Origin of the sequence: Mycobacterium sp. (assembly GCF_035640695.1) — a bacterium.
Lineage (GTDB): Bacteria > Actinomycetota > Actinomycetes > Mycobacteriales > Mycobacteriaceae > Mycobacterium.
This window is the reverse complement of sequence record NZ_DASQVQ010000085.1, coordinates 1-56368: the sequence shown is the minus strand read 5'-3', so window position 1 is coordinate 56368 and position 56368 is coordinate 1. Positions and strand designations below refer to the sequence as shown.

Below are 56368 nucleotides of genomic sequence, written 5' to 3'. Positions count from 1 at the left end.
CACGCCTGCAGGTCGAGCTCGCATTCGGTGGCGCCCGCCGGGCCGGGGTAGAACGCCACCGTGCGGCCCAGCGCCGAGTTGCGAAAGAAGAACGCCAGCCCGACCGGGATCTGCAACGCCTCCCACTGCCTGCGATCCAGCGCGAAGTCCTCGAACGTCAGGTAGCGGTCGGGGATCGCGCGATACCGCAGCTCGGCGTGCGTGTCGGTGAACAGCAGATAGCATCCGCGGCAGACGCACATCAGTTGTCTGCCTTCGACGTTCACGACGTGCTGGTGTTCCTCGGCGATGGGCTCGGCGCACATCTCGCAGCGTTCGCCGGCCGGCTGGGGCGCGCGGTTGGCGCGGATCCGGGCGAGCACGTCGTAGGCGCCGCCCATCACGCCACCTCTTCGTCCGATGCTTTGGGTAAGGCCATCGACAGCACGCCCTCGCGCATCAGCACCGGGATCGGCTCGAGGTGACCGCCGTGGTCGATGCCCGCACCCGCATGCACCACATCGAATTCCGCGTTGCAGCCCGGGCACCGCAGCACCGCGCCCGCCAGCTCGGCGCCCGCCAGTGAGCCGGTGCAGGCCGGACATCGGTCGCGGTAGGCGAAGACGTCGTCGCCGATCGCGCAGGCCAGTACCGTACTGCCGGCCACCACGAATCCGCCGACCTCGCCGTCGCCCAGCTCGGCGAGCTCCGGGACCGGCTGCCACGCTGTCGACCGATGCCCGTTGCTGCGCAACCGGGTCAGCAGTGACTCCGCCGGGATGACCCCGGAGCCCGTGTCCTTTTCCGAGTCCTTCTGGGCGGCAACCACTTCGATGGACGAGATCTCCGGAGCGGCCGCGCGCACCGCGTCCTCGACGGCCAGCTCCAGTGTGACCGACGACGACGGGCAACTCTTGCAACTGCCGGAGAACTGCAGCCGCACCACGTAATCGTCGGGATCACCGGCGACCTCGAGCAGTTCCACGTCGCCGCCGTGCGAACCGAGATAGGGCCGCACGCTGTCGAGCGCATCGGACACCCGGCGCTCGACAGCGTGCGGATGCAGCCCGTGCACCAGCAGCAGACTGGCCACCAGGTCGTCGCCGGCGAACGCCTCCGCGAGCTCCGGATGGGCGGCCAGCGCGATCGCCAGCATCCGCTCCAGGCCCGCACCGTAGAGGTCGGTTACCTCACGGACCAGCTGCTCGGCGCGCTCCCGCGCGACAGCACCGCCCGCCGCGCTGGCGTCGAGCAAGGTCTGTATCCGATCGCCCGCCGAGCGCCACTGCGCGTCACTTTCGGGTTCGTCCGGGCGATGCGCCATACGTCAGTCCGCGGTAAGCGATTGGGTTGGGGAGTGCAGCCTTTCCAACTTCTTCCCGTTGCCCAGATACATATGCACTCCGCACGGCAGACACGGGTCGAAACTGCGCACCGTGCGCATGATGTCGATGCCCTTGAAGTGCTCCCTGTCGTTCTCCTCGAAAATCGGCTGGCCCTGCACCGCATCCTCGTACGGTCCCGGCGTGCCGTAGCTGTCACGCGGATTGGCGTTCCACGGCGTCGGCGGATACGGGTGGTAGTTCGCGATCTTGCCGTCGCGGATCACCATGTGGTGGCTCAGCACCCCGCGCACCGCCTCGGTGAAGCCGCAGCCGATGCCCTCCTGCGGCACCTCGAACTTCTCCCAGGTCTTGGTGCGGCCGGCGCGGATCTCGGCCAGCGCCTTCTCGGCGAAGTGCAGCGCACACGCCGCCGAATAGGCCTGGAAGTACGAGCGGGCGCGGTCGCGCTCGATCGTGTTGCTGCCGTATTCGGGAATCTTCCACTCCAGCTCGACCGGACCCTTCAGCGCGGTCTTCGGCAGATTGATCTGCACGCTGTGACCCGTCGACTTCACGTAGCCGATGTCGACCAGGTTGGCCAGCGCGGTCGCCCACAACCGGGCCAGCGGCCCACCGCCGGTGTCCAGCGCCAGATGATCCTTGCCGTCGAACCAGCGCGGCGACATGACCCAGCTGTAGTTCTGATCGAAATCGCGCTTTTGCGGCTTGGGGTTGGTGTGCTGGTTCCACGGGTGCCGACGATCCACCGGGTTGCCCAGCGGATCGGTCTTGACGAACATTTCCTGGTCGGTCCAGTCGTCGTAATAGCTGTGGCCCAACAGGATTCGGATGCCGAGGTTGATGTCGACCAGCGACGTGGTGACCAGCTTGCCGTCCACCACCACGCCCGGGGTCACGAACATCTTGCGGCCCCAGTTCTCCATGTCCCGGTAGCGGAAGTTGCACACCTCGGGATCCTGGTACGACCCCCAGCAACCCAGCAGGGTCCGGCGCAGACCGACCTGGTCGTAGCCGGGCAGCGCCTCATAGAAGAAGTCGAACAGGTCGTCGTGCATCGGCACGACCTTCTTCATGAACTCGACATAGCGCATCAGCCGGGTCATGTAATCGGTCATCAGCTGCACCGTGGCGGTCGTGCCGATGCCACCCGGATACAACGTGGACGGATGCACGTGCCTGCCCTCCATCAGGCAGAACATCTCCCGCGTCCACCGGCTGACGACCAGCGCTTCGCGATAGAAGTCACCGGTGAACGGGTTGAGCGCCCGCATGATGTCGGCGATGGTCCGATACCCGTGCATGCCGGCGTGCGGCGCCTGGGTGTTCTCCGCCTTGGCCAGCACGCCAGGGTTGGTCTCGGAGACCATCTTCTCGCAAAAATCAACGCCGACCAGGTTCTCCTGGAAGATGTTGTGGTCGAACATGTACTCCGCGGCCTCGCCGAGGTTGATCAGCCACTCACCGAGGTGCGGCGGCTGCACGCCGTAGGCCATGTTCTGCGTGTACACCGAACACGTGCAGTGGTTGTCGCCGCAGATACCGCAGATCCGGCTGGTGATGAAATGCGCGTCGCGCGGATCCTTGCCCTTCATGAAAATGGAGTAGCCCCGGAAGATCGACGACGTGCTGTGGCATTCCACCACTTCTTTGTTGTCGAAGTCGATCTTGGTGTAGATGCCGAGGCTGCCCACGATGCGGGTGATCGGATCCCATGCCATTTCCACCAGCTGGCCGGGCTCGCGCTTGGCGTGGGACGGCTCTGGAATGATGGTTGTCATCGAAACTTCTTCTCTCTATGTCAAATCCGCTGCGTGCGAAGGACTCATCGCCACGCTTGGCCGTGGACGCACCGGAGCGACTCGCACTACCAGGTGCGAGTCGCTCCGGATTCGAGTTTCGTGCCGGGATGCCGCCACTTGGGTTCCTTGTCGACGGTGCGATTGGTGATGTGCCGCAGGTTGCGGATCACCGACCCGTACAGGCCCGACGCCGTGGTGGAAACCTTCCCGCCCGGCGGCTCGTCCATGAACGGCATGAACTTGTCCGGGAAGCCGGGCATCGTGCAGCCGATGCAGATGCCGCCAACGTTCGGGCAGCCGCCAATTCCGTTGATCCAGGCCCGCTTCGGCACGTTGCACTTGACGACCGGACCCCAGCAGCCAAGCTTCACAATGCATTTCGGCGATCCGTATTCGGTGGCGAAGTCGCCCTGCTCGTAATAGCCGGCCCGGTCGCAGCCCTCGTGCACGGTCTGGCCGAACAGCCACTTCGGCCGCAGCGCGTCGTCGAGCGGAATCATCGGCGCCTGCTCGGTGGCCATGTAGAGCAGATACGTCAGCGTCTCGGCGAGGTTGTCCGGGTGGATCGGGCAGCCCGGTACGCACACGATCGGGATGCCGGCCTTGCTCTTCCAGTCCCACCCCAGATAATCGGGCACACCCATCGCTCCGGTCGGGTTGCCGGCCATCGCGTGGATGCCGCCGTAGGTGGCGCAGGTGCCGGCCGCGACGATCGCGGTGGCCTTTGGCGCGAGCCGATCCAGCCACTCACTGGTGGTCATCGGCTGGCCGGTTGCCGGATTATTGCCGAACCCGCACCAGTACCCCTCGTCGTGCAGCTGCTCGTTGGGGATTGACCCCTCGACGACCAGCACGAAGGGCTCCAGTTCGCCGCGATCGGCCTTGAAGAACCATTCGAGGAAGTCGTCGGCGCCCCCGTTCGGACCGCATTCGAAGTCGATCAGGGGCCAATGGACGGCGATCTTGGGCAGGCCGGGGAGTGCTCCGAGCGCGATCTCCTCGACGCTGGGTTGCGTGGCGGCAGTCAACGCCACAGAATCACCGTCACAACTCAGGCCGGCGTTGATCCACAGCACATGGATGAGCGCCTCTTCTGCCTTGACTGCTGCCTCGGTAGGCATATGTCTCAGCTTTCCGGAGTCCGGGCACGGGACCCCTACGCCGCAGGAGTCGACCCTCGGCCCACTTGCGCGGCGCTAGTTCTGGATTTACTCCGGCGACTATGTCTTGTCAACGGATCGTTGTGACATTCCGCTGTTTGCGCGAACTTTCAACCACGCGTACCACTGCGCGATACCATCGCCACTTGTCGCCGACATCGGCAATATATTGACGCTGGGGTTAACCGAACGGGCATAGTTCGCACATTCATCAACATCAAAGTTGACATAGGGCAGCAGATCGACCTTATTGATGATGGCGAGCTTAGATTCGGCAAACATGTGCGGGTACTTCAGCGGCTTGTCGGCGCCCTCCGTCACCGAGATGACAACTACTTTGCTGTGCTCACCCAGATCGAACAGCGCGGGGCAGACGAGATTGCCGACGTTTTCGATGAACAACAGCGAGTCGGTTTCCGGATCCAGCGCCTCCAGCGCGCGCTGCACCATCGCCGCGTCGAGATGACATCCCGCGCCGGTGTTGACCTGCACGGCCCGGGCGCCGGCGGCGCGGATGCGCTCGGCATCGCGCAGCGTTTCCTGGTCTCCTTCGATGACGGCGATCGGGCGGTCGGCGCCGAACTCGCGGATCGTGCGCTCGAGAATGGTCGTCTTACCCGCTCCCGGTGAACTCGTGACGTTCAGCGCGAGGATGTTGCGCTCGGCAAGCCACCGCCGATTCTGTTCGGCGAGCAGGTCGTTCTTCGCGAGGACCTTGTGCTCCAACGAGATCGTCTCGGTGTGCACCGCGTGGTGATGGTGGTGTTCGTGGTCGTCGGGATGATCGTGGGGATGATCGTGGGGATGATCGTGGTCGTGGCGGTGCCCGTGGTCATCCGGGTGGGCATGGCCGGCCATGGTGATGACCGCGCCGTCGTCGCCGCAGCCGCAGGTTGCGCACATGATCAGCTCACTTCCATCGACATGAGTTTAAGTTCTCGTCCGGCCAGCACGTCGACATCCGCACTGCCACAAGGGCACAACAGGATCGGGTCGGCGAGCTCGAATTCCTGACCGCATGTTCGGCAGCGCGCCGATCCCGGCCGGACGTCGAGGTCCAGACGGGCGCCGGCGGCGACGGTGCCCTCGGTGGCCAGGCCGAAGCAGAACTGCATCGAGTCGGGCACCACGGCGCACAGCGCGCCCACCTCGAGGCGGATGCTGTGCACGCGTCGCCCCGCGGCGTGCTCGCACACTGCGTCGACGAGGCTCTGCGTCAGCGCCATCTCGTGCACGTCTGCCCCACTTCGGCGGGATGTCGCCGGCCCAACGGCTCCATGGGCCGGATGACCTCACGATAGGACGGATGCCCCGGTTTCGTCACGGTTCAGCAGGTGTCGCGCCACGGCGCGACGGGGCCACCGAGTGGCGCGCGGGTGGGTGCCGCCCAACCGTTGGGCAGGTAATGGGTTTCTTGGATTTAACGCTCATCGCGGCGCCATGGCCAGCCCGGTCCGGTCCCGCACGGTGTACTGCACGTCGATGCCGGAGGCGCGCGCTCAGTGCGCCGAGACGGCGGCCTCGAGTTTGTCCTCGTATGCACCCTCGTCGCGGCCGAGTGCGATCGTGGCCGCCGCCATCGCGGCAACCGCGACGGGAAGCAACGCTATGGCAACGCCGCTCAGGGCGAGGTTCTCGCCGAGCACGACGATGCCGAGCAGCACCGCGACGATCGGCTCGATCACCAGCATCGCCGGTACCGACATCTGCAGCGCACCTGCGTGAAAAGCGGACTGCTGCAGCAGAGTTGCGACAATCGCGAGCACAACAACGAGATACGGCGCCGGTGCGGCCGCCATCGCCGCTAGGCCGTGTTCGTTGAGCAGTTCCATCGATACTTTCGTCAGCACCGCGACCACGCCGAACAGCACGCCCACCGCGAACGCGAGCAGAACGGCGCGTCGTCGGCCCGTGCTTCGGGCCGCGGCCGCCACTCCGACGATCACCACCGGCGCAATCACCGCCGCGACGAGAATCCAGCTGACCAGCGGTGGCTGATATTGCGTTGGACTGGTCTTGGCGATCACGACGAAGAGCGCCAAGCCGGCCGTCAGCAGCGTCGCCCAAGCCCACTCGGCGCGGGTGACGTGTTGGTGGGCGAACCGGGCGCTCAGCGGCAACGCGAACAGCAGCGAGGAAACCAGCAGCGGCTGCACCACCAGCAACGACCCCTTGGCCAGCGCGAGCGCCTGAAACACATAGCCACCCACCGCGGCCGCCGTGCCTGCCCACCACAATCGGTTGTGCAGCAGGGTGGTCAGCATGGTCGGGGAGACGCCCAGTTCGTCCGGGACTTCCATGGTCGCGCGTTGGCGAATCACGATTCCGAGCGCCGAACACGCAGCAGCGAACAGCGCCAGGAGCACCACAAGGTGATGCGCCATTGGAGTCTCCTCGCCGTTGCGCGGACAGTCGCCGGATACCCAATGAGAACATGGCTACCCTGCCACAGCCTGGCCGCAGGGACTTCCCAGGAGTAATGGCCGGCGTGTCCGCGCCGATAGCAATAGCGGCAGGTCGGACAAATATCGGACAAATACAAGCCGGTGCGTGGGATTCAGGTGAGATGACAGACGCTGTTGGGTTGTCGGTTGGTGCGACCAACATGACCGCGCTGGTGTTGCGGCGTGCCGCCGTGACCCGGCGGTCGGTGCTGACGATGTACTCCCACCGGCCCGCGGAGGTCGGTGTGCCGTCGGATAATCCGAATCTGAACGAGCCCGGCGTGATCTTCACCGACTTCGTGGACCGGGTGGGCGATCCCGTCGGCATCGTCGCCGCGGACGGTTCTATCGGTCACGGCGACGTGCTGGTCGCCGAGGCGTTGCGCGCCATGCTGTATGCCGTCACGCACGGCCGGCCGCCGCCCGAGGGCGCGACCGTGACGTATCCCGCGCATTGGCCTCCGCACGCCGTCGAAGCGCTCCGCCGGGCATTGACGGCACTGCCGGAATGGTCGCGCGGCGGGAGACCGCCGTCGTTGATCCGCGATGCGGCGGCCGCACTGACCGCGCTGCAGGACAGCCCTGGTGTGCCGACGCGTGGGCTGATCGCGCTGTGCGACTTCGGCGGCACCGGGACGAGCATCACGCTCCTCGACGCGGCCGAGGGGTACCAGCCGATCGGGCCGACGGTGCGTCACCTCGACTTCTCCGGCGACCTGATCGACCAGGCGCTGTTGAAGCACGTGATCGCCGACCTGTCCGGCGCCGACCCGGTTGACGTCGCCGGCACGTCGGCGCTCGGGTCGCTGAATCGCCTGCGCGCGCTCTGCCGGGCGGCCAAGGAGCGGCTGTCGGTAGCCACGGCGACGACTCTCGTCGCGGACCTGCCGGGGTTGCGGAGCGACATTCGTCTGACCCGCGATGAACTCGACGACCAGATCCGCCGACCGCTCGATGGATTCATCGCGGTGCTTCGAGACACGTTGCAGCGCAGTGGCATTTATCCGGCCGATTTGGTGGCCGTCGCCTCGGTGGGGGGCGGCGCGAACATTCCGTTGATCACCACGACACTGTCCGAGCATTTCCGGGTCCCGGTGATCACCACGCCACGCCCGGAACTGACCGTTGCCGTCGGCGCGGCACTGCGCGCGGCTCGCGGGCCGGTCGACGAGACCGCGACGGCGCTGGCTTCGTTCCGGCCGGACCCCGCATCGGATCAGACCGGCACCTTGCGGGCATTGGCCTGGTCGGAGGACCACGGCGGGCCCGAACTCGTGCCCTACACCGATCCAGCCGGCGCGCCGGCGAGATTGAGCAGCGCACGTCCGCGACTTGACTTCGTGCCGGAGCCCGAGCCGCCGGAGAGCCCGAAACCACCACAGCCCTGGTATTCCCGCCCGGTGGCGGTGGCGGCGGCCTGGATCGTCACGATCGGCCTCACGGCCGCCGGCGTGGCGATCGCTCATCGCAACGACAGCGCCTCGATGTCTGGCCCGGCCAGTGGTCCCGTCAGCACGGCTCCGGTCACCAAGGCCGCCGGCCCGCCCGCCGCAGCGGATGCCGGCCAGCCGCAGCAGCAGGCTCAGGGGTCGCCAGACGTCATCGCACCGCCGGCGTTGGTGACACACGACCGTGCGATGTTGCCGCCGCCGAATGCGCCGGCACCCGCCGTTGTGCCGGCCCCGGCACCGATCGGCCCGCCGCCAGAGATTGGCCCGCCGCCGGCGATCGGCCCGGCTCCGGCGGCGCCGCCACCGGCGCCCGCCACCGAGCCAGCGCCGACGTCGACACAGCCATCGACGTCGACACAGCCATCGCCGTCGACACAGCCATCGCCGTCGCCGCAGCCATCGCCGTCGACGCAGCCATCACCGTCGACGCAGCCGACGAGTACCAAGCCGCCGCCCTCCCATACGCCCGCGCCGCAGCCGTCGTCGTCCGCCGCACCGGCGCCGTCGATGAGCGCCCAATCACACACGTCGCAGTCGCCGGCACCGGAGCCGAAAGGGTAGCCGGTCACGGCGTGTCAGCTTGAGTCGAACACGTGTTCGTCTAAGGTGGTGTGGGTTCGAAACTCTGCGATGCAGGTCAGTCCACTTGTCGGTGCCTGCCTCTAGCGTCACGGCCAACCGAACACCACAACGAACGGAGACCACCCATGCCGCAGGCCCCTGACCGCGATAAGGCCCTCGAGCTGGCCATCGCACAGATTGAGAAGAACCACGGAAAAGGCTCGGTGATGCGGCTCGGCGACGAGGTGCGCCAGCCGATCTCGGTGATTCCAACCGGCTCGATCGCCCTGGACGTTGCGCTGGGCATCGGCGGGCTGCCCAAAGGCCGGATCGTCGAGATCTACGGCCCGGAATCGTCGGGTAAGACCACGGTCGCGCTGCACGCGGTGGCCAACGCGCAGGTCGCCGGCGGCATCGCGGCGTTCATCGACGCCGAGCATGCGCTCGATCCTGATTACGCCAAGAAGCTCGGCGTCGACACCGACTCGCTGCTGGTGTCTCAGCCCGACACCGGCGAGCAGGCGCTGGAGATCGCCGACATGCTGATCCGGTCCGGCGCGCTGGACATCCTGGTCATCGACTCGGTGGCCGCGCTGGTGCCGCGTGCGGAGATCGAGGGCGAGATGGGCGACAGCCACGTTGGTCTGCAGGCTCGCTTGATGAGTCAGGCGCTGCGGAAAATGACTGGCGCGCTGAGCAACTCGGGCACCACGGCGATCTTCATCAATCAGCTGCGCGAGAAGATCGGTGTGATGTTCGGGTGTGGGTCCTGGTACACCGAAGTCACTCTCGCCGACGGGTCAACCGAACAGCTCGGCAAGATCGTCACCCAGAAGATGGACGTCGAGGTCTTGTCCTACGACATCGAGTCGGGGCAGATCGTGCCGCGGAAGGTGACCAATTGGTTCAACAACGGCAAGACCGAAGAGTTCCTGCACTTCAAGGTCGATAGAGCCGGAGGCCACGCCAGCTTGGCAATGACGCGTAACCATCTCATCCGGACTCCGGGCGGCTGGTGTGAAGCCGAGGACATCAGAGTCGGCGACCGCGTGATGTTGGCGCAACCGAGCTTGCTCGGTGATCAACAGTGGGAACTCGTGCTGGGCGCGTTGATGGGCGATGGGCGCCTATCTCGCCCCGTTCGGCAAGATTCCGAAAGCGCCCGGCTTCGTATGGGACGCGGGGCGGAGCAGTCGGAGTATCTCGACTGGAAAGTCTCTCTGCTGGAGAACATCCCCCACCGCCGCACCGGCAATGGCAAGGGTGCGGTGTTCGCCGACTTCACTCCGCTCTCCGAACTTCACGAGCTTATGAGCGCGGTGTACCTGGGCGACGGGAAGACATTCATTTCCGAGGAGTACCTCAAGGCGCTCACCCCGCTGGCGTTGGCCATCTGGTACATGGACGACGGCTCGTTCGGCCTGGGCTCCAAGGGCCTGCAGGGCACCGCTGGCGACAGCGGCCGCATCCAGATCTGCGTGGAGGCGATGAGTGAGGGATCACGGGTGCGGCTTCGTGATTACCTGCGCGACACCCATGGCCTGGATGTGCGCTTGCGCCAAGCGGGTTCTCCCGCCAAGGCCGTACTGGTCTTCTCCGCTGAAGCCACGGCGAAGTTCCAGGAGCTGATCGCGCCGTATGTGCATCCGTCGATGGCGGACAAGTTGCTACCCCGCTTCCGCGGCCAGTTCAACGTAGAACCGCAGTATGTCGAGCCGACGATGCAACTGATGCCGGCACGCGTCACCGAGATCGAGTCGAAAACGGACTACCCGACAATGAGTCGCTTCGACATCGAGGTCGAGGGTTCGCACAACTACTTCGCCGACGGCGTGATGGTGCACAACAGTCCTGAAACGACTACCGGCGGAAAGGCGTTGAAGTTCTACGCCTCAATTCGCTTGGACGTCAGGAGAATTGAAACCCTCAAGGACGGCACCGACGCAGTGGGCAACCGCACCCGGGTCAAGGTCGTCAAGAACAAGGTGTCACCGCCGTTCAAGCAGGCCGAGTTCGACATCCTCTACGGCAAGGGCATCAGCAAGGAGGGTTCGCTGATCGACATGGGTGTCGAGCAGGGCTTCATCCGCAAGTCCGGCTCGTGGTTCACCTACGAGGGTGAGCAGCTGGGGCAGGGCAAGGAGAACGCCCGCGGCTTCCTGGTGGAAAACATCGACGTGGCCAACGAGATCGAGAAGAAGATCAAAGAGAAGCTCGGCATTGGTGCCGTGGTGACCGATGACGAAGTCTTGCCGGCCCCAGTCGACTTCTGACGGGACGCCGGCCCGCGAGGAGCAGGCGCGGGCGTTATGCCTGCGTCTGCTCACCGCGCGGGCCCGGACTCGGGCGGAGTTAGCCGGGCAGCTGGCCAAGCGAGGCTATCCCGGCGACGTCAGCACCAGGGTGCTCGACCGCCTCGCCGAAGTCGGCCTGATCAACGACGCCGACTTCGCCGAGCACTGGGTGCGGTCGCGGCGGATCAGCGCCGGGAAAGGCAAGCGGGCGTTGGCCGCCGAGCTTCGCACCAAGGGCCTCGACGGTGACGTGATCAGCGCGGCGCTCGACGGTATCGACGCCGCCGACGAGCGCGACCGGGCGGTGGATCTGGTGCGGGCCAGGCTCCGCCGGGAGAATCTCGACGGCGATCAGATGAAGGTGGCCCGTCGGCTCGTCGCGATGCTGGCGCGGCGCGGATACCACCAGGCAATGGCCTTCGATGTGGTCAGCACCGAGATGGGACTCGAACTGGAACGCCGCCGCACTTAGTCCCGGCGCAGATAGGCCTGAATCGTGGTGCCGTCGGAGTGGGTGTGGATGCGAACGAGGTCGGCCAATGCGTTGATGACGAAGAGCCCGCGCCCGCCGCTGGTGGCAGAAGAAGGCGGCCGGCGCCCGGCGAGAGGATCGTCGAGGTGCCCGGTGTCACGGGCCTCGCATACGACGTGCCCGTCGTGGTGCCAGAGCGCCAGCCGGCATCCGTTGTCGGTGTGTTGCAGGCTGTTGGTGGCCAATTCGGTGGCGATCACCTTCAGGTCCACGATTCGGTCCGGGGACAGGCCGAACAACTGCCCGTACCGGGCGACGAACGTGCGCGCGCGGCGCAGATCGGTCAACTCTTGGACCGCGTACGCGGCGGCCGCCGGGTTGTTCGTCAGCGGCTCGTTGTAGCGGGCCAGCACCTCCTCCGGCGCGTAGTCGGGGCTGAGGCTCTGCGATGAGCCGTCCTCCCAGACCACCGGATGCGTTATGCGGGCGTCGCTCAGCACCCGCGCCTCGAGACTGGACGCGTCGTAGGCGCACAGCATCGTCACGTCTCGACCACTGAACGGCGAGTGCTTACCGAAGCCGAAGTTGATCAGGGCCTCATGCTGAACACAGGCCGGGTATTCGGCGGCCGTGCGGCCCACCCAGATCGGTTCACCGATCATGCGCACGGGCCGGTCGCGGTGCTCGTCGGCGAAGGCACTCAACACACCGCCGAGGATGCGGCCGGGGTTGCGCCCGGCACGGGTCATGTCGAGCATCATCACGTCGTTGGCAGTGTCGCCCAGCGCACCGCCCAGCAGCGCCAGATTGCTCTCGGGCACCGCAACGAGAGCCGGATACCCGCTGTCCACGGCGTCGACGATGAACGGCACCAGGGCATTCAGATACTCCTGCGGGGAGCGATAGAAGATCGCGGGGTGCACAAATCTGCCGGGCGCTCTCTGTGTGCTCGTCGACATCAGCGCTCCTACACGAATCGGCAGGGCCTTTGCACCATCGCTCCAGGTTACGCGCCGGGCACTTCCACCTGAGTGGCCCTCGCCGCGGCGGGTGCCGCGGCGGTGCGACTGCGCCGGCGCAACCGGGCTTCCAGCCGGATGGCCAGCGCCGAAAGCGTCATGTTGACCGTGATCATCAGCACCGCGATCACGATGAGCGCGGGCACGTAGTTGCCGTACCGCGATCCCACCACCGTGCCCTGGCGAACCATTTCGACGAACGTGATCTGGTAGCCGATCGCGGTGTCCTTCAGCACGACCACCAGCTGCGACACCAGTGCGGGCAGCATCACGGTGATCCCCTGCGGCAGCAGAATCAGCCGCATCACCTGCCCCGGCCGCAAACCGAGCGCCGCCGCGGCCTCGGATTGCCCGCGCGGCAACGCATTCACGCCGGCGCGCACGATCTCGGCGATGACCGCCGCGTTGTATAACGTCAGCCCCGTGACGACCCCGGCCAACGCCAACTGCTTCGACGGGAACACGTTGTATTGCGCGTACAGGAAATACGCGAAGATCATCATGATCAGCACCGGCACGGCCCGGAAGAACTCCACGACCACACCGGACACCCAACGGATCGGCGCCTGCACCGACATTCGGCCCACGCCCAGCACAACACCCAGCGCGAGCGCCAGCGCGATCGACAGCGCCGCGGCGGTCAACGTGCCCTGGACGCCCGGCAGGATGTAGGTCCGCCACAGGTTCGCCGTGGTGAACGGCTGCCACTTGGCGGCGGTCAGCTGGTTCTTCTCGTCGAGCTTGACGAGCGCGAACACCACGACGCCGGCAGCCGCCAGCACGGTCACCGCGGTGATCACCCGGTTGCGCACCACTGCCCGCGGCCCCGGCGCGTCGTACAGCACGGTCGACGAACTCATGGTTGTCCGCTCGTCGCGCGGCCGCGCATCACCGCGCTACCGCCAGCCGTCGGCCCAGATAGGTGAACAGCAATCCCAGTGGCAGGGTCAGGACCACGAACCCGACGGCGAAGATCGTGCCCACCGCCAGCAGCGCCGCGGTGGTCTCGATCATCTCCTTCATCAGCAGCGCCGCCTCGGCGACCCCGATGGCCGACGCGATCGTGGTGTTCTTGGTCAGCGCAATCAACACCGATCCCAGCGGCGCGATCACCGAGCGAAACGCCTGCGGCAGCAAGATGATCCGTACATTCTGCCCGAACGTCAGGCCGAGCGAGCGGGCGGCCTCGGCCTGGCCGAGCGGCACGGTGTTGACGCCGGCGCGTACCGACTCGCACACGAACGCCGCGGTGTAGACACCCAAACCCAACACCGCCAGGCGAAAATTGCTGTCCGCGATCGATGTCGGCGAACGCGGATCGACCAGCCTGATGCCCAGCGTCTGCGCCAGCCCGAACGAACAGAACAGCAGGATCAGCGTGAGCGGCGTGTTGCGCACCACGTTTACGTAGCCCGCGCCGACGAACCGCAACACCGGTACCGGCGACAGCCGCATCACCGCCAGCGCAGTGCCCAGGACCAACGCGCCGAGCCCCGAGTAGACGGTCAGCTTGATGGTGACAAAGAACGCGGCGAAGATCTGGTCGCGGTACTGGCTGAAGATTTGCACGCTCGAGTAGGCGGACTAGTAGCGATCGATCCTCGGCGGAGCCGGCAGCTGGTAGCCCGACGCACCGAGGTTCTTGTCGAACGCGGCCTTCCACGCGCCGCTGTCTTCCATTTTCTGCAAAGCGTCGTTGATCTTGCTGCGCAGTTGCGCGTTGTCCTTGGCCAACCCGACGCCGTACAGCTCGGTGGAGAACGGCTGGCCGACGATCTTCATCGTCCCCGGGCTCTGGGCGGCGTAGCCGGCCAGGATCACCGCATCGGTGGTCACCGCATCGACCGCGCCGTTCTTCAACGCCTCCACGCACGCCGAGTAGGTGTCGTACTGCTGAAGCTGCACGCTCTGGTACTTGTCCTTAATCCGTTGCGCCGGCGTGGATCCCGACACCGAGCACAGTACCTTGTTGTTCTGCAGCGATTCGGGGCCCACGATGTCGGTGTTGTTGGCCCGTACCAGCAGGCTTTGACCGGTCTGGAAGTACGGTCCCGCGAAGCTGACCCTCAGCTTGCGGGCGTCGGTGATCGAGTATGTCGCAACGACGTATTCGACCTGGCCGTTTTGGATCAGCGTCTCGCGCTGTCCCGACGGTGCTTCCTTCCATTCGATGTCTTCGGGCTTGTGGCCGAGCTGTTGTGCCACATACGAGGCCACGTCGACGTCGAACCCGCTCACCGAACCGTCCGGATTCTTCACGGACAGGCCCGGCTGGTCGTACTTGATCCCAATGGTGATCTTGTTCCCGCCGCCACCGCCACAACTAGCCACCATTAGCGTGACGAGCAGGCCCGTGGCAACGGCAACGCAGATTCGCAGCTTGGACAGCGTGGTAAGCCCAGAGAGCTCAGAACGCATGCTGTGTGTCTCCTTGGAAGTGGCTAGTGACTGAGAATCTTGCCAAGAAAATCCTTCGCGCGGTCCGACTGCGGCGATTCGAAGAAAACGGCCGGCTCGGCCGCCTCCACGATCGCGCCGTCGGACATGAACACCACTCGGTTGGCGGCATTGCGCGCGAAGCCCATTTCGTGGGTCACCACCAACATGGTCATGCCGTCTTTGGCGAGGTTCACCATGACGTTGAGCACCTCGCTGATCATCTCGGGATCCAGCGCGCTGGTCGGCTCATCGAACAGCATCACCTTCGGATGCATCGCCAGCGACCGCGCGATCGCGGCGCGCTGCTGTTGTCCGCCGGACAACTGCGCCGGGTACTTGTCGGCCTGGTCGGCGATGCCGACCCGGTTCAGCAGGGTCAGGCCCTCCTCTCGGGCCCGGTCCCGCGCCACCTTGCGCACCTTGATCGGCGCCAGCGTGACGTTCTCCAGGATTGTCTTGTGCGCGAACAGGTTGAACGACTGGAACACCATGCCGACATCCGAGCGCAGCCTCGCCAGTTCGCGACCCTCGGCCGGCAGTGGCACCCCGTCGACGGAAATGGTGCCCGCGTCGATGGTTTCCAGCCGGTTGATGGTCCGGCACAGCGTCGACTTGCCCGAACCGGACGGCCCCAGAATCACGACCACCTCGCCGCGCTGCACGTCCAGATCGACGTTCTTCAGCACATGCAGGTCGCCGAAATGCTTGTCGACCCCGCGTAGGGAGACCATCGGCGGTGCCGGCGCCGCCGTTGCCGCCGCCTCAGCCATGCAGGCACCCTACCCAGCCGAGCCGCGTCCGGGCAGATTTCCGGTCCGGGCGGGCCCGTACCATAGGGCCGTGACCGGTACGGTGATGAGCTCTTCGCGCGAGCGCTCATCGGCAGCGCAGACCAAAGTGCGCACCTACCAGGTGCGCACTTACGGCTGCCAGATGAACGTCCACGACTCCGAGCGGCTGGCCGGGCTGCTCGAAGCCGCCGGCTACGCCAAGGCTGCCGACGGCTGCGACGCCGACGTCGTGGTCTTCAACACCTGCGCCGTACGCGAGAACGCCGACAACAAGCTCTACGGCAACCTCAGCCACCTGGCACCGCGCAAGCACAGCGAGCCCGACATGCAGATCGCCGTCGGTGGCTGCCTCGCGCAGAAGGACCGTGACACCGTGTTGCGTAAGGCGCCCTGGGTCGATGTCGTTTTTGGCACTCACAACATCGGATCGCTTCCGGTACTGCTGGAGCGCGCCCGGCACAACAAGACCGCGCAGATCGAGATCGCGGAAGCGTTGCAGGAATTTCCGTCCAATCTGCCTGCGGCTCGCGAATCTGCTTATGCCGGATGGGTCTCCATCTCAGTGGGTTGTAACAACAAGTGCACGTTCTGCATTGTGCCGTCGTTGCGCGGCAAGGAGCTCGACCGCCGACCCGGCGACATCCTCGCCGAAGTGCAATCGCTGGTCGACCAGGGCGTGCTCGAGGTGACGCTGCTGGGCCAGAACGTCAACGCCTACGGCGTGGCGTTCGCCGACCCGCAGCTGCCGCGCGACCGCGGTGCGTTCGCCGAACTGCTGCGTGCCTGCGGCCGCATCGACGGCCTTGAGCGGGTGCGGTTCACCTCGCCGCACCCGGCCGAATTCACCGACGACGTCATCGATGCGATGGCGCAGACGCCGAACGTATGCCCTGCGCTGCACATGCCGCTGCAGTCCGGCTCCGACAAGGTGCTGCGGGCGATGCGCCGGTCCTACCGAACGGAACGGTTCCTGGGCATCCTCGACCGGGTCCGCGCCGCGATGCCGCACGCCGCGATCACCACCGACCTGATCGTCGGTTTCCCCGGCGAAACCGACGAGGACTTCGAGGCCACGCTCGATGTTGTTCGGCGCGCCCGGTTCTCCGGCGCATTCACATTCCAGTACTCGAAGCGGCCCGGCACGCCGGCGGCCGGGCTCGACCGTCAAGTTTCGAAAGATGTCGTGCAGGAGCGTTATCGGCGACTGCTGGAGGTGCAGGAGCAAATTGCGCTGGCGGAGAATCGGGGCCAGCTCGGCAAGACCGTCGAGCTGCTGGTGGCCACCGGGGAGGGCCGCAAGGATGACCGCACAGCGCGGATGAGCGGGCGGGCCCGGGATGGGCGGCTGGTCCACTTCGCGCCCGGCGGCGGCGAAATCCGGCCCGGCGACGTCGTCACCACGATCGTCACCGATGCCGCCCCCCACCACCTGATCGCCGACGGCGGTGTGCTCACCCACCGGCGCACCCGCGCCGGGGATGCGCACGAGGCGGGTGGCCGTCCCCGCGGCGTCGGATTGGGGATGCCTCGCGTTGGGGCGGCGCAGTGAGCGGCAACAACGGCGAATTCGACGCGTTCAAGCACGATATCGATGCCGCCGAGCGCCGTGTCGCGAGTGAAATCGAACCAGGCGCAAGGGCTTTGGTCGTCGCGATTCTGGTGTTCGTGCTGCTGGGCTCGTTCGCCCTGCCGCACGCCGGACGTGCCAGGGGCTGGGACGCGTTGGTCTTCGACCCGATCGCCGCGCAGGTAGGGGTCGCGCTGCCGTCGCGCGTGTTCACCTGGCTGCTGCTGGTGTTCAGCGTCGGATTCTCGATGCTTGCATTGCTCACCCGCCGGTGGGTACTCGCGTGGATCGCGCTGGCTGGCTCGGCGCTGGCCAGCGGCGTCGGAATGCTTGCGGTGTGGTCGCGCCAGACCGCGGCGGCGGGCCATCCCGGGCCCGGCATCGGCCTGATCTTGGCGTGGATCACGGTGATTCTGTTGACCTTTCACTGGGCCCGCGTCGTCTGGCAGCGCACCGCGGTTCATCTCGCCGCCGAGGAGGAACGCCGCCGCGCCGCGGCCGAACGGCAGTCGAAGCGCTTCCTCGACACCCTCGACGACAACGACGCCGACGAGAACTAACGGCTCCTCTTGCCGAGCGCGCCCTCCGCGGTTTCGGCCCACTGCCGCCACTGCTCGGCGTTGGCGCGTGCCGCCTCGGCGTCGGCGGTGCGACCGCTGGCCTCTGCCTTCCGCGCCTGGCGCTCGAATTCCTCTGCGCGAGAGCGGAATTGCTCCGCTCGAGCCGCGGCCTGCGGATCGGCCCAGCCCGAATCCGCCGCTTCCCGCACCTTCTTTTCGACCGCGCGCAGCCGTCGCTCCAGCTCCGCGGTCCGCTCCCGGGGCACTTTGCCAATCGCTTCCCACTTCTCGGCGATCGTGCGCAGCGCGGCCCTGGCCGCATCGACGTCGTCGGTGTCCAGTCTTTCTGCCTGCGCCAGCAGCTCCTCCTTTGCGGCGGCGTTGGCTCTCATCTCCGCATCCCGCTCCGCGCTGGCCGCGTTGCGGGCGCTGAAGAACTTGTCCTGGGCGGCCTTGAACCGTTGCCACAGCGTGTCATCGGCGTCCTTGGACGCGCGGCCCACCGCCTTCCATTCGCCGAGCAGCTCGCGGAACGCCGCCCCGGTGGCTCCCCAATCGGTGGAGTCCGCCAACTCCTCGGCCCGCTCACACAACTGCTCCTTGGCCTGCTTGGCGCCGGCCCGCTCGCGGTCCAGCTCCGCGAAATGTGAGCCGCGCCTGCGGTTGAAAGTTTCCCTGGCCGCCGAGTAGCGGCTCCACAGCGCGTCGTCGGTCTTGCGGTCGACGCCGGAGATGGTCCGCCACTCCTCGAGGATGGCGCGCAGCCGGTCCCCGGCGGCCTTCCACTGCACCGAGTTGGCGGCCAGCTCTTCGGCCTCCGCCGCCAACGCCTCCTTGCGGGCGATCTGAGCGGCCCGGTGTTCCTCCCGACGGGCCTTCTCGGCCTGCGCGGTCTCGTCGGCGTGGCCGCGCAACGCGTCCAGCCGGGCCGCCAACGCGTCCACGTCGCCGAGCACGGCCGCGGTGGCCAGCCCGTCGGCGAGCGCGGCGGCGGTCGACTTGATCTTGCGGGCGTCGCCGGTTCCCGACGCCAGCCGCCGCTCCAGCAACGCCACCTCGGTACAGAGATCCTCGAAGCGGCGTCCGAAGTGGGCGAACGCCGCCTCTTGATCACCGGCCTGCCACGAGCCGACGACCCGTTCTCCCGACGACGTCACGAGCCACACGGTGCCGTCGGGGTCCACGCGGCCGAACCGATGTGGATCGCTGCCCGCCGCCACCGGGACAGCAGCGGCGGGCCGGCCCGGGCGTGGAACCGGGCGCGGCGGCCCGGGATGCGGCACGGGTTTCGGCGTCTCCGCCGTGCCGCCGACGCCATCGACGTGTTCGCTCTCCGACATGTCCCATACCTCCGCGCGGATTGCCCGCACACCTGCCGCGCGACGCGGCGCCCGATAGCTATCGTCGAGAAGGTCCCGACCTCGCTATTGAAACAGGTCGCCGTGTGGCGCGCCCGCGCGTTGCCCGTCACGGAACGAGGAGAAGCGCTTGGCCGAGGCGCCCGCCGAGCGGCCGCGCGTTAGCGTTGATGCCGTGCTGACGGCCATTGCGATCATCCCGTCGGCGCCCGTGCTGGTGCCCGAGTTGGCTGGCGCCGCGGCATCGGAGATCGCCGACCTACGACGGGCGGTGTTCGCCGCGGCGGCCGCGCTGCCCGACCGGTGGATCGCCGTCGGCGTCGGGCCCGCCGACGCGGTGATCGGCCGCTGCGGCGCGGGGTCGTTCGGCGGCTACGGCGTCGACCTCCGCGTCGGGCTGTCCCCCCAGGCCTTCGGCGTAGCGGCAATGCCGCTGTGCGCGCTGATGACCGGCTGGGTCCGGACCCGGGTGCGGCCCGCCGCGCAGGCCGAGGTGCGGGTGTTCGCGGCCGACCACGACGGCGAGGCGGCGCGGCTGGGCGGCCGCGGGTTACGCGTGGAGATCGACAAGGCCGCCGGCCCGGTCGGCGTGCTCGTCGTCGCCGACGGCGCGAACACGCTCACCGAGAAAGCTCCGGGTGGCCATGACCCTGGCGGCGCCGACATTCAGCGCGCGCTTGACGACGCGCTCGCCGACTGCGACGCCGCGGCGCTGACGCGGCTGCCGGCGTCGATCACCGGCCGGGTCGCCTTCCAGGTGTTGGCCGGGATGGCCGAATCGCCGCCGCGATCGGCCAAGGAGCTCTACCGCGGTGCGCCCTACGGCGTCGGCTATTGGGCCGGCGTCTGGCAGCCGTAGCCGGGGCGAGCGAAGCGGCCTGGGAAATGACACGACCGATCGCGATCGTCGGCCCGACCGGCACCGGTAAATCGCAGCTGGCGTTGGCGCTCGCCGCGCGGCTCGGCGGTGAGATCATCAACGCCGACGCGATGCAGCTGTACCGCGGGATGGACATCGGCACCGCGAAGCTGCGCCTCGACGAGCGCCGCGGCATACCGCATCACCAGCTTGACGTCCTCGACGTCACCGAGACCGCGACGGTGGCTGGTTACCAGCGCGCGGCGGCCGCCGACGTCGAGGCGATCGCGGGCCGCGGGGCGGTGCCCGTCATCGTCGGCGGATCGATGATGTATGTCCAGTCGCTGCTCGACGAGTGGGAATTTCCGGCCACCGACCCCGCGGTGCGAGCCCACTGGGAGCAGCGGCTGGCCCGCGTCGGCGTCGCCGATCTGCACCGCGAGCTGGGCAGGCGCGACCCTGCGGCCGCCGAACACATCCTGCCTACCGACGCCAGGCGCATCGTGCGGGCGCTGGAGGTCGTCGAGTTGACCGGACGGCCGTTTGCCGCGTCGGCGCCCGCGATCGGCGCGCCGCGCTGGGACACCGTGATCGTCGGATTGGATACCGAGATGGCGCTTCTCGACGCCCGGCTGGCCGAACGCACCGAGCGCATGTTCGCCGACGGGCTCGTTGACGAGGTGAAGGCGCTGTTAGGTCGCGGGCTGCGGGACGGCGTCACGGCATCGCGGGCGTTGGGGTATGCCCAGGTGATCGCCGCGCTGGACGCCGGCGGGGGAGACCAGGCGATCGGCGCGGCCCGCGAGCAGACCTACTTCGGCACGCGGCGCTATGTCCGGCGGCAGCGCGCTTGGTTCCGGCGTGACCATCGCATCGGCTGGCTCGACGGCGCGGCCGACGACACCGTGGACGCCGCGCTACGGGCATGGCGAGAAGTATCCTGAACAGGTGATCTTCGCGAAGGGCCACGGCACGCAGAACGACTTCGTGCTGCTGCCGGACCTGGACGCCCGGCTCGCGTTGCGGCCGTCGGCGGTCGTCGCGCTGTGTGACCGGCGGCGTGGCCTGGGTGCCGACGGTGTGCTGCGGGTCACCACGGCCGAGGCGGCGGTGGCGGCGGGTGTGTTGGATCGGTTGCCCGAGGGCGTCGCCGCGGCCGACTGGTACATGGACTACCGCAACGCCGACGGCTCGATCGCCCAGATGTGTGGCAACGGCGCGCGGGTGTTCGCGCACTACTTGCGGGCAAGTGGGCTGGAGACGCGAGACCAGTTCGTCGTCGGCTCGCTGGCCGGCCCGCGGCCGGTGGTGCTGCACCATGTCGACGGCACCGCCGCCGACGTCACGGTCGAGATGGGCAAGACCAATCGGCTCGGGCCCGGCCAGGCCGTCGTGGGCGGGCGCCGATTCGCCGGGTTGGCCGTCGACGTCGGCAACCCGCACCTGGCCTGCGTGGAGCCGCGGCTGACCGCCCAGGCGCTGGCCAATCTCGACGTCGGCGCGCCGGTCATGTTCGACGCCGGCCAATTTCCCGACGGGGTCAATGTCGAGGTGCTCACCGCGCCGCAAGCCGCGTCGGTCTCGATGCGGGTGCATGAGCGCGGGGTCGGGGAAACCCGTTCCTGCGGCACCGGCACCGTCGCGGCCACCGTGGCGGCGCTGGCGTACACCGGCGCCGACACCGGCACCCTGCGGGTATGCGTGCCTGGTGGCGAAGTGACCGTGACCGTCACCGACGCGACGAGCTATCTGCGGGGCCCGTCGATCCTCGTCGCGCGCGGTGAATTGTCCGAGGAATGGTGGCGCGCGCAGCAGTGTTAATTCAGGTGCACGATGCCCTGCTCCCGTGCAAACCTGTACTTGCCTATGACATTTCCCGAATTTCCTGTTGACGACTTGCCCAGCACGGGCGAGCTGGCTCTCGACGACCGCTCGGCGCTGCGCCGAGTGGCCGGTCTGTCGACCGAACTTGCCGACATCTCCGAGGTCGAATACCGGCAGCTGCGACTCGAGCGGGTGATCCTGGCCGGCGTGTGGACCGAGGGCAGCGCGGCCGACGCCGAGGCCAGCATGGCCGAGCTGGCGGCATTGGCGAAGACCGCCGGCTCGGTGGTGCTGCAGGGGCTGATCCAGCGGCGCGACAAGCCCGACCCTTCGACCTACATCGGCTCGGGCAAGGCCCAAGAGCTGCGTGAGGTGGTGTTGGCCACCGGCGCCGACACCGTGATCTGCGACGGCGAATTGAGCCCGGCGCAGCTGACCGCGCTGGAAAAGGCGGTCAGAGTCAAGGTGATTGACCGCACCGCGCTGATCCTGGACATTTTCGCCCAGCACGCCACGAGCCGCGAGGGCAAGGCGCAGGTAACGCTCGCGCAGATGGAGTACATGCTGCCGAGGTTGCGCGGCTGGGGCGAATCGATGTCGCGGCAGGCCGGCGGGCGAGCCGGCGGCAGCACCGGCGGCGTGGGCCTGCGCGGTCCCGGTGAGACGAAGATCGAAACCGACCGGCGCCGCATCCGCGAACGGATGGCACGGCTGCGCCGAGACATCAAGGACATGAAGCAGGCCCGCGACACCCAACGGGGCCGCCGGTTGCGCAGCGACGTACCGTCGATCGCGATCGTCGGCTACACCAACGCCGGCAAGTCCAGCCTGTTGAACGCGCTGACCGGCGCCGGCGTGCTGGTGCAGGACGCGTTGTTCGCCACGCTCGAACCCACCACGCGCCGAGGGTGTTTCGACGACGACAGACCGTTTGTGCTCACCGACACGGTCGGTTTCGTGCGGCATTTGCCGACGCAGTTGGTGGAGGCCTTCCGCTCGACGCTGGAGGAAGTCGTGGACGCCGACCTGTTGGTGCACGTCGTCGACGGCTCGGACGCCAATCCGCTCGCCCAGATCAGCGCGGTGCGCCAGGTGATCGGCGAGGTGATCGCCGAGCACGACGGCCGCCCGGCCCCGGAGCTGTTGGTGGTCAACAAGGTCGACTCCGCAAGTGATTTGGCGCTGGCGAAGCTGCGCCGCGCGCTACCCGGCGCGGTGTTCGTGTCCGCCCAGACCGGCGAGGGCATCGATACGCTGCGCACCCGGATGGGTCAGCTCGTCGAGGCGGCCGACACCGCCGTCGATGTGACAATCCCGTACCACCGCGGCGACCTGGTGGCCCGGGTGCACTCCGACGGCCGGGTCGACGAATCCGAGCACGGCGCCGAGGGCACCCGGATCAAGGCCAGGGTGCCGGTGGCGTTGGCCGCCAGTCTGCGCGAGTTCGCCACCGACTAGTCACCCACGGCGCCCAGCGTGAATCCACGGCGCCCAGTGTGACTCCACGGCGCCCAGCGTGACTCCACGGCGCCCAGCGTGAATCCACGGCGCCCAGCGTGACTCCACGGCGGGTTTTTTCGAGAATTCTCGCCCCAGCCTCACACTCGACGCCCCAGCCTCACACTCGACGCCCCAGCGTCACGCTCGACGCCCCAACCTCACGCTCGACGCCCGACGCTAACCCCCGAGTTCGTACACGTCGGCGGCGTCTGCCCCCATCACCTTCTCGGCAAGCTGCGCCTTGAGCTCGTCGAGGCGAGATTCCTCTGGCTCGGTGCGCTGATCCTTTCCGGCCAGGTCGATGAACTCCTCTGTCACGAAGCCGTCGCGTAGCAACAACGTCACCCACCTATCGCCGATGTGCACTTCGAACACGAAGCTCTGCAGCAGTCGGCCGCGGTCGGGCCGCGCGAGCGCCACGTCGATCGTGTACCGGTCGTCGGTCACCGCGCGCGTCACGAGCTCGAACCCGTCGCGCGCGCCAGGGCCGCGAAACGCTGTGCGGACGGCGATCGACCGTCGCTGCGGCGCCTCATCCGGCGAAACGACGTCGAATGCGCGCTGCAGCACCTTGTATGCGGCGGCGACCCCGGCGGGCGAGCCGCCGCCGTGGTATTTCATCATGTCCTCGAACGAGAACTCGATCACTCGACCCCGCTCGGCCACCCGAATCGTCTCGGTCATGACACGACTGTAAGAGGGACTGCTGGCGGCCGACCAACCATCCGGTTGGTATGTTGGGGGACGCAGAGTCGCCGTTCCTTCCGGAGGTCATCCATGGCTAGTCCCGTCATGTATCAGCGCACGCTGTTCGAGCCGGAGCACGACCTGTTCCGCGACTCCTACCGGGCGTTCCTCGAACGCCACGTCGCGCCGTACCACGAGCAGTGGGAGAGGGACAAGATCGTCGACCGCGGCGTCTGGCTCGAGGCGGGCAAGCAGGGTTTTCTCGGCATGGCGGTACCCGAGGAGTACGGCGGGGGCGGCAATCCCGACTTCCGGTACAACGCGATCATCACCGAGGAGACCACGACCGGGCGCTACAGCGGCATCGGCTTCGGGCTGCACAATGATGTGGTCGCGCCGTATCTGCTGCGGCTGGCCAACGACGAGCAGAAGGCCCGCTGGCTACCGAAGTTCTGCACCGGCGAGCTGATCACCGCGATCGCGATGACCGAACCTGGCACGGGCAGCGACCTGCAGGGCATCAAGACCCGAGCCGTCAAAGACGGCGACGAGTGGGTGCTCAACGGTGCAAAGACGTTCATTACCAACGGTATCAACTCCGATCTCGTGATCGTGGTTGCCCAGACCTCTGCCGACAAGGGCGCGCTGGGCTTCTCCTTGTTGGTCGTCGAGCGCGGCATGGAAGGTTTCGAGCGCGGACGCAAGCTGGACAAGATCGGCCTCGACGCGCAGGACACCGCCGAGTTGTCGTTCAACGATGTGCGGGTGCCGGCGGCCAACATGCTGGGCGAGGAGGGCCAGGGCTTCGTCTACCTGATGCAGAACTTGCCGCAGGAGCGGCTGTCGATCGCGGTGATGGCCGCCGCTGCGATGGAGGCGGTGCTGGAGTCGACGCTGGAATACACCAAGGAGCGCAAGGCGTTCGGCAAGCCGATCGGCAGTTTTCAAAACAGCCGGTTCGTGCTCGCCGAACTGGCCACCGAGGCCACCATGGTCCGCATCATGGTTGACGAGTTCATCCGGCTGCACCTCGACGAGAAGCTCACCGCCGAGCAGGCCGCGATGGCCAAGTGGTATTCGACCGAGGCCCAGGTGCGGCTGATCGACCGGTGCCTGCAACTGCACGGCGGCTACGGCTACATGCGCGAGTACGGCATCGCGCGAGCGTTCCTCGATTCGCGGGTGCAGACGATCTATGGCGGCACGACCGAAATCATGAAGGAGATCATCGGCCGCAGCCTCGGCGTCTAGCCGGGGCCCTCTGGCACCGCGTCAGCGGTCGCATCCGTTCGTCTAGGCAATCCCGCTTCGTTATCGTCGTCTGCTGACATAGTTGACTGAGGCAATACCGAGGGGATCCTTGCCGGGCCGCGAGGAGGGGCGATGACCGGGCCGCGAACCCGGCTGACCGAGACGATTCGGCGCGCGACGATCGGCCTGTTCACAGTGGCGGCCCTGGTTGTGCCTGCGCCGATGGCGGCGGCGAGCCCCGAGTCCGACGCCAGCGACGCGATCAATCAGGCCTGGGATGCCAGCAAGGGTGACCACGGCCCCCTCGGACCGAAGGACGGCGACGTCTACCCCGTCGGTGACGGCTTCGGCCAGAAATTCGCCGGGGGCAAGATTTTCTTCACTCCGGCAACCGGCGCCAAGATCATGCAGGGCGCGATTCTGGAAAAGTACGAGTCGCTGGGTGGGCCGGCGGACAGCGACCTGGGTTTTCCGACCATTGATGAGGGCGCCGGCAAGGCCCCCGACAGCCGCAACACCACGTTCAGCGCCGGCGACCACCCGGTGATCTTCTGGACACCCGCCACCGGTGCCCGGGTGGTTCGCGGAGCGATCAACGCCGCGTGGGACAAGCTTGGCGGGTCGGCGGGTGCGCTCGGGGTTCCTGCCGAAGACGAGGCCTACAACGGCGACGCCGTGACGCAGAAGTTCACCCGCGGCGAGATCTCCTGGAACCAGCAGACGAAGGCCTTCACGACAGTGCCGCCCGAACTGGCCGACCAACTGGCCGGCCTGGCTGTCCCGCAGGACCCCACCTCCGCGATAAACGCGGCGCGACGTGCCGCCGGCGGCGCGATGGGGCCGCTCGGCGCCAAGCAGGGCCCGCAGTACCCGATTGGACCCGACGGTGTCGGCCAGAACTTCGCCGGCGGCAAGATCTTCTACAGTCCGGCCGCCGGCGCGCACGTCGTCACCGGTCAGGTCCTCGCGAAGTATGAGTCGGTCGGCGGACCGCAGGGCGACCTGGGCTTCCCGGCCAGCAGTGAGACCGACGGCGGCCTGGCGTCGGCAAGCCGGGTCAGCACGTTCGACGCGCCGGACAAGCCGGTCATCTTCTGGACGCCTGACTACGGCGCGGTCATCGTCCGCGGCGCGATGAATGCCGCATGGACGAAGCTGGGCGGTGCCACCGGACCACTTGGAGCCCCGGTGGCGGACCAAACCGAAAACGGCAGCGTCATCACGCAAAAGTTCAGTACCGGAGCGATTTCCTGGAACAGGACGACCAAGGCCTTCAGCACCGAGCCGTCGAACCTCGCGGCCTCGTTGGCCGGTCTGCAGGTGCCCGGCGAACAGCCCAAGGCGCCACCCAAGGCGGCGTCGAATGCCAGCGGCCACAACTTGTTTGGCTGGCACTGGTGGTGGGTGCCCGTCATCATCGGAGTGCTGTTCCTGCTGATAGGCCTGATGGCCGCGGCTGCGGCGCTGCGAAATAGACGGTCGGGCAGCCGGCCTCAACCGGAGATGCCGGACGCAGCCATGCCTGCCACCGTCGGATTCGGGGCGGCGGGCACCGATGACCACGGCGACGGTCGGTTCGCAAATCGGTACGACCCGGCCTGGGGGCCTGGCCCCGAAGCCGCCAACAGGCAAGAGCAGTTCGGCGACGCGCCCGTCGGCGAAGCGCCCCGCGAGGATGAGGCCCTCTGGCTTCAGCCCGAACCCGACGACAGTGATACGGCGCCAAACCGTATTGAATCCGACGCGGAGCCCCAAGGCGGCCGACATGAGGTGCCGGACGCGGAGGACCAGGCGAGCGCCCGGCCGGCGATTCATCTGCCACTCGACGACCCCTTGCAGATCCCCGAGGGCTATCCGATCAAGGCCGACACGAAGTCGGGCCAATACTGGGCCCCGGATAGCACTCGCTACAACGATGCACGGGCCGAAATCTGGTTTGCGAGCGAAGAGTTCGCGCGCGCCAATGGCTTCGTCAGGGGCCGGTAAGCACCTAGATCTTGCGGATCACCGTGACGACCTTGCCCAGCACGGCGGCCTCGTTGCCCGGAATCGGGTCGAACGCGGGATTGTGTGGCATCAGCCAGATCTGGCCGCCGGCGCGTTTGAACGACTTGACGGTCGCTTCGCCGTCGATCATCGCCGCGACGATGTCGCCGTTGTCCGCGACATTCTGTTGCCGCACCACGACCCAGTCGCCGTCGCAGATCGCGGCGTCGACCATGGAGTCCCCGACCACCCGCAACAGAAACAACGATCCCTCGCCCACCAGCTCGCGCGGCAGCGGGAAGACGTCCTCGACGGCCTCTTCGGCGAGTATCGGCCCGCCGGCCGCGATCCGGCCGAGCACCGGGACGAACGTCGGTTCGGGCAGCGCATCCGACCCGGCGACGTCGGTCGCGACCGGTGGCGCCGCGGACTCGTCGGCTCCGCGGACGTCCACGGCCCGCGGCCGATTCGGATCGCGGCGCAGGTAGCCCTTGCGTTCCAGCGCCCGCAGTTGGTGAGCCACCGACGAGGTTGATGTCAACCCAACTGCGTCGCCGATCTCGCGGATGCTGGGGGGATATCCGCGGCCGGTGACCGATGCGCGGATCACTTCCAGAATCGTGCGTTGACGTTGCGTCAACCCGGCATCTGATGGGCGAGGCGTGTCGCTGGTGTCGCTCATGACGCCGAATGTAGTCGCCCCGACCGACATCCTCAAACATTTGTTCGAGGCGTGTCGCATCCGAGGTCTGCGCCGCCCCGACTTGTCGGTGGCATCTGGTACACATCGATCAAATGTTCGCTACTCGAACGCATGATCGACTATATTCGAACACAGGAGCGATCCGGTCGCAGAAAGGCAGGCAGCCATGACACTCATCGATACCGGTCAGCCGGTCCTCGGGCACGTCGTGCGGGCACGGACCGGCGCGGCGCGCGCACGGCAGCGTACTGTCGCGCGCCGCCGCCCGGGTCCGCCGCGACCCGCCGTGGGTGCGTTGCGTTTTAGCGGCACCGGCGTGGCGATGTCGCGGGCGCCGCATCGCCGTCGGCCCGTCAGTGCGGCCATCACCGCCGCGCTGGCGGGCCTGGCGGCACTGATCACGGTGTGGCTGGGTGCAATCGCACATTCCGGCGGCGTCGTCGGCAGGCCGGCCGCGGTTCCCGAGCAGCTCGCCGTGGTACAGGTGCAGGCAGGCGAGAGCCTGCAGGGCCTGGCCGCCCGCGTGGCACCCGATGCGCCGGTCGGACAGGTTGTGTCGCGGATCAGGGAACTCAACCAGCTCCACACCGCGTCGCTGGACGCCGGCCAGACGCTGATCGCACCGGTCGCGCCGAGCGCCGACCGTGCGCGCTGAATCCGGCTGGGGGACAGGACCACTGGCCCAGGCGGTGACGACGTGGGCCGCGACCGGTCGCGTGTTGGCCGACGACCGGCGCGCGCAGGTACTCTCGGAGGCGTTTGAGGACCCCGATTGCCGGCGCGGCGAAGGAGCGGTGATGCACTGTCCGTTCTGCCGCAATCCCGACTCCCGGGTGGTCGATTCCCGCGAAACCGATGAGGGCCAGGCCATCCGACGGCGTCGTTCCTGCCCGGAATGCGGGCGCCGGTTCACCACGGTCGAAACCGCCGTGCTGGCGGTGGTCAAGCGCAGCGGCGTCACCGAGCCGTTCAGCCGCGAGAAGGTGATCCGGGGCGTCCGTCGCGCCTGTCAGGGCCGGCAAGTGGACGACGACGCCCTGAACCTGCTCGCCCAGCAGGTCGAGGACACCGTGCGGGCCAAGGGGTCGCCCGAGGTGGCGAGCCACGAAGTGGGCTTGGCGATCCTGGGCCCGCTGCGCGAGCTCGACGAGGTTGCCTATCTGCGCTTCGCCTCGGTCTACCGGTCGTTTTCATCGGCCGAGGACTTCGAGCGCGAAATAGAGGCGCTTCGGGCGCATCGCAACGTCGCCGCCTCGAAGTAGTCACCGCCGTCAGGCGACCTGAATCCGTCCGTCGTCGACGACACGTCCGGACACCCGCACCCATCCTTCGGGACTCCAGTGCGTGTAGATCATTGATCCCTTGCCCTGGACGATCGTCAGGTCACGGCTGAGGTAATCGGTGAGCCGCACCGCGGCGGCGCCGGTCGCCTCGTCTTCCGGCACGCCCAATTCGGTGGCGAACATGCGCGCGCGTAGTTCGCCCGCGGACTCGTCGATCCAGGCCCACACGTAATGGTTGACATCGTCGTCGAAATCGGCCGGGTCGGCCGCCAACACCGCCCCGGGCGAATCGAGATCGTGGATCGCGAATTCCGGCGCCCACGCGGCCCGTGCGCTGACAGTGGTGAGGTCGTCCTCGTAGCCGACTTGAACAATGCCGGCCGGCACCTGCAGCGTGCGGATCGGCGTGCCGCGCTCGCGCAGCCACCACGCGGCGCCGACGGTGGGGTGCCCCGCGAACGGTAGCTCGGTCGCGGGCGTGAAGATGTGCGCGAGCGCAGTGGCGGTTCCGGCAGCCGGTAACTCGACAAAAATCGTTTCGCTGTAACCCAATTGGGTGGCAATGCGCTGCCGATCTCCGGGCGGCAGCGCACCGGCTTCGACGACGCCGAGCGGGTTTCCGAATTTCCCCTCGTGGTCGGTGAAAACCCGCAGCACCGTCACGTCGGTAGTCATGGCCCGACTGTACGACGATGACAGGGAACCGGTCAGGTGGCGCTGCGCTCGTCGGCGCCCATCGCGTCCAGCACGGCGACGCGGGTGTCGACCGATCCGGTGATCGCGCCTTCGTTGATCCCGGTGCGCAACAGTTCGCGCAACCTGTCCTGGTCGTACTCTGCGGGTTCGGTGGAATCAATGAAACGCCCCACCACTTCAACGAAGCGGTCGGGATCGTCGTGGAACGGAAAGTGGCCGGAATGGTTGAAGATCTCCAACCGCGAACCGGGCATCGCCGCGTGTGCCATCCTGGCATGGCTGACCGGAATCACGAAATCCTTGTCTCCCCAAATCAATTGCACCGGAACGAATTTGGTGAGATAACATCGGTCGAGCATGGTGATGACCTGACCGCGCCAGTCGACCACCGCGCGCAGCGTGCGGGAGAACGCCGACGACGCCGTGGGCTCGGGCAGCTCGGCGATGATGCGCAACACGTCGGGCAGATCCCTGGCGATGCCGCGCGATCCCAAGGCCGTGCCGACGATCCGGCCCCCGATCTTCACCGCCGCCAGCGCCAGCGGAAGCCGCAACAGCGCGAGCGCCTCGGTGCCCATCGGCAGTGACGCAAAGCGCAACGCCGGGTGGACGTCCCTGGTCACGCCGCCGGTGGCGACCAACACCAGTCGATCGACCAATTGCGGGAACTGATAACAGAATTGCATTGCCACGCCGCCGCCGAGCGAGTGGCCGATCACGGTGACCCGGTCGATATCGAGGACCGCCAGCAGGTCGCGCATCCCGTTGGCGTACGCCGCCACCGAGTAGTCGGCACGCGGTTTGTCAGACTTGCCGTGTCCCAGCAGATCCGGTGCGATCACGGTGAACCGCTGCGCCAGCTTGGTTTGCACGGTCTCCCACGTTGACGAGTTGTCGCCGATGCCGTGAATCAGCAGGATCGCTGGCCCCGATCCGGCGATGCGGAACGCGCGGCGATAACCGTGGATGGTGCGGCACTCCAGCGACGGCGTCACCTCGCGCACCGGCCGCAAATTGCGTTTTCGGGCGGTCATAGTGCCAACTTCGGTGTCGGGGCGGCCTGGCGGCGCGCGTGGCTCAGCTGTTCTCGTCGCCTTCCCCGTTGCGGGACTGTTGGGCCAGGAAGCGCTCGAACTCCGCGCCCAGCTCGTCCCCGCTCGGCAGGTCCTCCTGTGACAGCAACGACCTATTTTCCTGGGCGGCGACGAACGCATCGTACTGTCGCTCCAACGCGGTGACCACCTGAGCGACCTCCGGGCTCGCGTTGACCTGCTCGTCGACCTTGGCCTGCACCTCGGCCGCCGCGTCGGTCAGCGGCTCCAGCGGGATCTGCAACGAGCCGCTCTTGGCGACCTCCGCAAGCAGCGCCTCGGCGGCCGCAGGGTAGTCGGTCTGCGCCAGATAGTGGGGGACATGCACGGTGAACCCCACCACGTCGTGGCCGTGCTGGGCCAGGCGAAACTCCAGCAGGTTCGACGCGCTGCCGGGCACCTGCACCTCGCCGATCCACGGCGTGTGGTCGGCGATCAGCTCGCGCTTGTTGGCGTGGGCGGTCATCGTGATCGGCCGCGTGTGCGGCACGGCCATCGGGATCGTTCCCAGGCCGATAGTTCGGCGCACTCCCAGACGCTCGGCCAGCAGCCGCACCGCGGTGATGAACCGTTCCCACTTCACGTCCGGTTCCATGCCGGCCAGCAGCAGAAACGGCGTGCCGACGCTGTCATGCAGCGCGTACATGCTCAGCTCCGGGTCTTCGTACTGGGTGAAGTGATCGGTCTTGAATGTCATCAACGGACGACGTGACCGGTAATCCAGCAGCTCGTCGATCGCGAAAGAGGCCACCAGCTCGGTGGAAAGCGTTTCCCTGAGATACTTGGCCGCGAGCCGGATCGCGTGGCCCGCGTCGGAGAAGCCCTCGAGCGCGTGAATCATCACCGGCCCCCGGCCGTCGGCGGCGGACAGCTGCGGCGCGGGAAACTCCAGCTCGTAAATGCCGGACTCGTCGGGCCGGTAGTGCGGTTGGTGCTCGTCAGACATGGTCTCGCCTCCCTGAGCGTCCCTAACAGGATGCCGTGACGTCTAGTGTCCCTCAGATCACGGCCAACGCCATCGGATGCCGATATTCGCGAACACATATACCCTCCCCAGCGCAACGCGACACCCACATGCGGCGATTCCGCGCCGGCGTGGTCTTTCGCGCACAGAAGAATTCACTCGGGCATGATCGGTGCAATGTCGCGGGTGTTGGCGTGTTTGGCGGTGATTATCGTGCTGGTCGCGGCCCAGGCCTGCGGCCGATCCGCGCCGTCGGCCCCGCCCAGCCCGATACCGCCGCCTGTCGCCACCGCCGCGCCGGTCGACGCTGATCCGCACGTCGGCGCCGTCTTCCTCGGGGCCACCGACCTGCACACATGTGCGGCGGCGGTGCTGCACTCGAAAACTGGGGATCTCATCGTCACCGCGGCGCACTGCCTGGCCGACGGATATGACATCACCTTCGTGCCCGGGTTCGCCGGTGCGGGCGGGCCGGCCGGCACCTGGGCGGTGCACGGGGTCTACTTCGACCAGCGGTGGTTGGCTGCTCGGGATCCGGTGGCCGACTACGCGATCGCACGCGTTGGTCGCGACGGCGCCGACTCCATCGAGGCGCTCGCCGGCCCGGGCTTTGCGCTGGGCCGCGCACCGAACGCGGGCACAGCGGTGACCATTACGGCGTATCCGCTCGGTTCCGGCGGTGGTCCGATCGGCTGCCGCGGCTCCGCCGCGGTCGCGTCCGGCGGGTTCCCGTCCATGAGATGCGCCGGCTTCGACGACGGCACCAGCGGCGGGCCCTGGCGCAACGGATCAACTCTCGTCGGCCTGATCGGGGGCTTGCACGGCGGCGGCTGTCCCGACGAAAACGTCTCGTATTCACCGCCATTCGACGACGGCGTGGCGCGGCTGCTGGCGCGGGCCGAGGCGGGTGGGCCCGCCGACATTGCGCCCGAGTCGTTCGACGACCACTGCGTCAGGCCCGGAACTGGTTGAGCGCGCGCATCTTGTTCATGACGTCAAGCGCGGCAACCTTGTAGGCCTCCGAAAACGTCGGGTAGTTGATCACCGCGTCAACGAGATATTCGATGCTGCCGCCGCAGCCCATCACCGCCTGGCCGATGTGCACCAGCTCCGTCGCGCTGGTGCCGAAGATGTGTACGCCGAGCAACTTGAGGTCCTCGGTGGACACCAGCAGCTTGAGCATCCCGTAGGAGTCGCCGGCGATCTGCCCCCGGGCCAGCTCTCGGTACCGGGAGACGCCAACTTCGTAGGGGATCGAATCCTTTGTCAGCTCAACCTCGGTCGCGCCGACATACGACACTTCGGGGATCGAGTAGATGCCGATCGGCTGCAGCTCGGTCATCCCGGACGTCGGCTCGCCGAACGCATGGTAGGCGGCGAGCCGGCCTTGATCCATCGATGTCGCGGCCAGCGCGGGGAAGCCGATCACATCGCCGACGGCGTAGATGTGGTCGACCTTGGTCTGGAAGTCGTCGTCGACGAAGATCCGGCCCCGGTTATCGGCTTCCAGGCCGGCGTTGGCGAGGTCTAGATGGTCGGTCTGGCCCTGCCGGCCGGCGGAGTACATCACGGTCTCGGCGGGGATCTGTTTGCCACTGGCCAGGGTGGTGACGGTGCCGGCGGCGCCGACATCGACGGCGGTGACTTCCTCGCCGTACCGGAACGTGACGGCCAGGTCGCGCAGGTGGAACCGCAGCGCCTCGACGATTTCCGGGTCGCAGAACTCCAGCATCGAGTCGCGTTTTTCCACGACGGTCACCTTGGTGCCGAGTGCGGCGAACATCGATGCATACTCGATGCCGATGACGCCTGCGCCGACGACCACCATCGACGACGGCAGCGACTTCAGGTCGAGGATGCCGTCGGAGTCCAGCACCCGTTCCTCATCGAACTCAACGCCCGGCGGCCGCGCCGGTTTGGTGCCCGTGGCGATCACGATGTAGCGACCGTTGACGGTCACTCGCTCGGCGCGGTGAGGATCTTCCACCATCACAGTGTGTTCGTCGAGGAAGCGGCCGTGACCGGTGTACAAGTCAACACGATTGCGCATCAGCTGCGAGCGGACCACGTCGACTTCCTTGCCGATCACGTGTTGCGTGCGAGCCAGCAGGTCAGCCGGGGTGATCTTCTCCTTGACGCGGTAGCTGGCGCCGTAAAGCTCGCGTTGGCTCATGCCGGTCAGGTAGACCACCGCCTCGCGCAGGGTCTTCGACGGGATGGTTCCGGTGTTGACGCACACGCCGCCGAGCATGCGGCCGCGCTCGATGATCGCCACCGATTTGCCGAGCTTGGCCGCGGCTATCGCGGCCTTCTGCCCGCCGGGCCCGGAACCGATGACGACGAGGTCGTACTCCAGCATGGAAGCCATGAGATAGACATGTACGCCGATTATGGGAATCGCGCATGCCGGCCGCATCAATACCTCGTGAACAAAGCCGTGTAGCAGGCGTGCCTCAGCGGCGCGAGGCCGCCGCGATGAGAGCATGGCGGCGATGTCGTCGCCACGATGGTCGAGTGCCTGCGGATGTCTGCTGCTGGTCGCCGCCACCGCGGGATGCAGTCGCGCCGTCGACGGCTCCGCGTCCGTTCAGGCCGCCATCCCGCTTCCCTCGCTGCTAATCGATCCTGGTCGGTTTCCGCCCGATTATTCGCCCGTCGTGCTCGACGCTGCCGCTTCCGATCAGGCATTGCGCAACATCGACGGTGCGCCGGCCGTGGCGATTGTCACACCGTCGAGCTGCGCGGCGCCCCCACCGCGCGACGCCGCAGCGATCGTCGCCGTCGCTGCCGGAGGCTCGTTGACCGTGGCGGTGAGTCGCGCCGACGGACCGCTCAGTGCCCGCCGGAACCAGTTAGCTAATTGCCCGACGTTTACTGTCGAAGGTCCCGGCGGCGCGTCGACGGTCAGCGTCGAGCTCCTGGCGCCGCCGCCGGTGGACGCCGACGACAGTTACGCCGTCGCGCGGACCTCCTCGGGTGCCGCGCCGCAGGCAACACTGACGCTGGTAGCACAGCGCGGCGATGTGCGGGTGACGGCCGGCACCGCGACCGCGCCCGGCGAACCGCGCGACACCGAGACCCTCGATGTGCTGTTCACCGATGCGGTGCGCAAGGCGGGTCACGCCGGCGGGCAATAACGGCCTATCCCCAGCCGCGAGTTCATCCACAGCCTGGGCCGCCTACCGCAGAACGCCACGGTTGACGGCGGTCCGTGACGGCGCTCGTTGCCACCGTCGGGGCATGACCACATCTCAGCCTGATTTTCTGCTCAACAAACCCGGCGCGCTGATCGCCGCCCTGCCCGCCGTGCTCGGCTTCGTCCCGGAGCAATCTCTCGTCCTCATCAGCATCGAACGAGGCGCCATGGGATCGGTGTTGCGGGTTGATCTTTCGCCGCAGCTGACCGACACAACGCATCAGATCGCCGAGGTGGCCGCGGCCGCCAGACCCGACGCCGCGATAGCGGTGATCGTGGATGCCGCGGGTGCGCGGTGCCCGCTGTGCGCCGACGACCACCGCGAGCTTGCCTCCGCGCTGACGCAAAGCCTTGCGGCCCAGGGGATTACCTTATGGGCGGTGCACGTGGTGGATCGGGTGGCGCGCGGTGGGCTCTGGCATTGCGTCGATGGCTGCGGGGCCCGCGGCAAGGTCGACGACCCGTCGGCGTCGCCGCTCGCGGTGGCCGCCGTGCTCGATGGCCGACGGCTCTATGCGCGGCGGGCCGACCTCGAGAAGGTGATTGCGGTGGCGGATGACTCGCGCGGCGACGCGGTGGCCGAGCTGATTCGCCGTCACCTACCTGCCTGTGAGAGCGATCGCCGCGAGGATCCCGACGGCTGCAGCCGTCGCGGCGTGCAGGACGCGATCGCGGTCGCCGGGCACGTCGCGCAGGGTCGTGAGCTCACGGATTCGGAACTGGCCCGGATGGCGTGCGCGTTGACCGACATCCGGGTGCGCGACACGCTGTACGGGCTCGCGGTCGGGGAGAACGCCGCGCAAGCCGAATCACTGTGGGCGGCGTTGTCGCGGGCCGTGCCGAACCCGTGGCGGGCCGAGCCCCTGGTGCTGCTCGCGTTCAGCGCGTACAGCCGAGGCGACGGGCCCCTGGCCGGTATCGCGCTGGAGGCGGCCCTGCGCTGCGATCCGGCGCACCGGATGGCCGGCATGCTCGACACGGCGCTGCAGTCGGGCCTGCGGCCGGAACGGATCCGCGAACTGGCGGTCAGCAGTTACCGGCTGGCCGATCAGCTCGGCGTGCAGTTGCCGCCACGGCACGGTTTCGGCCGACACGCGTGCTGAGCCGACGCGCGCGACGGAACCTACACCTTCTCGACCTTGACCGCGTGCGCCATGTGGTGCGGCAGGTGCACCTGCTCGTGGCCGGGGATCACGATCGCGACGCCACCGTCGGGATGCGCCTCGACCGTCACCCGGGCGTTGGGCACGACGCCGGCATCCTTGAGCCGTGCGATCAGGTCGACGTCGCCCTGGACGTGTTCGGTGAGCTGGCGCACCACCACGGCGACCGGGAAACCCGACGGCAGCTCGGTGAGCCGGACCAGGTTCGCGTCGGCGGACCCGGCGGTCGAATCGACCCCAAGTTCGGCCAATCCGGGAATCGGGTTGCCGAATGGGGACACGGTCGGGTTGTCGAGCACCTGCACCAGCCGTCGTTCCACATCTTCACTCATCACGTGCTCCCAGCGGCACGCCTCGGCGTGCACGTCCTCCCACGGCAACCCGATGACGTCGACCAGCAACCGCTCGGCGAGCCGGTGCTTGCGCATGACGGAAACGGCCAGCGCACGGCCCTTCTCGGTGAGTTCCAGATGACGATCGCCGGCCACGTGCAACAGCCCGTCGCGTTCCATCCTCGACACGGTCTGGCTGACGGTAGGGCCGCTCTGCTCGAGCCGCTCGGCGATGCGCGCGCGCAGCGGCACCACGCCCTCCTCTTCGAGGTCGTAGATCGTGCGCAGATACATCTCGGTGGTATCGACAAGATCGTTCATTAGGGGACCCTTCGTCGGCACCCGAGTCTACCCGGCCTAGCTGCTGTAACGGCGCTTTAGCAGCGAGGCCCAGACGGCCGTGTGCCCGCCGGTGAAACGGCGGGCACACGGGTGAGGGAGCTAAAACGAAGCCGGCGTCGCCGGGCTCAGCTGGCGTAGGAACGCAGCCGATCGGCGCGATCGCCGTTGCGCAGCTTGGCCATGACTTCGCGCTCGATCTGGCGGACCCGCTCGCGCGAGAGTCCGAACAGTTTGCCGATCTGGTCCAGGGTGCGGGGCTGGCCGTCGTCAAGACCGAAGCGCAGCCGGATTACCTGCTGCTCGCGCTCGTCGAGCGTGGCCAGCACGTGCCGGATGTCGGTGTGCAGCAGCTCGGAGATCACCGCGTTCTCCGCCGACATCGCCTCGGCGTCCTCGATGAAGTCGCCGAGCGGCGCCTCCTCGTCGCTGCCGACCGGCATGTCCAGGCTGACCGGATCGCGGCTGTGCTCGAGCAGATCGGTGATCTTGTCCACCGGGATGCCGGACTCGGCTGCCAACTCCTCGTCGGTAGCCTCCCGGCCGAGGTTCTGGTGCAACTCCCGCTTGATCCGGGCGAGCTTGTTCACCTGCTCGACGAGGTGGACTGGCAGCCGGATGGTGCGGCTCTGATCGGCCATACCGCGGGTAATCGCCTGACGGATCCACCAGGTGGCATACGTCGAGAACTTGAATCCCTTGGAGTAGTCGAACTTTTCCATGGCCCGGATCAGGCCCAGGTTGCCCTCCTGGATCAGGTCCAGCAGCGGCATGCCCCGGCCGGTGTAGCGCTTCGCCAACGACACCACCAACCGCAGGTTGGCTTCCAGCAGATGGCTGCGCGCGGCCTGTCCGTCGCGCACGACCATCGCCAGGTCACGCTTGCGATTCTCGCCAAGCCGCTTGCGGGTCTCCAATAGGTGCTCCGCGTAAAGGCCGGTTTCGATCCGCTTGGCGAGTTCCACCTCATCGGCGGCGTTGAGCAACGCGGTCTTGCCGATGCCGTTCAAATACACCCGCACCAAGTCGGCAGCTGGACTCTGGGCGTCCAGATCGGTGTCAATCCGGTTGGTGGTGGCATTTGCCATTACGGCCTCCTGATCGCGTCGAACTGTCACATTTTCCAACGCTCAAACTGCGCAGAGAGTTCCCGCTCACTGTCGCGAGTAACCCATCTGAGCTGCAGATATGCCGCGATGACCTGAGAATGTCCTGAGAATAGGGTCAGATGCCCTAATCTTGGCCCCGCTCAGCATGATTCGCGGGCGGTGGTTGCGGTGCGTCGCTGTTGCCGGGGCGCAGCGCCGGGCGGTTCGCCGTCGGGAACAACGGCGTGCGGCGCCGCCCGGGATATCTGTGCGTTTCTTCGGCCCGCCGGGGCGGCCGGTCGTTGGCGATCAGCACGGCCATCCACGGCAGCGGCACCGACACCAAGATGATCAGCAAAGACACGAGCCCGTTCTGCCAGATGCCGTACGCGACCGCGGCGAAAATCAGCGCCGGGATTCGAAACGCCATCAATGTCAGGTATTTTCGCACCCGCTGTCGGTGCTCCACCTCGTACGGGGGTGCGGCGCCGGTGATCAAGATAGGCCGGCCGTCATCGTCGAAACTCAGCTCGGGGCCGTGTTTCATATCTCCACTGTTCCACACTCGATCGGCGCCCGTTGAGCGGATCGGCGATGGCTTGTTCGGGCACAATGTGCTCATGCAGACGGAAACGATCGAACGCACCGAAACCGAGGAACGCGTCGACGATGGGACCGGTAGTGACGTCCCGAAATACTTCCACTACGTCAAGAAGGACAAGATCGCCGAGAGCGCGGTGATTGGCACCCACGTGGTCGCGCTGTGCGGCGAGGTATTTCCGGTGACGCGGTCTGCGAAGCCCGGCTCGCCGGTGTGCCCGGACTGCAAGCGCATCTACGACACGCTCAAGAAGAGCTGACCGGCGCGGGCTTATCGTCGGTGGCCTCGCTGCCGCTGAGCTCCTCGGTGCGCATCCTCAGCCACCACCGGAAACGACGAGCGTGTGTTTCCGGAGCCGGCCATTGCTCCTGAATCGCATTGTTGAGCTCGGCGCCAATGCACACCGCAAATCCCATGAAGAAAGCGAAAAGCAAAAACGCAATCGGCGTTGCCAGCGCGCCGTAGGTGTAGCCCGTGCTGGTGATCCACCGAAGGTAGAAACGCAGTCCGAAGCTCGCGATCAGGAAGACGACGGTTGCCAGGACCGCGCCGAGCACCAGCCGGTGCGACGGCAGTGGCTTGGGCAGCGAGACCCGATACAGCGCGGTGACGATGAGCACCAGGCCGACACCGAGCATCGGCCAATAGCCGTACTGCAAGACGTTGTCCCAGCTGGCTGGAATCCATGTGGAGATCTTCGGCGGGCCCAATGCCAGGAGCGGCAGCACCACCACGGCGATCACCAGCATCACCACGTAGAGACCCAGCGCGAAGAACCGCTGTCGCACGGGATGGCGCAACGGCGTCTGGTCATGGGCCGCCACGACCGAGTCGACGAACGCCGAGATCGCCGAGGAACCCGCCCACAGCGAGATCACGAACCCCAGTGACACCACTTCGCCGCGGGCGCCCTGGACGATATCGGTGATCGTCGGCGCGATGATCTCGTTGACCACGCTGGCCGAGAAGAAGCTGTTGGCCGCGCTGATCAGGCGTTCCTCGATGGTGGCCAGCGTGTTCGGCCCGAACAGCGGCGCGATGTACGCCAGGCTTCCCAATAGTCCAAGCAACAGTGGAGGCAGGGATAGTGCCTGCCAGAACGCCGCCTGCGCCGACTCCGAGAAGATGGAGTCATCCCACGCCTTCGACAGGGTGCGCACCACGACGCGCCACATCGGATGCGTCGAACGTGTTGACGGCTGGCCACTCATGACCAGTCCAGGATTCCTGACTCGAGGTGTTGGTGCCGCCGAATAGCCGGCTGCGTCGGGCCGCTTCGGGACCCGCGGACTACGCCTCCGGCGCGGCTTCGCTGACTTCTAGCACCGCGGCCAGCTCCAGCAGCCTCGCCTCGTGCTCATTCGCGTGATGCTGGCAGAACAACAGTTCCCCGCCCGACGGAAGCTTTGCGCGCACTCTTGCCGCGGCACCGCAACGATCGCAGCGGTCGGCCCTCGTCAGTACCGAACCGGTCAGCGTTGCGTTCATGGTCCCTCCGTCGTTCTTCTTGTACCCACTTTGACAGACACATTCACGCCCAGCTTTGTTCCACGGCCGTATACCGGTGTGTTATCTCTCACGTTCGCGCCGCGAAGGAGGTCAGACGCATGTCACATCGGGTGCTGCTGCACATCTGCACCGCCGAAGATTGGGCCGCCGCCCGCCGGCTGGGCGAACACCGGCCGCACTCGTTGGGCGATGCCGGGTTTGTGCATCTGTCCACCCCGCAGCAGGTGCATCTGCCCGCCAATCGGCTCTACCGCGGGCGCGGTGACCTGCTGCTTCTGCACGTTGACCCCAAGCTGCTAGATGCACCGCTGCGCTGGGAACCCGGGGATGCAACCGAGCAGGGGTCGTGCGTGTCGCCGGGTCGCTTCGTTCCTGCCCTCCGGATGCTGTTTCCTGGTCGCTTCGCTCCTGCCCTCCGGATGCTGTTCCCGCACCTGTACGGTCCGCTGCCGGTCGCCGCGGTGATCGCCGTCACCGAATACCCGCCCGGCCCTGACGGTGCTTTTGCGCCGTTTCAGCCGGCCGTGTAGGCCTCCGCCTCCACCTCGACCAACAGCTCAGGCGAGATCAGCGCCGACACCTCGATCATCGTCGCGGCCGGCCGGATGTCGCCGAACACCTCGGCGTGCACGGCCGCCACCTCCCGCCACCGAGCGATGTCGGTGACATACATTCGGGTGCGCACCACATCGGCAAGCCCTGCACCCACCTCGCGAAGCGCAATCTCGATGCGGCGCAAGGCTTCTCGGGTCTGCACGGCGATGCTCTCACCCTGGGCGGTGGTTCCGGCGACAACGACGTGCGGGCCGACGCGCACAGCGCGCGAATAACCCACTGCCGACTCGTACGACGAGCCCGACGAGACGTTGATCCGGTCGGCCACCAGTACAAACTAGTCGGCGGCGCGAGATCCCGGAGCGAGGTCGACTCCCTACACCGAGCCGCCGCGGCAATCCTGTTCGGGCCGACTGCGTGTTTTGTGTGAGTCGTGACCGGGCACCCAAACCAAGAGGCCCGGGGGGCCGATTTGAAGACAAGGAGTCGCGGGAGGTACTAGGGATGAAGATGAAGAAACTGGTCGCCGAAGCCACCGTCGTCGGCACGCTCGGTCTCTCGGCTCTTGGCCTGGGCGCGGGTGTGGCGAACGCATACACGCCAGCGCCCGGCAACATACCGTCAGTGCAGTGGCAACAAGACCATGGCGGGTGGTGTTTGTGGTGGTGGTGTTGGGGCGGCCACGGACACGGGCATGACTAACTATTGAAATCCGGCTTCTGCGTCGGCCCGTCATCCTGCTTGGGTGGCGGGCCGATAGCTTTTCCCGTAGACAGCATTCGCCCGGGGGGCTTGAAGCTGGCAAAGTCGTCGACCTACTCCATTCCTGTCAATCAGCCGTGAATCGCGGCGCCAAGGCTTACCTTGGGCACGGCGGCGAAGGGTCTGAGTGATCCGACAGTTCACCTAGCGCGACTCCCTGGGGGACCGCCCCGACCCGTCTCGTGGCCGAACCATTCGGATGGCGCAACGAAGGGAATTGGCAAATGTCAGAGCAAGAACAGAACATCGAGCAGGTCAAGAGAGGTTACGAAGCCTTCTCCGCCGGTGACGTCGAAACGCTGATGAGCCTGCTCGACGACAACATCGAGTGGGTCCAGCCGGGCGACAGCGCGGTCAGCGGTACCTATCACGGCAAGGGGGAAGTCGGCCAGTTGTTCAGCCGGTTGGCCGAGAAGTCGCCGACGATTACGCCCGGCCGCTTCTTCGCGGAGGGCGACACGGTCATCGTGCTCAGCGAAACGACCGCCGGCGGCGAAAAAGCCGCAGCCGCGCAGGTATTCACCATTCGCGACGGCAAGACGGTACGCGTGCAGACGTACACAGACACCGCGGTGATGGAGCGCGTGTTCGGCAAGAAGCAGGTCGCGACAGGGTAGTAGCTCTGCCCAGGACTGGCTGTCCGCCGAGACAGGGACTCTCCTCGCAATAGGGACGGCCCGTCATCCTGCTTGGCTGACGGGCCGATTCCCGTGCCCGGTGCGTTGACGGAGTTGCTTTCTATGCGGCCGGCGCACCACCCGGCGCTGCGACGATCGGCGACATCACGTACGGGCCGACTCTCGCGAAGAGTGCAGTCTCCTCGACTGCCCGGCCCGTATTCGTTAGAGCCACCCTTGAATGGGGGGTCGAAGCTGCACATGCAGGCGCATAATTGAGTATCGCGCCTGATTCGAAATGACGCGCGGACTCGACGGTCGGGAGCGCGAGTGACAGACGACACCAATCCGGAACTGCTCTGGCCCGAAGACCTGATCGAGCAAGCCACGAGCATCCTCATGAACCGCTTCGACCTCGACGCTGTGCGCGCCTTGGAAGTGCTTCGCAGAATGTCACGGAACACCAGGACCCAGATGTGCGTGGTCGCGGAGCAGGTAATCAACCACCACGTGCCAATGGAAGCGATGCGCGGCTTTGAAGAAGATGTGCTTGGTTCCGGCTGACAGACCGTAGCTCACCCAGCGGACCCCGGCATCGCACCGGAACAGTTGCATGGGTTTCGTCGCCCCGCAACATGGAAATCGACAACGGGCACGGTGGAGTGAAACGCCTGCAAGTACGAGAATGAATTGGTTCAGCCGGTCGAGGGGAAGGACGTCTGTCCGTGATGCCATTCTCTAGGGCCGCCAATGCCAGGCTGTCGGCCCGCCTGGGAACACTGGCAGTATTGCTGGCCGCAATGACCTTCGTCGACCCGGCCAGTGCGTCGGCGCACGCTTGGGTTACCGCCACGGATCCGCCGCGAAACGCGACCATTTCCAAGGCTCCATCTCAAGTGACGACAACGTTCAGCGAGGCGGTAACGTCGCCGCAGGTAAACGTTGTCGGTCCCGACCATAAGGAGTGGTCAACCGGCGCCGCCACGAGTGCCGGCGCGGACATCAGCGTCGGCATGCGGCCTTCGCCGTCGCCGGGAATCTACACAGTCAACTACAAGGTCACCTCGGGCGACGGTCACGTCATCAACGGGTCCTGGACGTTCACGTTGCTCCCATCTGCCCCGAAGAGTTGAGCGGCCGCCGGGCGGCCGGCCGCTTGGGAACCAACCTCCCCCTGCACGGGCGCGGGGGCTTTTACCGGCCACCACCGGCGACGTCAACATGGCCGTGGGCTGTGGCGACCGGTGCACTCTCAGTCCAGGTAGTCGCGCAGTAGCACCATGTGAACGGTGTGGTCTAGCTGCGAAGACAATGGTCGCGCGCGAGCAGTGTACCCCTAAATATGTTGGATTGAGAATCGCGGTCAGCGCCCAGCTTCGTACGTAACGGTCACCCGAAAAGTTCGGTGTGCGATCCCGGCGGTACGTAGTCGTGGACCGTGACTTCGTCGTCCGCGCGGCGCCAAATCTCATAGCCGTTCTCGCGGCATATCTTGCCGTCGCGCATCTCGAAGGCGTGCAGAAGCCTCATGCTGACCCGCGTCCCGGGTCGGAAAGGACAGTTCTCGAAGCCGTTGTTGGTCAGCGTGAAATCGATGATGCTGTCGTCGAACACCCATTCTTCGGTGGCGAACCGATACAGCTGGGTGATCTTGTGGATCTTCATGGACTGAAAGACCTTCAGATAGGCCTCGCGCACATCCGCCTTGTTGGTGTAGACGACACCACGGGCCGGCGCTTCCCACACGATATCGTCGGTGTAGCCGGCGATCACTCGATCGATGCCGTCTGGATTCTCGTTGTAGAAGTGATCACCCACTACGGTGAGGTTCCGCGCGATGATTTCGTCGCGGGTGATGGGTGTAGAAGTCATGCGGAGCCTCCGCCGTTTCCGTCTGCCATGAACTGCTAAGGAACCGCACGCTACGCCCATAGTGTGCGCATCGCGATTAGTTTGCCAAGTCGGGCGTCAATCGAGGTCGCGCACTAGCAGTGTGCTACCCGAGCGCTCTACCTGCGTAAATGCAGCAAACGGCGTAGCGGTGTGCGCAAAATACCTGCACTGTGAATCCGGTATTCTGTTTGCTGCTCCCGACGGCCGTTTTATAACTCACGCATCGTATTTCCTTGCGGCACTTGAGAGTTGGGTTCCAAAGAGCAGTCCGGTTTGACGGCGGACCTTAAGGCACGGCGTACTCGCGCGCGGCACGCTCCAGCTTCTTGATCAGTCGGCGCTGATTGACTTGAAAGGCTTTCGCTATCCCCGGCTCGATCTTTCCGAGCAGGGAGGAAAACGACGCGGCCACCACCCAGCGCAGTCTGCACCGCTCAGATGTCAATGGCGTGATGTCGTAGACCTCGCTCAACGCGCTCAGCCGCGGGTGCGCGCGTGCACATACCCAATACCGCAACGAAATACCGTGTGCGCACGCGAGTGACCCAGCATTACCTCAGGTGAGAGGGCGTTTATCGCCACGTCTCAGTCGAGATAATCGCGCAGCACCTGAGAACGGCTCGGGTGGCGCAGCTTGGACATGGTCTTCGACTCGATCTGGCGGATGCGCTCACGCGTGACGCCGTACACCTGGCCGATCTCGTCGAGAGTGCGCGGCTGTCCGTCGGTGAGCCCGAACCGCAGCCGCACCACGCCTGCCTCACGTTCGGACAACGTCTCCAGCACCGACTGCAGCTGATCCTGCAGCAGCGTGAACGACACCGCGTCCACCGCGACGACCGCCTCGGAATCCTCGATGAAGTCGCCGAGCTGGGAATCACCCTCGTCGCCGATGGTCTGGTCCAGCGATATCGGCTCACGCGCGTACTGCTGGATCTCCAGCACCTTTTCCGGGGTGATGTCCATTTCCTTGGCCAGCTCCTCGGGCGTGGGCTCGCGGCCCAGGTCCTGCAGCAGCTCGCGCTGGATGCGGCCCAGTTTGTTGATCACCTCGACCATGTGCACCGGTATGCGGATGGTGCGGGCCTGGTCGGCCATCGCGCGGGTGATCGCCTGGCGGATCCACCAGGTGGCGTAGGTGGAGAACTTGTAACCCTTGGTGTAGTCGAACTTTTCGACCGCTCGGATCAGGCCGAGATTGCCTTCCTGGATGAGGTCGAGAAACGCCATGCCCCGGCCGGTGTAGCGCTTGGCCAACGACACCACCAGACGCAGATTCGCCTCCAGCAAGTGATTCTTGGCGCGGTCGCCGTCGCGGCAGATCCACATCATGTCGCGGCGGTGAGCTGCGGGCAGTTTCTCGCCGCGCTCAGCCAGTTCGGCCAGCAGCTGGGTGGCATACAGCCCTGCCTCGATGCGCTTGGCCAGCTCGACCTCTTCCTCGGCGTTGAGCAGCGCGACCTTGCCGATCTGCTTGAGGTACGCGCGCACCGAGTCGGCCGACGCGGTCAGCTCGGCGTCCTTGCGGGCCTGCCGCAGCGCCTCGGATTCCTCTTCGTCCCAAACGAAGTCGCCTGAGGCCTTGTCCTTCTCGGACGGCTCGGCAATTTCATCGTCGTCGCCGACCGGCAGTTCTTCGGCGGCCCCGGCGACCGCTTCGGGCTCCGGTTCGGCGTCCGCGACGGTGTCCTCGTCCTCGACGACGGCTTCCAGGTCCTCCAGTTCCAGGTCGGCCTCTGCTACCACGAGGTCGTCGCCGGGTTCGACGTCTTCGAGGTCCTCGACCTCAAGCTCGCCTTCGGTCATCTCGGGCTCGGCGGCGGCAGCGCTGTCGGCGGGTTCAGCGGGCGCGGTGGCCGTGTTGGTATGCCCGCGGGACGGCGGCGCGGCCTGCTCAGCGGTCTTGGAGCGCGAGCCCCGCGCCGACCGGCTGCCGGCCTTGGTGGTGGTCGCGGCGGTGGACTTCGCTTTGGCGGTGGCGCCGCGCTTGGCCTTGGCCTTGGAGCCGGGCTTTACGTCCTCGACGGCCGCCTTGCTCGTCGCACGCGTGCTCTTGGCCGCCCGCTTGGTCGCGGCCGAGCCGTTTGCGCTCTTTGCCGTCGATGAGCGTTTCGCGGGGGTCTTGGTAGCGGTGCGCTTCGCCGGCGCGTCGGTCGCCGGGCTTGCCTTCGTCGCTGCCACGTACACCCTTTCGGTCTGCTGCGTCCCACCGGACGGGAGCATGCCCATCCGACGGGTCGGCTGTCTCGAATTTCGGCGGTGATTCCTGCTATGGATACTCGCCGCTATCCGGTTCTGCGGCCGCCTTGTGACATTGTAACGACAGTGTGCGCTCAAACCTTGCTGAGCGGGTTGATTCCGCGCGTGGGATCGGTTTGGGCGGCGATCGCGGCGCCGACGATCCCGGCGGTGTTCTGCAACGCGGCGGCCACGATCGGGGTGCGGATCTTCAGCAGCGGCAGCCACTTGTCGGCCTTGCGGCTGATTCCGCCGCCCGCGATGAACAGGTCGGGGCACATCGCATTTTCGATCGCGATGAGCACCTTGGTGACCTCGTGGGACCACTGCTTATAGCTCCAGTGGTGCTTTTCCTTCACCGATGACGCGGCAAGATGCTCGGCCTCCTTGCCGCCCACGTCGATGTGACCGAACTCGGTGTTGGGCAGCAGCACACCGTTGTGAATCACCGCCGAGCCGATGCCGGTGCCGAAGGTCAGCAGAATGATGACACCGGTCTTGTCCTTGCCCGCCCCGAATTTGACCTCGGCCAGGCCGGCGGCGTCTGCGTCGTTGAGGACCGTGACCTGTTGCCCGCCCAGCTCCTTGCTGATCACGTCGCGAGCGTTGGTTCCGATCCACGACTTGTCGACGTTGGCCGCGGTGCGGGCGATGCCGTCGGCGATCACACCCGGGTAGGTCACTCCGAGTGGGCCCGTCCATTCGAAATGGTGGACGACGTCGGCAATGGTCTTGGCGACGGCCTTGGGTGTGGCCGGTTGTGGCGTGGGGATCTTGAAGCGGTCGCCGATCAGATGCCCGGTGTCGAGGTCGACGATGCCGCCCTTGACGCCGCTCCCGCCGACGTCGACGCCGAACCCGCGGCGATGCGATCCGGCCTCGGCGGGCCTCTCGACGGACGTCTCGGTGGTGGCGGAGTCGGTGGCGGGGTCAGTGGTTGCGGAGTCGGTGGCGGCCATCGGCGCTCCTCTGCTGGAGGCGGGCAAATCTGACGCGAACCACACACTAGTGCTTCAGCGAAAAATTAGCGTGGCCGCTGCGTGACCGGTTCGCGGGTCTTGACTGAGCGCTTGCCAAGGGCCGGCGGATTTGTGCTGCGATGGAGTCGTGACCGAGATTCGCAGCGATCCCGCCGAGCTTCGCGCGGTGGCCGAGCAGCTGGCGAGCGAAGCCGCGGCGTTCGTTCGCCGGCGCCGGAAGGAGGTGTTCGGTGCCGACGGCCGGCGAGGCGGTGCAAGCGATGCAGTGCATGCCAAGAGCACACCCACCGACCCCGTTACGGTCGTCGACACCGAAACCGAGCGGCTGCTGCGCGACCGGTTGGCGCAGGTGCGGCCGGGAGAGCCGGTCCTGGGCGAAGAGGGTGGCGGCCGGGCGGGCGAGCGAGGTGGATCGATCACCTGGGTGCTCGATCCGGTCGACGGCACGGTCAACTTCGTCTACGGCCTGCCCGCCTATGCGGTGTCGGTGGCCGCGCAACAGAGCGGCGCGTCGCTGGCCGGCGCGGTGGCCGACGTGGTCGGCGAACGACTCTATTCGGCCGGGATTGGGCTGGGGGCGCATGTGGTGGGCGCCGCCGGAGAACGTTGGCCGTTGCGGTGCAACGACATTGACGATCTTTCCATGGCACTACTGGGCACCGGATTCGGCTATTCGCCGGACCGGCGGCGCCAACAGGCCGCATTGCTGGCCGAGCTGCTGCCGGTCGTGCGTGATGTGCGGCGGATCGGTTCGGCCGCATTGGATTTGTGCTTTGTCGCCGAGGGCAAGCTGGACGCGCATTACGAGCATGGCCTCAACGCGTGGGACTGGGCGGCGGGCGCGTTGATCGCGGCCGAGGCCGGCGCGTGGGTGCGGCTGCCTCCCGCTCGGGCGACGATGGACAGCCCCGGTCTGGTGCTGGCCGCGGCCCCTGGGATCGCCTCCGAACTGCTCGAGGTGCTGGAGCGCCTCGGCGCGGCCGACACCCTGCCCGACCGCCGCGTTGAATGACGCCGTGCCTTACTGGGCTCACCGGGCCTGACCGCGTGGCCTGACCCGGCCTAGCCTGAGCTGACCAAGCGCCACCTGACCTGACAATAGCCTGACCTAGCCTGACGCGCCGAATCTGCCGTCCGGACAAGGCATTGCGGCGCCGCGCTAGGCTGCGCCGAGGTCGACCCGCGCTAGGCTGCGCCGATGTCGACGATGTCGGTGTCGACGAGAAAACCCTCCGCATACTGGGTCTGGCACTGCGCACCACGCAGCCGCATCAAAGCGGTGAATGCCTCACCGTCAAACCGGTCGGGGCCCGGCTTCGACGGGTAGCACTCGTCGAACACCTCGGCCTTGCGTATCGCCGTCTCGACAGGCAGTGGCCGATAGATGGTGGTGTGGGGCAGATCCGACTCCCACTCGAGGATCTCGTAGCCGAGGATGAGGTGGTCGCAAAACTCGGCACGAAGTATCTCGGCGACGACCCGGCGGTCCTGCTGGCTGTCGTCGCACTGCGGTCCGATCATCAGATCGGGTTCGCAACCGCGCCGGAATGCGGCAAGCCGGCGCGTTAGCGCTTCTGGGTATCGGGCAAGTTGGCCATCGGGCAAGTTGGCAACTGTCAGGCGCACCTCGGCGTCGCCGCACAGCGCCGCGAATGCGTTCCTCTCCTCGACCTCGGACGCGGTGCCACCACCGGTCAGTACCAGGGCATGCACGACGATGTCCGGGCGGTGTCGGGTGATCTCCAGCAGCGTTCCGCCGACGCCGATGGCAATATCGGCGCAGTGGGCCCCGATCACCGCCACACTGCTCACCTGATGGGTCGACAGTCCGATCACAACACCACCTTTCAGGCGCCGGGCGCCCACGAGCAACGGGGCCCAAGCCGCATACCAAGAGCCCGTGTCACAGCCACCCTAGATACCAATAGAATGGTTCGCAGCGCAAAACAGACTTTTAGTATCTGACCGGCGCGCAGTCCTGGGCCCTCTGTGCGGGTGCGCCAGCTAGACCCCGGACAACGACTGCTCCAGGCGACGAACAGCTGTGAACGCGCGGCGCTCGCCGTTGCGATCAAGATTGCGGCAAGCGATTCCGGTGCGGTAGCGGTAGCCGATCGATCGTCCCGCAATCACCCACCGGACGGGAATTTTTTGCCGGCTTCCCGGCTACGAGCAGTTCAGATGGCAGAATCAGGCATTGAATGCCGGGGTAGCCCTCACCCTTGAAGTGCAACCGCCCAGATTGCGAGATCTGCCGCTGAGCGATCTAACCGATAGACGAGCCGACGCCACCCGCCAACAGATCCTGCGGGCGGCGGCGCATCAGTTCGCCCGAAAGCCATACAGCCAGGTCAACCTCGACGACATCCTCGCCGAGGCCCAGGTCACCAAGGGCGCGATGTACTTCCATTTCCGGTCCAAACACGCGCTGGCGTTGGCCATCATCGACGAGCAGACCAACATGGGATACACCGCAGTGAACGAGCTGCTCACCCGCAAACTCTCTGGCCTGGAAACCCTGATCGACATCTCCTACCTCCTTGCGGCGCAGGATCTCAATGAGGACGTCGCTCGCGCCGGGCTGCACCTGGTCGAGTCGATCGGCAGAACCGACGGGCTACAGGTCAATCTGCTGGGCGAGTGGATCAAGAATTTGGCCGTCGTCGTCCGGCGGGCGATGGTCGAGGGTGACATCGCCGAACAACGCGATGCCGATGACGTGAGCCGACTGTTGGTGTCTGTGTACATGGGAACCCGCCAAACCAGCAACCTTGACGACCCGGAACAATTCCTGACCCACCTCGAAACGGCATGGGCCATGATTTTGCCCGGCTTCGCCAATCCGGACCGCATCGGATACCTCACCCAGTTCATCAGGCGACGCACGGCACGAGCGATAAGCAATGCGTCGCCGCGGCCGGCACCGTCGTGACGGTCGGGCCGGCCCGAGATTAAACGCCGCTGTTAATATTCACTCGGTCGGGGCTAAGATCGCCGGCGGTTGAGGTGTGCGCGCACGTCGCCGGAACCGGGGAGGTGCAAACCGATGGGGCGACAGGCCCGTGCCGAGGCCACCCGGCGCAAAATCATCAACGCCGCGGTGGGTCTCTTCGACGAGTTGGGTTATCCGGCAACCGGTTTAGGCGAGATCATCGAGCGCGCGGAATTGACGAAGGGTGCGCTTTACTATCACTTCGACTCCAAGGAGTCGTTGGCCGCCGCGATCGTCGACGAGGGCAGCGCAAAGCTGCTCGACACCTTCCTTAATGTTTGCCAGTCGTCATCCCCAGCGCTTGAAAGCCTGATTCACGGCACGCTGCTGTCCGCCGGTCTGATCGGAGAGGACAAGGCCGTGCGCACCGGCGGTCAGCTCACCCGGGCATTGGGCCAGTTCAACGAGGCCGTGGTCCGCGGCTATGGCGGCTGGTACGCGGCCGTGCTCCGGCAGGTCAGGCAGGCCCAGGCCGAGGGTGACCTGCGGGACGATCTCGATCCCGACACCATCGCGGAGACCGTTCAAGCCGCAATGGGCGGTGCCGAGATGATGTCGAATGCGTCGTCGGGCGGCCGCGACCTCGTCGCGCGGCTGATCCGCATCTGGGGAATTCTGCTACCGGCGATTGTGTCCGGCGAATCGCTTCCCTATTTCCGCGAATTCCTATCTCGCGCGTCGCTGCGCCATCAGCCCCCGTTATCGATTGAATGAGGTGCGCGCGGCTACCGTTCCTCGACCCACAGCTTTTCGGTGAGATCTTGGAACGTAGCCAACGCGACCGGATCATCGCCGCGCATCAGCGCCGACTTGCTCATCTTTGCCCGCACCACCGAGCCGTCCACATGGAGCAACTCGACGACAAGATCCGCGTGCGCGCGGACGAGGTCGACCGGCGATCGGTCGACGGGCATGGTGTGGAAGATCTGGTGAAACTTCAACGACCGCACCGTGTCGGTGGCGTAGCCCAGCATCTCGGCGAACGCGCTGTTTGCGAACAAGATGCTGCCGTCCGGACCGATCGCAAGGACCGGGACCGGAAATCGTTCGAGCACCACAAGGGCGGGTAGCTGTTCAAGGGTGGCCATCGGTGATTGGTCGGGCTGGCCATTTCGTCGCCGTTCCACATCCCGATTATGGCGGGTCGAATCCGCATTTGCCCCAAAACCTGTCACAGTTTGCTGCCAAAGAGCTGGTCTGGCCGTGCCCACCGGTATTAGCCGCCGGCACTGACCGGCTTTAGCGAAGCCGAAAATCTCACGGGTATACGGCCTTTGGCCAGCAGCGATTCCATCGCATCGTTGCCCAGCGGCCGGGAAAGCAGAAAGCCCTGCGCGCGATGACAGCCGTGGTGCAGCAGCGTCGTCGCCGCGGCCTCGGTCTCGACTCCCTCGGCGACCAACTCGAGGCCGAACGCCTCCGCCAGCGCGATGATCGCGCGGACGATCGCGAGATCTCCGGCGTTGGTTCCCAGTTCGCACACGAAACCCTTGTCGATCTTGAGCGTGTCAACCGGCAGCGACTTCAGATGCGACAGCACGCTGTAGCCGGTGCCGAAGTCGTCAATGGCGATCCGGACGCCCACCTCCTTGAGCCCCGCGAGCGTCGTGCGCGTGATCTCGATGTCCTGCACCACGACGTTTTCGGTGATCTCCAGGCACACCGAACTGCCGTCGAGGCCGAACTCGTCGATGATGTCGGCGACCGAGGCGACGAAACCCTCGGCGACCAGTTGCACGGGTGACACGTTGACACGCAGCACCGCGCCCTGGCCGATGCCCCGCGATCGCCATTTGCTGAACTGCGCGCAAGCCGCACGCATCACCCACCGGCCCAATTCGCCGGCGAAATTTATCGATTCGGCCACGCCGATGAACGAATCCGGTGCCAGCAGACCGCGGGTCGGATGCTGCCACCGCACCAACGCCTCGGTGGCAAGAATCTCACCGCTGCGCATGTCGACTTCGGGCAGGTATTGCAGCACCAGCGCGTCGCTTTCGATGACTCCCTGAAGATGCAGCTCGATGTCGTTGCGGAACGCGCTCTTCAGCGACATGTCCTCGGAGAACACCGCGATCTGATTGCCGCCCGCGCTCTTGGCCGAAAGCACGGCCTGATCGGCCCGCCGCAGCAGGTCGGAGGTGTTGTCCCGGCCGGGAACAGCCAGCGCGACCCCAATGCTGACCGAGCGAGTGAGAATCTCGCCGCCGATCGTCACCCGCTCGCGCAGCCGCGATCGAATGCGTTGCGCCAGTTGTTCGGCGTCCTCGGCACCCATCGGCGCCCGGGGGACGATCACGAACTCGTCGCCGCCGAGGCGGGCGATGAAGCTGGGACCCTCGGTGCCCTCGCGAAGTCGTTCGGCGAAGACGCGGATGAACCAATCGCCTGCGGTGTGGCCCAGGTAATCGTTGATCGTCTTGAGCCTGTCCAGGTCCAGGAACAACGCGGAGACCGGTCCCGGCGCTCCGGCGACGAGTCGGTCGCAGAGATGGGCAAGCAAGGCCCGGCGATTGTGCAGGCCGGTCAGGTCATCGTGTTCGGCCAGGTATCGAAGCTGGTCTTCGGCGACAGTGCGGGCCTGAACCTGGGTGAAAAGCGACGCGATTGCCATCAGCGCGTTGAGCTCTTCCGGTGTCCACTCCCTGTCACCGAACTTGATGAATCCCAGGACGCCGGTGGTGATCTGGCCGGACACCATCGGCACGCATGCCATCGAGGTCGCCGGAATATTGCGGCCCTGCTGGATCGTGCGCTGATAGTCATCGGTGGCCGGTTCGGGACGGAACACAAGGGGTTCCTTGGCGTGCTCGCAGAGCGCGAAGACCGGATCTGCGTCGTCGAAATAGACGACCGCTAGCGGATCCGGATCGGGAATGTCGGGTCGAGGCGGCCACTCGGCGATTAACTTCGTCGCGCGGATCTGGTGATCGTTGTGGCGCAGGAAGCTGACGTCGACGTTGAACGCCGCGACGAGGTCGGCCAGCACGCGTTGACTGACTTCGGCGGCCGTCGCGGAGTTGACCGCCATCAGCCGGGTGGCGACCGACGTGACCACCAGATCGAGGCTGCTTTGGCTGCTGTGCTCCGACATCAGCTGTTAGCGTAGCGGCAAACGCAGCCGGTCACGGGTTCGGCGGCTGCGCACCGACGGCTTCGGTGCATCGGAGAACCGCAGCACCAGTACCTGCGACTGATCGGGTCCGGTGTCGAACAATTCGCGAAATTCCGAACGCAGCCGACGCAGCGACGGGGCAAAGGTCTCCGACAGCTCGGCCAAGTCGGCGTCGTCGTGGGCATACAAGAACACCGGCGACACCGGCTGAACCGCGAGGCCTCGCTGCTGTGCGCAGATCCAAACCGCCTCGACCGCCGATCCCCCCCGTGCGTAGTCGGTCAGCGAATCGCCGGCCACCGACAACACCCCCACCGCGCCACTTGCCGACACCCGGTCGCGAGTGTCGCCGCCGAGGGCCGCGCCGGCATCCCAGTCTGCGAGGTGAGCCATCACGTCGCCGCGCCGCACGATGTCCAGCGCCAGCAATTCACCGGCATCGAGCTCGAGGCTGTACACGTCAATACCCGAATCCGGCGATTCGTCTCCGGGCCAACGCAATTCGGACATCATTTGCGCGTGCAGCGTCGGCGTCAGATAGCGAATGCGGTCGGCGGCCGCCAGAATCGTCGCCGCCTTTTCGATCGCCTCCCGGTCGCTGAGCAAGACCAGCCGTGCGCCCTCGCGGCCCGCGGTCGCGGTGAGCGGGCCGACGATGGCGTCGTCGATCGGCGCGGGCACACCCTTGTGGCGGTTTGTTTCCCGCAGCATCATCGGCTTGTACAGCTCGGCGAGATGGGCATCGTCGCCATGACCCAGCCGCAAGATCGCCTGCAGCCGGTCCTCACCCTCGTGACCTTCGCGGACGTCCACCCGCCCGAGCACTCCACGAGCGGCCGCGGCCACCCGGGCGTTGAACACCGCGGCGCCGATCGCGACCGCGCTACCGCGAAACCCGACGTCCATCGTGGACGTGTGTTCGGGGGCGAGCCGGATGATCACCGAGTCCTCGCCGGCTTCGATCCGCCATGGCTGTGCGTTTCCTCCGGACGGAGCACGGATCGCCGCGGCGGCGACCACGGCGAACACGTCTCCGGTCGGGTCCGGCGCGGCCGGATCCGCCGAAGCGTCGCCGGCGCTGGGCGTCCGCGCGGACGCCTTGGGTTCCTGCAGATCTTCGAGCGCCTTAACGATGTCCAAGCGGACTCTGCCCGACGAAAGTGGTTGCCGCAGCCCGATTCTGCGGACTGCCTCGGCAATCGCGGTTCCCCCCAGCACGACGTCGCCCGCTAACTGCGGCCAGGTGGTCAGGGTCGTGCCGACCTCGATCAGCGACGCCGCGCCTCGCGACGACAACGCCGGACCCTCCAGGATGCGCAGCATGTGCGGAACCTTGTCGCGCGTTGACAACGCGGCAAGCGCGGCGACGTCGACGTCGCCCAGCAGGCCGTGGAAAAGGGGCCGCGTCGGTTCGACGTCGAAGCGCTCGACGTCGACGAGGCCGCGGTCGCTGGTGGCCATCAGTACCGGCCGGCCTCGCTCGCGCGCGGCCAGGCGGATGAGCACCTTCATGTCGAGCGAATCGCATTCTTCGACGACGATGTCGAGACCGTCGAGAAATTCGTCGATCGAGTCGGCCGTAACACCGGACGCGAAGATGCGCACCGGCAGATAGGGATCGAACTCGGCGATTCTGCGGGCGGCGACCGCGGCCTTGTTCATCCCGAGGTCGAACACCGTCGCGGGCACCCGATTGAGGTTCGACAACTCGAGATAGTCGAAGTCGGCGAGCCGCAATTCGCCGCACAATCCTTCCGCCGCCAGGGTATACGCGATCGCGTGGCCGGCGCCCAACCCGACCACACCGATCCGCAGCGCGCACAGCCGGCGTTGTTCATCCGCGGTGATCATGTTCCGGTTGCGGTCCAGCCGCACCGCGCGGAACGCACGCGGACCCAGCACCCTGACCACCGCTCGCCGCCACGGGTAGTAGGCCCAGCGCATGGGTTCAGTGATCAGTTCTGGTTCGGGCGCAGGCAGAAGCCGACGGACCTCGGCGGCCTGTTCCGTCCCGCGATCGATGAACTCGATTCCGGCGTCGGCCCGCAATCTCGTCAGTACGCCGTAGTCGTCGGGGTTCTCGGCGTCGAGAATCCGTGCGCGGTGCGAGTCCGGATCAGCTATATCCGGGCTCACAGCCTGCTCTCGCGCTGTGCGCCGACCGCAATGAGTCCTGGTGAGCGCTCTGCCAATGCCATCATTTCGAAGAAAATCTTCGACACCTGTTCCGGCTCTGCATGGTTGGCAAAGGTCCGCCGATCCCACCACATCATCTTGGTTTGGTATCGCTCGTCGGGATAAGGTGTCGCGGGCACTCCCGGCGCCACCACCCCGCCGGACGACCGCCACCGATCCAGCACGTGCTTGCCTGCGGTGGCGAGCACGAACTGGGAATCCAACAGATTCATCGTCGGAAATGGTGTGCGCGCGAGCGTTTTGGTGAGTGACCGATATCGGCCGGGATCGTCGGTGACCCACGCCGTCTTCATCTCGACGACGCCGAACGGCAGTCGATCGGTGATCATCTTTCGCGCCGCATGTAGGCCCGGCTGACCCGCCCATTCCACCGCGGCATGTGAATCGTCGGCGGATCGCAGCGGACCCTTCGCCCGGACGCCGCCGACAACCCGACCGTCGGTGTCAACCGCGGCGAAAAACAGGATCGTTTCCTCGCCGTCTTGTATCTGGTCGAGTTCGAGTGCGCGCTCCACGCCGTGCTTGTGATAGCTGCGCGATGCCCCGTCGAGATATTCGGCCCACAGGTCTGGGTCGACGGTCGGCTGGGTGACGTAGACGGTGCACTCGGTGTCGGAATCCCAGAATCCAATGCGCCGGGCGAGGTGCAATTCATTCGGGGCTGGGACGGCTAGGCGAAGAACAGTCATGTTCGTCCTATCAATCGGG

General features: G+C 66.5%; 58 protein-coding genes (1 of these 58 cut by a window edge). 24 read left to right on the top strand and 34 right to left on the bottom strand.

The features are described from left to right. The 7 genes from VE759_RS10545 to VE759_RS10515 form a co-directional block, all read right to left on the bottom strand. Positions 1-380: the 5' portion of a DUF5947 family protein gene (locus VE759_RS10545; RefSeq protein ID WP_324931418.1), read on the bottom strand. It extends 286 nt beyond the left edge of the window; the window shows 380 of its 666 coding nt (coding positions 1-380); the start codon lies at positions 378-380; its stop codon lies off the left edge, out of view. Beyond that, positions 380-1303 (bottom strand): NifU family protein, encoded by a 924-nt coding sequence (locus VE759_RS10540; protein ID WP_324931416.1) that lies wholly within the window; start codon positions 1301-1303, stop codon positions 380-382. Before VE759_RS10540 ends, VE759_RS10545 begins: the two co-directional genes overlap by 1 nt. 3 nt (positions 1304-1306) lie before the next feature. Beyond that, positions 1307-3103 carry a nickel-dependent hydrogenase large subunit gene (locus VE759_RS10535; RefSeq protein ID WP_324931413.1) on the bottom strand — a complete coding sequence of 599 codons (1797 nt, stop codon included), beginning with the start codon at positions 3101-3103 and terminating at the stop codon, positions 1307-1309. 86 nt (positions 3104-3189) lie between these two features. Next, complete coding sequence (locus tag VE759_RS10530) at positions 3190-4245, bottom strand: hydrogenase expression protein HypE (protein WP_324931410.1); 1056 nt, start codon at positions 4243-4245, stop codon at positions 3190-3192. A 99-nt stretch (positions 4246-4344) separates the two neighbouring features. Then, positions 4345-5187: a hydrogenase nickel incorporation protein HypB gene (gene hypB, locus VE759_RS10525; RefSeq protein WP_324931407.1), complete on the bottom strand. Its 843-nt coding sequence runs from the start codon at positions 5185-5187 to the stop codon at positions 4345-4347. 2 nt (positions 5188-5189) lie between these two features. Then, positions 5190-5519: a hydrogenase maturation nickel metallochaperone HypA gene (locus VE759_RS10520; RefSeq protein WP_324931405.1), complete on the bottom strand. Its 330-nt coding sequence runs from the start codon at positions 5517-5519 to the stop codon at positions 5190-5192. Between the two features lie 264 nt (positions 5520-5783). Then, positions 5784-6668: a DMT family transporter gene (locus VE759_RS10515; protein ID WP_324931403.1), complete on the bottom strand. Its 885-nt coding sequence runs from the start codon at positions 6666-6668 to the stop codon at positions 5784-5786. 182 nt (positions 6669-6850) lie between these two features. On the opposite strand from VE759_RS10515, the gene VE759_RS10510 reads away from it, so the two are divergent. The 3 genes from VE759_RS10510 (at position 6851) to recX (ending at position 11506) form a co-directional block, all read left to right on the top strand. Beyond that, positions 6851-8740: an Hsp70 family protein gene (locus tag VE759_RS10510; protein ID WP_324931400.1), complete on the top strand. Its 1890-nt coding sequence runs from the start codon at positions 6851-6853 to the stop codon at positions 8738-8740. Between the two features lie 146 nt (positions 8741-8886). Further along, the gene (gene recA, locus VE759_RS10505) at positions 8887-11013 is read left to right on the top strand and encodes an intein-containing recombinase RecA (protein WP_324931397.1); all 2127 of its coding nucleotides are present in this window, start codon (positions 8887-8889) and stop codon (positions 11011-11013) included. Next, a complete protein-coding gene (recX, locus tag VE759_RS10500) occupies positions 10979-11506 on the top strand; it encodes a recombination regulator RecX (RefSeq protein ID WP_324931394.1) in 528 nt (175 codons plus the stop codon). The genes recA and recX overlap by 35 nt, the downstream gene beginning before the upstream one ends. Here recX and VE759_RS10495 read toward each other — a convergent pair. The 5 genes from VE759_RS10495 to VE759_RS10475 are packed head-to-tail and all read right to left on the bottom strand — an operon-like array spanning position 11503 to position 15734. Next, complete coding sequence (locus tag VE759_RS10495; protein ID WP_324931392.1) at positions 11503-12465, bottom strand: sensor histidine kinase; 963 nt, start codon at positions 12463-12465, stop codon at positions 11503-11505. The genes recX and VE759_RS10495 overlap by 4 nt on opposite strands. A 47-nt stretch (positions 12466-12512) precedes the next feature. Further along, on the bottom strand, positions 12513-13385 hold the full coding sequence (locus tag VE759_RS10490; protein WP_324931388.1) for an amino acid ABC transporter permease: 873 nt from the start codon (positions 13383-13385) through the stop codon (positions 12513-12515). A 28-nt stretch (positions 13386-13413) separates the two neighbouring features. Further along, the gene (locus VE759_RS10485) at positions 13414-14094 is read right to left on the bottom strand and encodes an amino acid ABC transporter permease (RefSeq protein ID WP_324931385.1); all 681 of its coding nucleotides are present in this window, start codon (positions 14092-14094) and stop codon (positions 13414-13416) included. Between the two features lie 15 nt (positions 14095-14109). After that, positions 14110-14943 (bottom strand): glutamate ABC transporter substrate-binding protein, encoded by an 834-nt coding sequence (locus tag VE759_RS10480; RefSeq protein ID WP_414687880.1) that lies wholly within the window; start codon positions 14941-14943, stop codon positions 14110-14112. Between the two features lie 23 nt (positions 14944-14966). Further along, positions 14967-15734, bottom strand: a complete 768-nt coding sequence (locus VE759_RS10475) for an amino acid ABC transporter ATP-binding protein (RefSeq protein ID WP_324931382.1) — start codon at positions 15732-15734, stop codon at positions 14967-14969. A gap of 85 nt (positions 15735-15819) precedes the next feature. Between VE759_RS10475 and miaB the strand changes: the two genes are divergently transcribed. Next, positions 15820-17304: a tRNA (N6-isopentenyl adenosine(37)-C2)-methylthiotransferase MiaB gene (gene miaB, locus VE759_RS10470; protein WP_324931543.1), complete on the top strand. Its 1485-nt coding sequence runs from the start codon at positions 15820-15822 to the stop codon at positions 17302-17304. Next, complete coding sequence (locus VE759_RS10465; protein ID WP_324931379.1) at positions 17301-17882, top strand: hypothetical protein; 582 nt, start codon at positions 17301-17303, stop codon at positions 17880-17882. The genes miaB and VE759_RS10465 overlap by 4 nt, the downstream gene beginning before the upstream one ends. Here the strand turns inward: VE759_RS10465 and VE759_RS10460 are convergent. Then, positions 17879-19222, bottom strand: a complete 1344-nt coding sequence (locus VE759_RS10460) for a DUF349 domain-containing protein (protein ID WP_324931376.1) — start codon at positions 19220-19222, stop codon at positions 17879-17881. The two genes, VE759_RS10465 and VE759_RS10460, sit on opposite strands and share 4 nt — an antisense overlap. A gap of 193 nt (positions 19223-19415) precedes the next feature. Here VE759_RS10460 and VE759_RS10455 point away from each other — a divergent pair, with 193 nt between their 5' ends. From VE759_RS10455 to hflX, 4 genes are read left to right on the top strand one after another with little or no spacing between them, the layout of a single operon-like run. After that, positions 19416-20099 carry a hypothetical protein gene (locus VE759_RS10455; protein ID WP_324931536.1) on the top strand — a complete coding sequence of 228 codons (684 nt, stop codon included), beginning with the start codon at positions 19416-19418 and terminating at the stop codon, positions 20097-20099. 26 nt (positions 20100-20125) lie between these two features. Beyond that, on the top strand, positions 20126-21043 hold the full coding sequence (gene miaA / locus VE759_RS10450) for a tRNA (adenosine(37)-N6)-dimethylallyltransferase MiaA (protein ID WP_324931373.1): 918 nt from the start codon (positions 20126-20128) through the stop codon (positions 21041-21043). Positions 21044-21047: 4 nt separating this feature from the next. Then, positions 21048-21920, top strand: a complete 873-nt coding sequence (dapF, locus tag VE759_RS10445) for a diaminopimelate epimerase (protein ID WP_324931533.1) — start codon at positions 21048-21050, stop codon at positions 21918-21920. A 45-nt stretch (positions 21921-21965) separates the two neighbouring features. Then, complete coding sequence (gene hflX, locus VE759_RS10440) at positions 21966-23381, top strand: GTPase HflX (protein ID WP_324931371.1); 1416 nt, start codon at positions 21966-21968, stop codon at positions 23379-23381. A gap of 219 nt (positions 23382-23600) precedes the next feature. On the opposite strand, the gene VE759_RS10435 is transcribed toward hflX, so the two are convergent. Continuing rightward, on the bottom strand, positions 23601-24107 hold the full coding sequence (locus VE759_RS10435; protein ID WP_324931368.1) for a hypothetical protein: 507 nt from the start codon (positions 24105-24107) through the stop codon (positions 23601-23603). A gap of 93 nt (positions 24108-24200) precedes the next feature. Here VE759_RS10435 and VE759_RS10430 point away from each other — a divergent pair, with 93 nt between their 5' ends. Further along, positions 24201-25361: an acyl-CoA dehydrogenase family protein gene (locus VE759_RS10430; RefSeq protein ID WP_324931365.1), complete on the top strand. Its 1161-nt coding sequence runs from the start codon at positions 24201-24203 to the stop codon at positions 25359-25361. Positions 25362-25493: 132 nt separating this feature from the next. Further along, positions 25494-27347: a hypothetical protein gene (locus VE759_RS10425; RefSeq protein ID WP_324931362.1), complete on the top strand. Its 1854-nt coding sequence runs from the start codon at positions 25494-25496 to the stop codon at positions 27345-27347. 4 nt (positions 27348-27351) lie between these two features. On the opposite strand, the gene lexA is transcribed toward VE759_RS10425, so the two are convergent. Beyond that, positions 27352-28029 carry a transcriptional repressor LexA gene (gene lexA, locus VE759_RS10420; protein WP_324931359.1) on the bottom strand — a complete coding sequence of 226 codons (678 nt, stop codon included), beginning with the start codon at positions 28027-28029 and terminating at the stop codon, positions 27352-27354. 187 nt (positions 28030-28216) lie between these two features. Here lexA and VE759_RS10415 point away from each other — a divergent pair, with 187 nt between their 5' ends. Together VE759_RS10415 and nrdR are read left to right on the top strand one after the other, a co-directional pair. Then, a complete protein-coding gene (locus tag VE759_RS10415) occupies positions 28217-28705 on the top strand; it encodes a LysM peptidoglycan-binding domain-containing protein (RefSeq protein WP_324931356.1) in 489 nt (162 codons plus the stop codon). Between the two features lie 142 nt (positions 28706-28847). Further along, positions 28848-29312: a transcriptional regulator NrdR gene (gene nrdR, locus VE759_RS10410; RefSeq protein WP_324931529.1), complete on the top strand. Its 465-nt coding sequence runs from the start codon at positions 28848-28850 to the stop codon at positions 29310-29312. Positions 29313-29321: 9 nt separating this feature from the next. On the opposite strand, the gene VE759_RS10405 is transcribed toward nrdR, so the two are convergent. From VE759_RS10405 to VE759_RS10395, 3 genes are read right to left on the bottom strand one after another with little or no spacing between them, the layout of a single operon-like run. Continuing rightward, on the bottom strand, positions 29322-30008 hold the full coding sequence (locus tag VE759_RS10405; RefSeq protein ID WP_324931353.1) for a PhzF family phenazine biosynthesis protein: 687 nt from the start codon (positions 30006-30008) through the stop codon (positions 29322-29324). A 32-nt stretch (positions 30009-30040) separates the two neighbouring features. Then, complete coding sequence (locus tag VE759_RS10400; protein ID WP_324931349.1) at positions 30041-31063, bottom strand: alpha/beta hydrolase; 1023 nt, start codon at positions 31061-31063, stop codon at positions 30041-30043. A 43-nt stretch (positions 31064-31106) separates the two neighbouring features. After that, on the bottom strand, positions 31107-32066 hold the full coding sequence (locus VE759_RS10395; protein WP_324931346.1) for a PAC2 family protein: 960 nt from the start codon (positions 32064-32066) through the stop codon (positions 31107-31109). A gap of 195 nt (positions 32067-32261) precedes the next feature. Here VE759_RS10395 and VE759_RS10390 point away from each other — a divergent pair, with 195 nt between their 5' ends. Next, complete coding sequence (locus tag VE759_RS10390; protein WP_324931343.1) at positions 32262-33056, top strand: trypsin-like serine peptidase; 795 nt, start codon at positions 32262-32264, stop codon at positions 33054-33056. Here the strand turns inward: VE759_RS10390 and sthA are convergent. Next, positions 33037-34443, bottom strand: a complete 1407-nt coding sequence (sthA, locus tag VE759_RS10385) for a Si-specific NAD(P)(+) transhydrogenase (protein WP_324931526.1) — start codon at positions 34441-34443, stop codon at positions 33037-33039. The two genes, VE759_RS10390 and sthA, sit on opposite strands and share 20 nt — an antisense overlap. A 133-nt stretch (positions 34444-34576) precedes the next feature. Here sthA and VE759_RS10380 point away from each other — a divergent pair, with 133 nt between their 5' ends. After that, positions 34577-35221 (top strand): hypothetical protein, encoded by a 645-nt coding sequence (locus VE759_RS10380; protein WP_324931341.1) that lies wholly within the window; start codon positions 34577-34579, stop codon positions 35219-35221. Between the two features lie 103 nt (positions 35222-35324). Beyond that, positions 35325-36383, top strand: a complete 1059-nt coding sequence (locus VE759_RS10375) for a DUF4192 domain-containing protein (RefSeq protein ID WP_324931338.1) — start codon at positions 35325-35327, stop codon at positions 36381-36383. A 20-nt stretch (positions 36384-36403) separates the two neighbouring features. Here the strand turns inward: VE759_RS10375 and VE759_RS10370 are convergent, their stop codons facing one another. The 3 genes from VE759_RS10370 to VE759_RS10360 form a co-directional block, all read right to left on the bottom strand. Further along, a complete protein-coding gene (locus VE759_RS10370) occupies positions 36404-37096 on the bottom strand; it encodes a metal-dependent transcriptional regulator (RefSeq protein ID WP_324931335.1) in 693 nt (230 codons plus the stop codon). A 146-nt stretch (positions 37097-37242) separates the two neighbouring features. Then, positions 37243-38232 (bottom strand): sigma-70 family RNA polymerase sigma factor, encoded by a 990-nt coding sequence (locus VE759_RS10365; RefSeq protein WP_324931332.1) that lies wholly within the window; start codon positions 38230-38232, stop codon positions 37243-37245. Between the two features lie 115 nt (positions 38233-38347). Then, a complete protein-coding gene (locus tag VE759_RS10360) occupies positions 38348-38767 on the bottom strand; it encodes a DUF3099 domain-containing protein (protein WP_414687882.1) in 420 nt (139 codons plus the stop codon). Between the two features lie 55 nt (positions 38768-38822). Here VE759_RS10360 and VE759_RS10355 point away from each other — a divergent pair, with 55 nt between their 5' ends. Then, positions 38823-39062: a DUF3039 domain-containing protein gene (locus tag VE759_RS10355; protein ID WP_324931328.1), complete on the top strand. Its 240-nt coding sequence runs from the start codon at positions 38823-38825 to the stop codon at positions 39060-39062. On the opposite strand, the gene VE759_RS10350 is transcribed toward VE759_RS10355, so the two are convergent. Beyond that, the gene (locus tag VE759_RS10350; RefSeq protein ID WP_324931325.1) at positions 39049-40014 is read right to left on the bottom strand and encodes a YihY/virulence factor BrkB family protein; all 966 of its coding nucleotides are present in this window, start codon (positions 40012-40014) and stop codon (positions 39049-39051) included. The genes VE759_RS10355 and VE759_RS10350 overlap by 14 nt on opposite strands. A gap of 79 nt (positions 40015-40093) precedes the next feature. Beyond that, positions 40094-40291 (bottom strand): DUF7455 domain-containing protein, encoded by a 198-nt coding sequence (locus VE759_RS10345; RefSeq protein ID WP_324931323.1) that lies wholly within the window; start codon positions 40289-40291, stop codon positions 40094-40096. Positions 40292-40410: 119 nt separating this feature from the next. Between VE759_RS10345 and VE759_RS10340 the strand changes: the two genes are divergently transcribed. Further along, the gene (locus VE759_RS10340; RefSeq protein ID WP_324931320.1) at positions 40411-40842 is read left to right on the top strand and encodes a DUF952 domain-containing protein; all 432 of its coding nucleotides are present in this window, start codon (positions 40411-40413) and stop codon (positions 40840-40842) included. Here the strand turns inward: VE759_RS10340 and VE759_RS10335 are convergent. Then, the gene (locus VE759_RS10335) at positions 40827-41195 is read right to left on the bottom strand and encodes a RidA family protein (RefSeq protein ID WP_414687879.1); all 369 of its coding nucleotides are present in this window, start codon (positions 41193-41195) and stop codon (positions 40827-40829) included. The two genes, VE759_RS10340 and VE759_RS10335, sit on opposite strands and share 16 nt — an antisense overlap. 658 nt (positions 41196-41853) lie before the next feature. Between VE759_RS10335 and VE759_RS10330 the strand changes: the two genes are divergently transcribed. The 3 genes from VE759_RS10330 (at position 41854) to VE759_RS10320 (ending at position 43379) form a co-directional block, all read left to right on the top strand. Beyond that, positions 41854-42246 (top strand): nuclear transport factor 2 family protein, encoded by a 393-nt coding sequence (locus VE759_RS10330; protein WP_324931520.1) that lies wholly within the window; start codon positions 41854-41856, stop codon positions 42244-42246. Between the two features lie 330 nt (positions 42247-42576). Beyond that, positions 42577-42810 (top strand): ANTAR domain-containing protein, encoded by a 234-nt coding sequence (locus tag VE759_RS10325; protein WP_324931317.1) that lies wholly within the window; start codon positions 42577-42579, stop codon positions 42808-42810. Between the two features lie 164 nt (positions 42811-42974). Then, the gene (locus VE759_RS10320) at positions 42975-43379 is read left to right on the top strand and encodes a copper resistance CopC family protein (RefSeq protein WP_324931314.1); all 405 of its coding nucleotides are present in this window, start codon (positions 42975-42977) and stop codon (positions 43377-43379) included. 256 nt (positions 43380-43635) lie between these two features. On the opposite strand, the gene VE759_RS10315 is transcribed toward VE759_RS10320, so the two are convergent. The 4 genes from VE759_RS10315 to ppgK all read right to left on the bottom strand — a co-directional run bounded on the left by VE759_RS10315 (position 43636) and on the right by ppgK (position 47336). Continuing rightward, positions 43636-44118 (bottom strand): nuclear transport factor 2 family protein, encoded by a 483-nt coding sequence (locus tag VE759_RS10315; RefSeq protein ID WP_324931310.1) that lies wholly within the window; start codon positions 44116-44118, stop codon positions 43636-43638. Between the two features lie 307 nt (positions 44119-44425). Beyond that, positions 44426-44611: a hypothetical protein gene (locus VE759_RS10310; protein WP_324931307.1), complete on the bottom strand. Its 186-nt coding sequence runs from the start codon at positions 44609-44611 to the stop codon at positions 44426-44428. Between the two features lie 113 nt (positions 44612-44724). Next, positions 44725-46320: an RNA polymerase sigma factor gene (locus VE759_RS10305; RefSeq protein ID WP_324931305.1), complete on the bottom strand. Its 1596-nt coding sequence runs from the start codon at positions 46318-46320 to the stop codon at positions 44725-44727. A 152-nt stretch (positions 46321-46472) separates the two neighbouring features. Beyond that, the gene (ppgK, locus tag VE759_RS10300; protein WP_324931302.1) at positions 46473-47336 is read right to left on the bottom strand and encodes a polyphosphate--glucose phosphotransferase; all 864 of its coding nucleotides are present in this window, start codon (positions 47334-47336) and stop codon (positions 46473-46475) included. 148 nt (positions 47337-47484) lie between these two features. On the opposite strand from ppgK, the gene VE759_RS10295 reads away from it, so the two are divergent. Beyond that, positions 47485-48369, top strand: coding sequence for an inositol monophosphatase family protein (locus tag VE759_RS10295; protein ID WP_324931300.1), 885 nt, complete (start codon positions 47485-47487; stop codon positions 48367-48369). Positions 48370-48542: 173 nt separating this feature from the next. On the opposite strand, the gene VE759_RS10290 is transcribed toward VE759_RS10295, so the two are convergent. After that, a complete protein-coding gene (locus tag VE759_RS10290; protein WP_324931298.1) occupies positions 48543-49193 on the bottom strand; it encodes a PIG-L deacetylase family protein in 651 nt (216 codons plus the stop codon). 421 nt (positions 49194-49614) lie between these two features. On the opposite strand from VE759_RS10290, the gene VE759_RS10285 reads away from it, so the two are divergent. Together VE759_RS10285 and VE759_RS10280 are read left to right on the top strand one after the other, a co-directional pair. Further along, entirely contained in the window at positions 49615-50289 is a 675-nt protein-coding gene (locus tag VE759_RS10285) for a TetR/AcrR family transcriptional regulator (protein WP_324931518.1), read from the top strand. A 114-nt stretch (positions 50290-50403) separates the two neighbouring features. Further along, positions 50404-51063, top strand: coding sequence for a ScbR family autoregulator-binding transcription factor (locus tag VE759_RS10280; protein WP_324931295.1), 660 nt, complete (start codon positions 50404-50406; stop codon positions 51061-51063). 11 nt (positions 51064-51074) lie between these two features. On the opposite strand, the gene VE759_RS10275 is transcribed toward VE759_RS10280, so the two are convergent. The 4 genes from VE759_RS10275 to VE759_RS10260 all read right to left on the bottom strand — a co-directional run bounded on the left by VE759_RS10275 (position 51075) and on the right by VE759_RS10260 (position 56349). Beyond that, the gene (locus tag VE759_RS10275) at positions 51075-51437 is read right to left on the bottom strand and encodes a PAS domain-containing protein (RefSeq protein WP_324931292.1); all 363 of its coding nucleotides are present in this window, start codon (positions 51435-51437) and stop codon (positions 51075-51077) included. Between the two features lie 128 nt (positions 51438-51565). After that, the gene (locus VE759_RS10270; protein WP_324931289.1) at positions 51566-53443 is read right to left on the bottom strand and encodes a putative bifunctional diguanylate cyclase/phosphodiesterase; all 1878 of its coding nucleotides are present in this window, start codon (positions 53441-53443) and stop codon (positions 51566-51568) included. 6 nt (positions 53444-53449) lie between these two features. Beyond that, on the bottom strand, positions 53450-55600 hold the full coding sequence (locus VE759_RS10265) for an Rv1355c family protein (protein ID WP_324931287.1): 2151 nt from the start codon (positions 55598-55600) through the stop codon (positions 53450-53452). Next, complete coding sequence (locus tag VE759_RS10260; protein WP_324931285.1) at positions 55597-56349, bottom strand: hypothetical protein; 753 nt, start codon at positions 56347-56349, stop codon at positions 55597-55599. Before VE759_RS10260 ends, VE759_RS10265 begins: the two co-directional genes overlap by 4 nt. Between the last annotated feature and the right edge of the window lie 19 nt (positions 56350-56368).

Bases quoted from the DNA above. Each gene is read 5' to 3' on its own strand.
- VE759_RS10540 (WP_324931416.1), bottom strand. From the start codon at position 1,303: ATGGCGCATCGCCCGGACGAACCCGAAAGTGACGCGCAGTGGCGCTCG.
- VE759_RS10535 (WP_324931413.1), bottom strand. From the start codon at position 3,103: ATGACAACCATCATTCCAGAGCCGTCCCACGCCAAGCGCGAGCCCGGC.
- VE759_RS10530 (WP_324931410.1), bottom strand. From the start codon at position 4,245: ATGCCTACCGAGGCAGCAGTCAAGGCAGAAGAGGCGCTCATCCATGTG.
- hypB (WP_324931407.1), bottom strand. From the start codon at position 5,187: ATGTGCGCAACCTGCGGCTGCGGCGACGACGGCGCGGTCATCACCATG.
- VE759_RS10515 (WP_324931403.1), bottom strand. From the start codon at position 6,668: ATGGCGCATCACCTTGTGGTGCTCCTGGCGCTGTTCGCTGCTGCGTGT.
- VE759_RS10510 (WP_324931400.1), top strand. From the start codon at position 6,851: ATGACAGACGCTGTTGGGTTGTCGGTTGGTGCGACCAACATGACCGCG.
- recA (WP_324931397.1), top strand. From the start codon at position 8,887: ATGCCGCAGGCCCCTGACCGCGATAAGGCCCTCGAGCTGGCCATCGCA.
- recX (WP_324931394.1), top strand. From the start codon at position 10,979: ATGACGAAGTCTTGCCGGCCCCAGTCGACTTCTGACGGGACGCCGGCC.
- VE759_RS10495 (WP_324931392.1), bottom strand. From the start codon at position 12,465: ATGTCGACGAGCACACAGAGAGCGCCCGGCAGATTTGTGCACCCCGCG.
- VE759_RS10490 (WP_324931388.1), bottom strand. From the start codon at position 13,385: ATGAGTTCGTCGACCGTGCTGTACGACGCGCCGGGGCCGCGGGCAGTG.
- VE759_RS10480 (WP_414687880.1), bottom strand. From the start codon at position 14,943: ATGCGTTCTGAGCTCTCTGGGCTTACCACGCTGTCCAAGCTGCGAATC.
- VE759_RS10475 (WP_324931382.1), bottom strand. From the start codon at position 15,734: ATGGCTGAGGCGGCGGCAACGGCGGCGCCGGCACCGCCGATGGTCTCC.
- miaB (WP_324931543.1), top strand. From the start codon at position 15,820: ATGAGCTCTTCGCGCGAGCGCTCATCGGCAGCGCAGACCAAAGTGCGC.
- VE759_RS10460 (WP_324931376.1), bottom strand. From the start codon at position 19,222: ATGTCGGAGAGCGAACACGTCGATGGCGTCGGCGGCACGGCGGAGACG.
- miaA (WP_324931373.1), top strand. From the start codon at position 20,126: ATGACACGACCGATCGCGATCGTCGGCCCGACCGGCACCGGTAAATCG.
- hflX (WP_324931371.1), top strand. From the start codon at position 21,966: ATGACATTTCCCGAATTTCCTGTTGACGACTTGCCCAGCACGGGCGAG.
- VE759_RS10435 (WP_324931368.1), bottom strand. From the start codon at position 24,107: ATGACCGAGACGATTCGGGTGGCCGAGCGGGGTCGAGTGATCGAGTTC.
- VE759_RS10430 (WP_324931365.1), top strand. From the start codon at position 24,201: ATGGCTAGTCCCGTCATGTATCAGCGCACGCTGTTCGAGCCGGAGCAC.
- VE759_RS10425 (WP_324931362.1), top strand. From the start codon at position 25,494: ATGACCGGGCCGCGAACCCGGCTGACCGAGACGATTCGGCGCGCGACG.
- lexA (WP_324931359.1), bottom strand. From the start codon at position 28,029: ATGAGCGACACCAGCGACACGCCTCGCCCATCAGATGCCGGGTTGACG.
- VE759_RS10415 (WP_324931356.1), top strand. From the start codon at position 28,217: ATGACACTCATCGATACCGGTCAGCCGGTCCTCGGGCACGTCGTGCGG.
- nrdR (WP_324931529.1), top strand. From the start codon at position 28,848: ATGCACTGTCCGTTCTGCCGCAATCCCGACTCCCGGGTGGTCGATTCC.
- VE759_RS10405 (WP_324931353.1), bottom strand. From the start codon at position 30,008: ATGACTACCGACGTGACGGTGCTGCGGGTTTTCACCGACCACGAGGGG.
- VE759_RS10400 (WP_324931349.1), bottom strand. From the start codon at position 31,063: ATGACCGCCCGAAAACGCAATTTGCGGCCGGTGCGCGAGGTGACGCCG.
- VE759_RS10395 (WP_324931346.1), bottom strand. From the start codon at position 32,066: ATGTCTGACGAGCACCAACCGCACTACCGGCCCGACGAGTCCGGCATT.
- VE759_RS10390 (WP_324931343.1), top strand. From the start codon at position 32,262: ATGTCGCGGGTGTTGGCGTGTTTGGCGGTGATTATCGTGCTGGTCGCG.
- sthA (WP_324931526.1), bottom strand. From the start codon at position 34,443: ATGCTGGAGTACGACCTCGTCGTCATCGGTTCCGGGCCCGGCGGGCAG.
- VE759_RS10380 (WP_324931341.1), top strand. From the start codon at position 34,577: ATGTCGTCGCCACGATGGTCGAGTGCCTGCGGATGTCTGCTGCTGGTC.
- VE759_RS10375 (WP_324931338.1), top strand. From the start codon at position 35,325: ATGACCACATCTCAGCCTGATTTTCTGCTCAACAAACCCGGCGCGCTG.
- VE759_RS10370 (WP_324931335.1), bottom strand. From the start codon at position 37,096: ATGAACGATCTTGTCGATACCACCGAGATGTATCTGCGCACGATCTAC.
- VE759_RS10355 (WP_324931328.1), top strand. From the start codon at position 38,823: ATGCAGACGGAAACGATCGAACGCACCGAAACCGAGGAACGCGTCGAC.
- VE759_RS10350 (WP_324931325.1), bottom strand. From the start codon at position 40,014: ATGAGTGGCCAGCCGTCAACACGTTCGACGCATCCGATGTGGCGCGTC.
- VE759_RS10345 (WP_324931323.1), bottom strand. From the start codon at position 40,291: ATGAACGCAACGCTGACCGGTTCGGTACTGACGAGGGCCGACCGCTGC.
- VE759_RS10340 (WP_324931320.1), top strand. From the start codon at position 40,411: ATGTCACATCGGGTGCTGCTGCACATCTGCACCGCCGAAGATTGGGCC.
- VE759_RS10330 (WP_324931520.1), top strand. From the start codon at position 41,854: ATGTCAGAGCAAGAACAGAACATCGAGCAGGTCAAGAGAGGTTACGAA.
- VE759_RS10320 (WP_324931314.1), top strand. From the start codon at position 42,975: ATGCCATTCTCTAGGGCCGCCAATGCCAGGCTGTCGGCCCGCCTGGGA.
- VE759_RS10315 (WP_324931310.1), bottom strand. From the start codon at position 44,118: ATGACTTCTACACCCATCACCCGCGACGAAATCATCGCGCGGAACCTC.
- ppgK (WP_324931302.1), bottom strand. From the start codon at position 47,336: ATGGCCGCCACCGACTCCGCAACCACTGACCCCGCCACCGACTCCGCC.
- VE759_RS10280 (WP_324931295.1), top strand. From the start codon at position 50,404: ATGGGGCGACAGGCCCGTGCCGAGGCCACCCGGCGCAAAATCATCAAC.
- VE759_RS10275 (WP_324931292.1), bottom strand. From the start codon at position 51,437: ATGGCCACCCTTGAACAGCTACCCGCCCTTGTGGTGCTCGAACGATTT.
- VE759_RS10270 (WP_324931289.1), bottom strand. From the start codon at position 53,443: ATGTCGGAGCACAGCAGCCAAAGCAGCCTCGATCTGGTGGTCACGTCG.
- VE759_RS10260 (WP_324931285.1), bottom strand. From the start codon at position 56,349: ATGACTGTTCTTCGCCTAGCCGTCCCAGCCCCGAATGAATTGCACCTC.